The sequence below is a fragment of the Embleya sp. L77 genome, assembly GCF_055557415.1.
In genome coordinates this window covers 2,919,971-2,977,641 of the sequence record NZ_CM145709.1, presented here as the reverse complement: position 1 = coordinate 2,977,641, position 57,671 = coordinate 2,919,971, and the positions used below count along the sequence as shown (strand labels likewise).

The 57,671-nt window shown below is 69.6% G+C and carries 50 protein-coding genes and 1 pseudogene (2 of these 51 running past the window's edge); 32 read left to right on the top strand and 19 right to left on the bottom strand.

Going from position 1 to position 57,671, the window contains the following annotated elements:
• The 6 genes and pseudogenes from galE to rfbA form a co-directional block, all read right to left on the bottom strand.
• Positions 1-146: the 5' end (the start) of a UDP-glucose 4-epimerase GalE gene (galE, locus tag ACZOOI_RS12510; RefSeq protein WP_465280722.1), read on the bottom strand. The gene continues 823 nt to the left of window position 1, outside the view; only the first 146 of its 969 coding nucleotides appear in the window; the start codon lies at positions 144-146; its stop codon lies beyond the left edge, outside the window.
• A 259-nt stretch (positions 147-405) separates the two neighbouring features.
• Positions 406-1,992 (bottom strand): hypothetical protein, encoded by a 1,587-nt coding sequence (locus tag ACZOOI_RS12505; RefSeq protein WP_465281342.1) that lies wholly within the window; start codon positions 1,990-1,992, stop codon positions 406-408.
• Positions 1,993-2,513: 521 nt separating this feature from the next.
• Positions 2,514-3,120, bottom strand: a pseudogene (locus ACZOOI_RS12500) (NAD-dependent epimerase/dehydratase family protein); the annotation flags it as partial.
• A 107-nt stretch (positions 3,121-3,227) separates the two neighbouring features.
• A complete protein-coding gene (locus ACZOOI_RS12495) occupies positions 3,228-4,880 on the bottom strand; it encodes a trypsin-like serine protease (protein ID WP_465280721.1) in 1,653 nt (550 codons plus the stop codon).
• A 304-nt stretch (positions 4,881-5,184) separates the two neighbouring features.
• Entirely contained in the window at positions 5,185-5,784 is a 600-nt protein-coding gene (rfbC, locus tag ACZOOI_RS12490; protein ID WP_465280720.1) for a dTDP-4-dehydrorhamnose 3,5-epimerase, read from the bottom strand.
• Positions 5,785-5,861: 77 nt separating this feature from the next.
• Entirely contained in the window at positions 5,862-6,758 is an 897-nt protein-coding gene (rfbA, locus tag ACZOOI_RS12485; RefSeq protein ID WP_465280719.1) for a glucose-1-phosphate thymidylyltransferase RfbA, read from the bottom strand.
• A gap of 50 nt (positions 6,759-6,808) precedes the next feature.
• Here rfbA and rfbB point away from each other — a divergent pair, with 50 nt between their 5' ends.
• From rfbB to ACZOOI_RS12420, 13 genes are all read left to right on the top strand, one after another.
• Positions 6,809-7,792 (top strand): dTDP-glucose 4,6-dehydratase, encoded by a 984-nt coding sequence (gene rfbB / locus ACZOOI_RS12480; protein WP_465280718.1) that lies wholly within the window; start codon positions 6,809-6,811, stop codon positions 7,790-7,792.
• A 64-nt stretch (positions 7,793-7,856) separates the two neighbouring features.
• Positions 7,857-9,203 (top strand): lipopolysaccharide biosynthesis protein, encoded by a 1,347-nt coding sequence (locus ACZOOI_RS12475; protein ID WP_465280717.1) that lies wholly within the window; start codon positions 7,857-7,859, stop codon positions 9,201-9,203.
• A gap of 63 nt (positions 9,204-9,266) precedes the next feature.
• Positions 9,267-10,169: a glycosyltransferase family 2 protein gene (locus ACZOOI_RS12470; RefSeq protein ID WP_465280716.1), complete on the top strand. Its 903-nt coding sequence runs from the start codon at positions 9,267-9,269 to the stop codon at positions 10,167-10,169.
• An 86-nt stretch (positions 10,170-10,255) separates the two neighbouring features.
• On the top strand, positions 10,256-11,236 hold the full coding sequence (locus tag ACZOOI_RS12465; RefSeq protein WP_465280715.1) for an NAD-dependent epimerase/dehydratase family protein: 981 nt from the start codon (positions 10,256-10,258) through the stop codon (positions 11,234-11,236).
• Positions 11,237-11,473: 237 nt separating this feature from the next.
• Positions 11,474-12,388, top strand: a complete 915-nt coding sequence (rfbD, locus tag ACZOOI_RS12460; RefSeq protein WP_465280714.1) for a dTDP-4-dehydrorhamnose reductase — start codon at positions 11,474-11,476, stop codon at positions 12,386-12,388.
• Between the two features lie 72 nt (positions 12,389-12,460).
• On the top strand, positions 12,461-13,147 hold the full coding sequence (locus tag ACZOOI_RS12455) for a glycosyltransferase family 2 protein (protein ID WP_465280713.1): 687 nt from the start codon (positions 12,461-12,463) through the stop codon (positions 13,145-13,147).
• A 4-nt stretch (positions 13,148-13,151) separates the two neighbouring features.
• Positions 13,152-13,580, top strand: coding sequence for a DUF2304 family protein (locus ACZOOI_RS12450; protein ID WP_465280712.1), 429 nt, complete (start codon positions 13,152-13,154; stop codon positions 13,578-13,580).
• 6 nt (positions 13,581-13,586) lie between these two features.
• Positions 13,587-14,489 (top strand): glycosyltransferase family 2 protein, encoded by a 903-nt coding sequence (locus ACZOOI_RS12445; RefSeq protein ID WP_465280711.1) that lies wholly within the window; start codon positions 13,587-13,589, stop codon positions 14,487-14,489.
• Between the two features lie 341 nt (positions 14,490-14,830).
• Complete coding sequence (locus tag ACZOOI_RS12440) at positions 14,831-16,771, top strand: hypothetical protein (RefSeq protein ID WP_465280710.1); 1,941 nt, start codon at positions 14,831-14,833, stop codon at positions 16,769-16,771.
• A 137-nt stretch (positions 16,772-16,908) separates the two neighbouring features.
• A complete protein-coding gene (locus ACZOOI_RS12435; RefSeq protein ID WP_465280709.1) occupies positions 16,909-18,321 on the top strand; it encodes an RICIN domain-containing protein in 1,413 nt (470 codons plus the stop codon).
• Positions 18,322-18,514: 193 nt separating this feature from the next.
• The gene (locus ACZOOI_RS12430; RefSeq protein ID WP_465280708.1) at positions 18,515-20,185 is read left to right on the top strand and encodes a hypothetical protein; all 1,671 of its coding nucleotides are present in this window, start codon (positions 18,515-18,517) and stop codon (positions 20,183-20,185) included.
• Positions 20,186-20,295: 110 nt separating this feature from the next.
• Positions 20,296-22,290 carry a hypothetical protein gene (locus tag ACZOOI_RS12425; RefSeq protein WP_465280707.1) on the top strand — a complete coding sequence of 665 codons (1,995 nt, stop codon included), beginning with the start codon at positions 20,296-20,298 and terminating at the stop codon, positions 22,288-22,290.
• Complete coding sequence (locus ACZOOI_RS12420) at positions 22,287-23,924, top strand: glycosyltransferase family 2 protein (RefSeq protein ID WP_465280706.1); 1,638 nt, start codon at positions 22,287-22,289, stop codon at positions 23,922-23,924. The genes ACZOOI_RS12425 and ACZOOI_RS12420 overlap by 4 nt, the downstream gene beginning before the upstream one ends.
• Positions 23,925-23,970: 46 nt before the next feature.
• Here the strand turns inward: ACZOOI_RS12420 and ACZOOI_RS12415 are convergent, their stop codons facing one another.
• Positions 23,971-25,122 carry a glycosyltransferase gene (locus tag ACZOOI_RS12415; RefSeq protein ID WP_465280705.1) on the bottom strand — a complete coding sequence of 384 codons (1,152 nt, stop codon included), beginning with the start codon at positions 25,120-25,122 and terminating at the stop codon, positions 23,971-23,973.
• 11 nt (positions 25,123-25,133) lie between these two features.
• A complete protein-coding gene (locus ACZOOI_RS12410; RefSeq protein ID WP_465280704.1) occupies positions 25,134-27,977 on the bottom strand; it encodes a bifunctional glycosyltransferase/CDP-glycerol:glycerophosphate glycerophosphotransferase in 2,844 nt (947 codons plus the stop codon).
• 401 nt (positions 27,978-28,378) lie between these two features.
• Here ACZOOI_RS12410 and ACZOOI_RS12405 point away from each other — a divergent pair, with 401 nt between their 5' ends.
• The 10 genes from ACZOOI_RS12405 to ACZOOI_RS12360 all read left to right on the top strand — a co-directional run bounded on the left by ACZOOI_RS12405 (position 28,379) and on the right by ACZOOI_RS12360 (position 37,962).
• Positions 28,379-30,190, top strand: coding sequence for a DUF5941 domain-containing protein (locus ACZOOI_RS12405; RefSeq protein WP_465280703.1), 1,812 nt, complete (start codon positions 28,379-28,381; stop codon positions 30,188-30,190).
• On the top strand, positions 30,187-30,954 hold the full coding sequence (locus ACZOOI_RS12400; RefSeq protein WP_465280702.1) for a phosphocholine cytidylyltransferase family protein: 768 nt from the start codon (positions 30,187-30,189) through the stop codon (positions 30,952-30,954). The genes ACZOOI_RS12405 and ACZOOI_RS12400 overlap by 4 nt, the downstream gene beginning before the upstream one ends.
• The gene (locus tag ACZOOI_RS12395; RefSeq protein ID WP_465280701.1) at positions 30,942-32,012 is read left to right on the top strand and encodes an iron-containing alcohol dehydrogenase family protein; all 1,071 of its coding nucleotides are present in this window, start codon (positions 30,942-30,944) and stop codon (positions 32,010-32,012) included. The genes ACZOOI_RS12400 and ACZOOI_RS12395 overlap by 13 nt, the downstream gene beginning before the upstream one ends.
• Positions 31,990-32,772, top strand: a complete 783-nt coding sequence (locus tag ACZOOI_RS12390; RefSeq protein WP_391588132.1) for a CDP-alcohol phosphatidyltransferase family protein — start codon at positions 31,990-31,992, stop codon at positions 32,770-32,772. The genes ACZOOI_RS12395 and ACZOOI_RS12390 overlap by 23 nt, the downstream gene beginning before the upstream one ends.
• Positions 32,773-32,852: 80 nt before the next feature.
• Entirely contained in the window at positions 32,853-33,689 is an 837-nt protein-coding gene (locus ACZOOI_RS12385) for a glycosyltransferase family 2 protein (RefSeq protein ID WP_465281173.1), read from the top strand.
• A 57-nt stretch (positions 33,690-33,746) separates the two neighbouring features.
• Positions 33,747-34,667: an ABC transporter permease gene (locus ACZOOI_RS12380; RefSeq protein WP_465280700.1), complete on the top strand. Its 921-nt coding sequence runs from the start codon at positions 33,747-33,749 to the stop codon at positions 34,665-34,667.
• Between the two features lie 13 nt (positions 34,668-34,680).
• Positions 34,681-35,532, top strand: a complete 852-nt coding sequence (locus ACZOOI_RS12375) for an ABC transporter ATP-binding protein (RefSeq protein WP_465281172.1) — start codon at positions 34,681-34,683, stop codon at positions 35,530-35,532.
• Between the two features lie 75 nt (positions 35,533-35,607).
• A complete protein-coding gene (locus ACZOOI_RS12370) occupies positions 35,608-36,243 on the top strand; it encodes a phosphatase PAP2 family protein (protein ID WP_391588134.1) in 636 nt (211 codons plus the stop codon).
• Between the two features lie 28 nt (positions 36,244-36,271).
• Positions 36,272-37,000, top strand: a complete 729-nt coding sequence (locus ACZOOI_RS12365) for a GntR family transcriptional regulator (RefSeq protein WP_465280699.1) — start codon at positions 36,272-36,274, stop codon at positions 36,998-37,000.
• A gap of 89 nt (positions 37,001-37,089) precedes the next feature.
• Complete coding sequence (locus tag ACZOOI_RS12360) at positions 37,090-37,962, top strand: SCO4651 family lipoprotein (protein ID WP_465280698.1); 873 nt, start codon at positions 37,090-37,092, stop codon at positions 37,960-37,962.
• Positions 37,963-38,282: 320 nt separating this feature from the next.
• On the opposite strand, the gene ACZOOI_RS12355 is transcribed toward ACZOOI_RS12360, so the two are convergent.
• Positions 38,283-38,663: a metal-sensitive transcriptional regulator gene (locus ACZOOI_RS12355; protein ID WP_465280697.1), complete on the bottom strand. Its 381-nt coding sequence runs from the start codon at positions 38,661-38,663 to the stop codon at positions 38,283-38,285.
• A gap of 394 nt (positions 38,664-39,057) precedes the next feature.
• Here ACZOOI_RS12355 and ACZOOI_RS12350 point away from each other — a divergent pair, with 394 nt between their 5' ends.
• Both ACZOOI_RS12350 and ACZOOI_RS12345 read left to right on the top strand, forming a co-directional pair.
• A complete protein-coding gene (locus ACZOOI_RS12350) occupies positions 39,058-39,678 on the top strand; it encodes a DUF47 domain-containing protein (RefSeq protein WP_020552276.1) in 621 nt (206 codons plus the stop codon).
• Between the two features lie 4 nt (positions 39,679-39,682).
• On the top strand, positions 39,683-40,678 hold the full coding sequence (locus tag ACZOOI_RS12345) for an inorganic phosphate transporter (RefSeq protein ID WP_465280696.1): 996 nt from the start codon (positions 39,683-39,685) through the stop codon (positions 40,676-40,678).
• Positions 40,679-40,821: 143 nt separating this feature from the next.
• On the opposite strand, the gene pstB is transcribed toward ACZOOI_RS12345, so the two are convergent.
• From pstB to ACZOOI_RS12295, 10 genes are all read right to left on the bottom strand, one after another.
• The gene (gene pstB, locus ACZOOI_RS12340) at positions 40,822-41,598 is read right to left on the bottom strand and encodes a phosphate ABC transporter ATP-binding protein PstB (protein WP_391588139.1); all 777 of its coding nucleotides are present in this window, start codon (positions 41,596-41,598) and stop codon (positions 40,822-40,824) included.
• A 65-nt stretch (positions 41,599-41,663) separates the two neighbouring features.
• Positions 41,664-42,773, bottom strand: a complete 1,110-nt coding sequence (pstA, locus tag ACZOOI_RS12335; RefSeq protein ID WP_391588140.1) for a phosphate ABC transporter permease PstA — start codon at positions 42,771-42,773, stop codon at positions 41,664-41,666.
• Positions 42,770-43,765, bottom strand: coding sequence for a phosphate ABC transporter permease subunit PstC (gene pstC / locus ACZOOI_RS12330; protein WP_391588141.1), 996 nt, complete (start codon positions 43,763-43,765; stop codon positions 42,770-42,772). Before pstC ends, pstA begins: the two co-directional genes overlap by 4 nt.
• Before the next feature lie 37 nt (positions 43,766-43,802).
• The gene (pstS, locus tag ACZOOI_RS12325; protein WP_465280695.1) at positions 43,803-44,948 is read right to left on the bottom strand and encodes a phosphate ABC transporter substrate-binding protein PstS; all 1,146 of its coding nucleotides are present in this window, start codon (positions 44,946-44,948) and stop codon (positions 43,803-43,805) included.
• A gap of 288 nt (positions 44,949-45,236) precedes the next feature.
• Complete coding sequence (locus ACZOOI_RS12320; RefSeq protein ID WP_465280694.1) at positions 45,237-46,043, bottom strand: NUDIX hydrolase; 807 nt, start codon at positions 46,041-46,043, stop codon at positions 45,237-45,239.
• Positions 46,036-47,019: a CHAD domain-containing protein gene (locus ACZOOI_RS12315; RefSeq protein ID WP_465280693.1), complete on the bottom strand. Its 984-nt coding sequence runs from the start codon at positions 47,017-47,019 to the stop codon at positions 46,036-46,038. Before ACZOOI_RS12315 ends, ACZOOI_RS12320 begins: the two co-directional genes overlap by 8 nt.
• Positions 47,006-49,183, bottom strand: coding sequence for an RNA degradosome polyphosphate kinase (locus ACZOOI_RS12310; RefSeq protein ID WP_465280692.1), 2,178 nt, complete (start codon positions 49,181-49,183; stop codon positions 47,006-47,008). Before ACZOOI_RS12310 ends, ACZOOI_RS12315 begins: the two co-directional genes overlap by 14 nt.
• 84 nt (positions 49,184-49,267) lie before the next feature.
• Positions 49,268-50,209 (bottom strand): mycothiol synthase, encoded by a 942-nt coding sequence (gene mshD, locus ACZOOI_RS12305; protein WP_465280691.1) that lies wholly within the window; start codon positions 50,207-50,209, stop codon positions 49,268-49,270.
• Positions 50,210-50,253: 44 nt separating this feature from the next.
• The gene (locus ACZOOI_RS12300) at positions 50,254-51,273 is read right to left on the bottom strand and encodes a LacI family DNA-binding transcriptional regulator (RefSeq protein WP_391588147.1); all 1,020 of its coding nucleotides are present in this window, start codon (positions 51,271-51,273) and stop codon (positions 50,254-50,256) included.
• Between the two features lie 167 nt (positions 51,274-51,440).
• Positions 51,441-52,154, bottom strand: a complete 714-nt coding sequence (locus tag ACZOOI_RS12295) for a winged helix-turn-helix domain-containing protein (RefSeq protein WP_395864396.1) — start codon at positions 52,152-52,154, stop codon at positions 51,441-51,443.
• A 243-nt stretch (positions 52,155-52,397) separates the two neighbouring features.
• Here ACZOOI_RS12295 and ACZOOI_RS12290 point away from each other — a divergent pair, with 243 nt between their 5' ends.
• From ACZOOI_RS12290 to ACZOOI_RS12260, 7 genes are all read left to right on the top strand, one after another.
• Entirely contained in the window at positions 52,398-53,156 is a 759-nt protein-coding gene (locus ACZOOI_RS12290; RefSeq protein WP_465280690.1) for an alpha/beta hydrolase, read from the top strand.
• Between the two features lie 120 nt (positions 53,157-53,276).
• Positions 53,277-53,537, top strand: a complete 261-nt coding sequence (locus ACZOOI_RS12285) for a MoaD/ThiS family protein (RefSeq protein WP_391588149.1) — start codon at positions 53,277-53,279, stop codon at positions 53,535-53,537.
• Positions 53,534-55,099 carry a hypothetical protein gene (locus ACZOOI_RS12280; protein WP_465280689.1) on the top strand — a complete coding sequence of 522 codons (1,566 nt, stop codon included), beginning with the start codon at positions 53,534-53,536 and terminating at the stop codon, positions 55,097-55,099. The genes ACZOOI_RS12285 and ACZOOI_RS12280 overlap by 4 nt, the downstream gene beginning before the upstream one ends.
• A gap of 116 nt (positions 55,100-55,215) precedes the next feature.
• Entirely contained in the window at positions 55,216-55,866 is a 651-nt protein-coding gene (locus ACZOOI_RS12275; protein ID WP_465280688.1) for a sigma-70 family RNA polymerase sigma factor, read from the top strand.
• On the top strand, positions 55,863-56,708 hold the full coding sequence (locus tag ACZOOI_RS12270; protein WP_465280687.1) for an anti-sigma factor family protein: 846 nt from the start codon (positions 55,863-55,865) through the stop codon (positions 56,706-56,708). The genes ACZOOI_RS12275 and ACZOOI_RS12270 overlap by 4 nt, the downstream gene beginning before the upstream one ends.
• Before the next feature lie 104 nt (positions 56,709-56,812).
• Entirely contained in the window at positions 56,813-56,896 is an 84-nt protein-coding gene (locus ACZOOI_RS12265; RefSeq protein ID WP_360319360.1) for a putative leader peptide, read from the top strand.
• 233 nt (positions 56,897-57,129) lie between these two features.
• Positions 57,130-57,671, top strand: partial view of a sulfurtransferase gene (locus ACZOOI_RS12260; protein ID WP_465280686.1) — the 5' portion only. It continues 298 nt past the right edge of the window; the window shows 542 of its 840 coding nt (coding positions 1-542); it begins with the start codon at positions 57,130-57,132; the stop codon falls past the right edge of the window.

Genomic DNA, 57,671 nt, shown 5'->3' with positions numbered 1-57,671 from the left:
ACCACCAGCGGCACCCCCTCGGGAACCCGCTCGCGCGAGCCCGAGGACAGGTCGTCGACCACGACCACGTCCTCACCGGCCGCGAGCAGCGCCCGCACGACATGCGTCCCGATGTACCCGGCACCGCCGGTGACAAGCCACTTCATGGGACGACCCTATCCGCCATCCCGGGCTCGCGGCGCAGGCACGGCGACCGGTCCGACGCACGGCGGGAAGCCCGCCATGCGGTTGAAGGACTGGACCCCGGGCCTGTTCCGCTCCCGGCTGCCGGAGTCCACCCGCCGGGAGACGCCGGCGGCCGGCCCGGACACGACGAAGGCGGCGTCGGATGCTTCGACTTCGACGACGCCGCCCTCGTCCGTCACGGCACTGGACCCCCTGGCCCGTGGGTCCCGCGGTGCCCGCTCAGCCGTTGTTCGCCCCGGGGGGGACGCGGACGGGGAGCTCCCACGGCGGGGTGCCCAGCTGCCGGCACGTGTGCTTGTTCGCGTACCTCGGGCAGGCCCCGCTGGTCTTCTGCAACTGGTGGGAGCGGTAGGTCAGCGAACCGATGCTCGAGTCGTCGACCGGTATGACGTCGTCGGCGACCGAGGAGGCCGCGGTACCGAACAGCAGCACCATCGCGGACAGCGCGCCGATTGTGGTCGCCATGCCGGGGGTGGTGCGCCAGCGCGCGCCGACGTGCTTGGGGTAGGCGTCCGCGACCGGGTCGGCGCGGTGTACGACGTACCGGTTCCACAGCGCGCGCAGCCGTTGCGAGGACAGGTGCCCGGCCACACCGAGCAGGAGCAGCATCACGTACGCGAGTTCGATCGAGGTGCGCGGGTAGAGCTGCACTGCCTGGTCCTGGAACATGTGCGAGGCGAACCAGAACCGCATCAGCCACGAGCTGGCCAGGCACGCCACCAGCGCGAGGACCAGCGAGCGCCGCATGCCGAGTGCGAGCGCGACCGCGAGGCCCACCAGCAGGATCAGCATGAACACGCCGACGCCGCCGAGTTCGCCGGGCGGTGGCCACGTGCCGACCTCGCCGGGCGAGTCACCGCGCCACATCAGGAAGTAGGCGGGGTCGACTGCGGTGTCGAAGTAGAAGTAGTCGTCCTTCTCGCCGCCGCTCTTGAGGAGCAGGTCCTTGAGGTACAGGCCGCTGATGATCAGGAACGGGACGATGGTCGCGATCACGAAGATCATCGCGGCCTTGAAGCCGCGTCGCCAGGGCAACACGAGCAGGCAGGTCACCAGCACGCCGGCGGCCGACCAGAGGAACCAGCCGGAGTAGGCGATCATCATCACGCCCAACATCACGCCGAAGGCCACCCCGGTGGTCACCCGATCGCGCTTCGTCATCCGCGGTGATCTGCGCAGTATCTGGATGAACTTCGCGATCACCGGCACGAATACGACCAAAATGATCGTGGTGTAGGGCTTGACCGGCTCATACAGCGGGATCGAGCTGGTGACGCCGATGGCCAAGGCCCACAGCGGCTGGAACCACAGGCGCCAGGCGAGGTAGGCGGCCGGACCGATCATCGCCATGATCACGATCTGCAGGTCCTGGAGCGAGTACGAGGTGTTGCCGTGCCGGAACACCTTCGCCCACAGCGCCAGCAATTCCGGGAACAGCGGCGGGTACACGCCGGAAATCGACTCGCCCCGGTTGATCGCCCCCGCCCAGTTCGCCAGGGTGCCCACGTCACCGTCGACGCCGTTGATCGGCCACGGCGTGCCGCGCAGGCCGATCGTGGTGCCACCGGCGACGAAGCCGGTGGCGAGTCCCGCCACCACGGCGCACGAGATCCGGGCGAACAACGCCTGCAGGGCCGGGCCGAACCGCCGATAGGCGATCACCAGCGCCGCGATCACCAGCAGGGCGATCAGGGTCATCCGTAACTGCAGCGTGGCCAGGCCGCTGACCTGACCGATCCGGTCGATCGGGTCGACCCGGATGTTGCGAGCCCACACCGCGAACACCAGTGCGGTGAGCACCGCCACAGCGCCTTCCGCACAGACCAACAGCGGGCACCGCCACCAGGGAGCCGGCGACGAAGCCGCCGTCTCCGGCAGGGTTTTCGGCGGTGGTGAGGACGTGGGAAGGTCGGGCGACGGGGCGCGCTCCACCTGGTATCTCCTTTCACATGGGCCGGGCAAGGACCTGCCGGTCGACCTGCGGGCGATCGCACGCGGATGGACCGGCAGGACAGGAACGGAGACGTTGGCAGCCCCGTTGCGGGGTCGCGCGGACGGGACGTCCTGGATGCCGGCGTCAGGCGCCGCAGAAACCGAGCGAGTCGGTGAAGTCCTTGTACATCGCGTACTGCGGGCGCAGGCCCGAGCCGGTCGCCTCGTCGAAGGACGGCGCCTCGGCGTCCCGGGCCGACAGCACGGGTTCGTTCGTTTGCCAGTCGATCGCCGACCGGGGATCGAGGGGATGCGCCGTGTGCTTGCGCTCCGGGGCGTACCCCGTCGATGCTGAGCGGGCGGCTATCCATGCGAACTACGATGGTCCGGGTTGGGGCCAGGCCCTCGCCTCGGCCCGCGTTCAGCACCAGGTGCGCGTCCGGGTCGGCGCCGAGCCGGCGGGTGGCGGCCACGTGCGCCTCGGTCAGGTCCACCACATGGATGAAGTCGCGCACGCACGTGCCGTCCGGCGTGTCGTAGTCGTCCCCGAGGATCACCGGCGCCTGATTGGCCGTCAACTTCTCCGGCACCATCGGCACGAGGTTGAACACGCCCTTGTCCGCGAGCTCGGGCGCGCCCGAGCCCGCGACGTTGAAGTAGCGCAGCGAGGCGTACGAGATCCCGTGTGCGCGCGCCGTGGCCTTGATCATTCACTCGCCGACGAGCTTGCTCTCGCCGTACGGGTTGATCGGCAGGCACGGGGTGTCCTCGGTGACGAGGTCGACGGCGGGCATGCCGTACACGGCGTGCGCCCGGAACGCCTCGTCGAGCAGCGCCGGATCCAGCACGGATCCGACGATCAGCGGCACCGCCCTCCGGGTGCCGCTCCCGGGCGCCCGTGGAGAAGTCGTCGACGACGACCACATCCTCACCGGCCGCGAGCAGCGCCCGCACGACATGCGTCCCGATGTACCCGGCACCGCCGGTGACAAGCCGCATCATGGGACGACCCTATCCAGTCCGGCGCCCGCCCGGGTGGCGTCCCTTCGTCCCGGTCCGGTTCCGGGCGCGCTTCGCCGAACGACGATGCGCCCGGAACCGGAAGCCGACTAGAACAGGTTGTCGAATTCGTTCCAGTTCAGGTTCGGCTGTCCGCTGATGATGCCGTTCTCCACTCGTTCGCCGAAGCTGGGTGCTCCGGTGCCGTAGTAGGTGAACAGTCGGCCGTTCGACGTCTTGCCGACGATGTCCGCGACACCGTCGCGGTTCACGTCGCCCGCGCCGACCAGTTGGCTGAACATGTCCCAACCGGTGCCCATGGTCACGCCGTTGCCGAACGAGGCGCCGCCGAAGCCCTTGTAGAAGCGCAGCAGACCACCCGGGGTGCGGCCGAGGATGTCCACCTTGCCGTCCCGGTCCAGGTCACCGGAGACCACCATCTGGTTGAACATGTTCCAGCCGGTACCGACGAGCTGACGCTCGCCGAACGCGCCGGGGCCGGTGCCCGGGTAGAAGAACAGGTCACCCGAGGGCGTGCGGCCGAGGAGGTCGGGCCGACGGTCGCCGTTGAGATCGCCGGGGGTCAGGATCGTGTCGAACATGTTCCAGCCGTTGCCGACGTTCGACTTCGTACCCAGGTAGCCGTTGCCGACGCCCGCGTAGTAGTAGAGGTCGCCTGCGGCGGTCAGGCCCAGGACGTCGGCCTGGCTGTCTCCGTTGAGGTCACCGGGCTGGTACATCTTGGTGAACATGTTCCAGCCGCTGCCCGCGTTGACGTTCGGGTACAGGCCGTACTTGCCGTAGTTGGTCACGGTCCACAGCTCGCCGTCGGAGGTGCGCCCGTACAGGTCCGGCAGGCCGTCCCCGTCGAGGTCGGGCTTGCCCAGGGGGCGGGTGCCGAGCTGCTGGTTGATCACGTCGGTGAAGTCGCTCACCTTGGTCGAGACACTGTAGGTCCCGGGCGTGACGCAACCCTTGACGCCCCACGACACTATGCCGACCACACGACCTGCGACCACGAGCGGACCACCCGAGTCGCCGTTGCACGGGGTGACGGTGCCGGTGCCGTCACCGGCACAGATCATCCCCGCCGAGGTCTGCTCGCCGGGCAGCGCGGTGCAGCCGTCGGGACCGAGCAGCGGAATGGTCGCCTGGCGCAGCTTGCCGTCCGCGGGCTGGCCGGACTGGCTGCGTCCCCACCCGAAGACCTGCGCCTGGGTGCCGGCCGCGTACAGCGCGGAGTCGGCCGGGCCGGCGATCGGCAACACCGGGTACGGCACGGGCGCCGGCAGGGTCAGCACCGCGACGTCGTTCGCCAGCAGGTTCGGGTCGTAGTTCGGGTGCCGCCACTGCTCGGTGGGGTGGACCACTCGGTCCACCTGCACCTCGAGATCGACGCCACCGAAGACAACCACGCCCTTGTTGACGAAGTCGAAGCCGTCCACGCAGTGGGCCGCGGTCAGCACCTTGGTGGGGGATATGAGCGTGCCCCCACACGAGTACCAGAGGTTGTCGTTCGCCTGGACCTGGAGGAAGGCCATCCACGGGTACGCGGACGGGTTGGTGACCGGGTCGCCACCGATGATCTTCGGGTCGCGCTGGGTGTCCACCGGCGGGGCGGGGGCCCCGGGCGGCGGCTTGGGCGTGTCGTCGGGAGCGGCGACTGCAGAGCCCGTTGACGTGGCCGCGACGACGGCGGTCGTCGCGAGAGCCACGAGTGATGCGTTCATGACATTGCGGAACGCGGTGGCACGAGAAAGCACAGGCAACTCCTGTGTAATGAACTTCTGGAAAACCGGGGTGTGGCTCGCAAAATAGTGAAGAAAGGACATTTTCGTCCCGCTCGTTCTTCTGCGGAGCCGGGTGCAATAAAATCGAAGGATGCCGGCGAAGTCCGACATCCATTCCGGCGAAAGTACCGGGCGAGCAAGATACGGGCCGGCTATTTTCGCGGCGCACTCGGGGTGCCTCCGGCGGGCCTTGCCCGCGACGACGAAGACCGGGACGACGCATTCGTCGTCCCGGTCTTCGTCGGGTCAAGTCGTCGGGCGTCGCCGCCCGAGGCGGTCAACTCTCCCGCAGTGAATTCCGATATGCCACACATGCGGAGTACTGCGGCAGAAGTCCCTCGGTCGACATCTCCTCGAGCGTGGGCGCCGCCGCGTCGCGGTCGGACAGTATCGGCGCGTCGGCGGGCCAGGCGATGCCCAGTTCCTTGTCCAGCGCGTGCACGGCCCGCTCACGTGTGGGGGCGAACGTCTCCGAGCACAGGTAGCTCACGGTCGCACCCTCGGTCAGCGCGCAGAACCCGTGCCCCAAGCCCTCGGAGATGTAGACGGACCGACGCTCGATGTCGTCGAGCCGCACGCCTTCCCACTTGCCGAATGTGGGCGAACCGATCCGCAGGTCGACGATCACGTCCAGCACCGCGCCCTTGGCGCACGAGACGTACTTCGCCTGGCTGGGCGGCACGTCGGCGAAGTGGATCCCGCGGACCACACCCTGCGAGGACACGGACATGTTGCCTTGGGCCAGTCGCATGGGGTGCCCGATCTCCTGGGCCAGGTGATCGAAGCGGTACCACTCGGTGAACATTCCGCGCGGATCGCCGTGCAACTGGGGAGTGATCTCCCAGGCACCCTCGATGGAAAGGGGCCGGATCTTCATGAGTTGGTCCTCGGGTCGGGAGCGGATTCGCCGACAGGCCGTTCGGCCGCAGTCATCGCGTCGTTCATCGTGAGGTCTCAGTACGCGGTTTCGACCGGCGCCAAACCCTCCCCATAGGTCAACAGGTCGAGCAAGTACTGCCCGTAGCCACTCTTGAGCAGCGGTTCGGCCAGTTGCCGCACTCGATCGGCGTCGATGAAGCCACCTCGCCAGGCGGCCTCCTCGATACAGCCGATCTTGAGACCCTGGCGCTCCTCGATGACCCGGACGAATTCGGCGGCGTGTACGAGCGAGGAGAACGTACCCGTGTCCAGCCAAGCCGTGCCGCGGTCCAGAACGCTCACGTGCAATTCGCCGCGTTCGAGATAGGTTGCGTTGATTCCGGTGATCTCAAGTTCGCCGCGCGCGCTCGGCCGCAGGCCCTTCGCGATCTCCACGACGTTGTTGTCGTAGAAGTAGAGACCGGGGACGGCGTACCGCGATTTGGGGCGGGTGGGCTTCTCCTCGATGGAGCGGGCCCGGCCGTCCGGCCCGAACTCGACGACGCCGTAGGCGGTGGGATCCGCGACCGGATAGGCGAACACACGTCCACCGACGGGGTCGCTGTCCTCACGCAACTGTCGACCGAGCCCGATGCCGTGGAAGATGTTGTCGCCCAGGATGAGCGCCACGGCTTCGTTCCCGATGAACTTCTCGCCGATGAGGAAGGCCTGGGCGATGCCGTCCGGACTCTCCTGGGCCGCGTATTCGATCCGCATGCCCAACTGGGAGCCATCGCCGAGGAGACGCTGGAAGTGTGCCTGGTCCTGGGGTGTCGTGATCACGAGCACCTCCCGGACACCTGCCGTGATGAGCGTGGTCAGGGGGTAATAGACCATCGGCTTGTCGAAGACTGGCATGAGCTGCTTGGAGACGGCCTGGGTGATGGGCCACAGGCGGGAACCGGTACCGCCGGCGAGAAGGATGCCACGCATGTCATCACCTTAAGCGCTGCTCCGTCGCACGTGAGTAGACTCTCCTGTCCATGAGGATCCTGATCACCGGCGGGGCCGGATTCATCGGCTCCGAGTTCGTCCGCAATCTGCTCTCCGGTGAGGCGCCCTCGGCTCCCGCTCCACAGGTGACAGTGCTCGACAAGCTGACCTATTCGGGTGTCGAAGCCAACCTTGCGCCGGTCGCGAACCATCCTGACTACACCTTTGTTCGCGGTGACATCTGTGACCCGGCCGTCGTCGACGACGTGGTGCCCGGGCACGACGTGATCGTGCACTTCGCCGCGGAATCGCACGTCGACCGCTCCATCGCCGGAGCCGGCCCGTTCGTGACCACGAACGTCGTGGGCACGCAGGTCCTGCTCGACGCCGCGCGCAAGCACGGTGTCGGACGGTTCGTGCACGTATCCACGGACGAGGTCTACGGCTCGATCGACGAGGGCTCGTGGACCGAGGAGTGGCCGCTCGCCCCGAACTCGCCCTACTCGGCCAGCAAGGCCGCTTCCGACCTGCTCGCCCTGGCCTACCACCGCACGCACGGCATGGACGTGGTGGTCACCCGCTGCTCCAACAACTACGGGCACTACCAGTTCCCGGAGAAGGTCATCCCGCTGTTCGTCACGAATCTGCTGGACGGCCTGCGCGTGCCGCTCTACGGCGACGGCGCCAACATCCGCGACTGGCTGCATGTCTCCGACCACTGCCAGGGCATCGACCTCGTCATGCGCTCGGGCCGGCCGGGAGAGGTCTACAACATCGGCGGCGGCACCGAACTGACCAACAAGGAGCTCACCGGGCTCCTGCTGGACGCGTGCGGGGTCGGCTGGGAGATGGTGGACCATGTCGAGGACCGCAAGGGTCACGATCGTCGCTACTCTCTGAGCATCGCCAAGATTCAGGAAGAATTGGGCTATGCCCCGCGAGTGGGCTTCGTGGACGGTCTGGCCGCGACCGTGTCCTGGTTCCGCGACAACCGCGCGTGGTGGGAGCCGCTGAAGGCGGCGCCCAAGTCCTGATCGGGGGACACACCCGGCGCATCCGGCGCACGCTGCCTACGACAACCCAACCAACGAGTGAGCGATGAGAATACTGACGCGCGCGGTCGGCAGCCTTCCTCCCGGGACCCTGTTGGTGGGGGCGGGTACCGCAGTGGTCGGTGTCGCCTCGTACATCCATCTTGCGGTGGCCGGACACACACTCGACGCCGACGACATGTCCGGGGTGTCGGTGCTGTGGACGATCATCTTCTCGGTCGGTCTGGGGCTGTTCTTTCCGGTCGAGCAGGAAATCGCCCGCATCGTCGCCGCCCGCTCGGTGGAGGGCGAGGGAGCGGGCCCGGTGCTGCGGCGCGGCACCCTCCTGGCGCTCGGGATGCTTGTCGCGGTCGTGGCGGTCATCGTCGCGGCGGCGGGCCCGCTGGCCGACGCCCTGTTCGACGGGGACAAGACGCTGCTGACCGCGCTCGCCGGTGCGCTCGCGGGGCTGGTCGCGGTCTCGGTCACCCGGGGTACCCTGGCCGGCCTCAAGAAGTTCAAGGCCTACGGCGCGAGCCTCGCGCTCGACGGCGGCCTGCGCATCGTTTTCGCCGGCGCCCTGGGCATCGCCGGCGTGCGCTCGCCGCTGATGTTCAGCCTCGTGCTTACAGCGGCGCCGTTGCTCGCCACGGTGATCATCGTGGTTCCTGTGCTGCGGGCCGCGAAGCCGGGCCGCCAGGTGGCGTGGCGCGAGTTGTGCGGCGGGCTCTCGCTGCTGGTGGTGTCCACGCTGTTGGCCCAACTTGTGGTCAACATGGCGGTCATCAACGTCAAACTGCTGGAGCCCGAGGCGACCGCGTTGATCAACGCGTTGTTGTCGGCGCTGATCCTGGCGCGGGTGCCGCTCTTCGTCTTCGGAGCACTGCAGGCCTCGCTGCTGCCCGGCCTGTCTTCGATCTACGCGAGCGGCGACATCGCCGGCTTCAGACACCTGATGAAGCGGGGCGCGATGCTCGTGACGGCGCTCGGCGTCGCGGGCGGACTGGTCGCGACGGCGCTCGGGCCGTGGCTGGTGACGATTCTCTTCGGGGCCCCGAAGAACGTTCTCGACTACGCGGATTTCTTCTGGTTCTCGGCCGGTACGGTCTGCTACATGCTGGCGATGGTCCTGGGACAGGGCCTGATGACCATGGCTCGGCACAGATTCCAATTGGTCGCCTGGATCGTGGGCACCGCAGTCCTGTTCGGCATTACCTTCCTGCCGGGTGACATCAAGCTTCGCGTCGAGATCGCGTACGCGGCCGGCTCGCTGGCGGTGGCCCTGGTGATGGCCTTCGCCCTGCGCGTGCCCACGACCACGCACGGCGACGCCCGGGGCCCCGTGCTCGCGGAGGGCTCGGCCGGCTCGGCGCCGAATTCCGTGCCGGTCTCGTCGACGTGGGAATCCCGATAAAATGTCACACGCGGACCGGTATCGATACTGCCGTTACTTCCTTGGGTGTGGGTGCATCGAACGATGAGTACATTCGACATCATGCTGCCGTATTACGGCGACGTCTCTTTGATGCAGGCGGCCGTGCGCAGCGTTCAGGACCAGACCGATGGGGACTGGCGTCTGACCGTGGTCGACGACGGCCAGGAGCCGGGCGTTCCGGAATGGTTCGCCGAACTCGGTGACGATCGGATTCGCTATATCCGCAACGAGCGCAATCTCGGGGTCACCGACAATTACCGCAAGTGCGTCGGCCTCGTCGAACACGACCATGTCGTGCTGATGGGCACCGACGACATCATGTTGCCGACCTATCTCACGGTCGTGCGCTCCGCACTCCGGCAGTACCCTGACGTCGCCATGGTCCAACCCGGTGTCGAGGTCATCGACAGCAACGGCGAGCGCATCCACACCCTGGTCGACCAGACGAAGCGCCGGCTGTACGCGCCCAAGGTGCGCGGGCGTCGACTCATGGGCGGCGAGGAACTTGCGACGAGCCTGTTGCGCGGGAACTGGCTCTACTTCTCCTCCATCTGCTGGCGCGCCGATGTGCTCCGGTCGATGGCCTTCCGGGACGGCTACGACGTCATCCAGGACCTGGCGCTTGTAATAGATGTGCTACAGAGCGGCGCCTGGATGCTGCTCGACGAAACGGTCTGCTTCCAATACCGTCGTCACCGGGTGAGTCTGTCCTCCGTCCGGGCCTTCAACGGCAGCAGGTTCACCGAGGCCGAGGCCTACTTCCTCGACGTCGCCGCGCGTTTGGACAAACACGGTTGGCCCAAGGCGGCCAAGGCCGCACGACTGCACGTCTCGTCGAGGCTGCATGCGGCGAGCCTGGTGCCGGGTGCCGTCCGCACCAAGCAGACCGATGGTGCTCGTACGCTGGCCCGGCACGCGCTGGGGCCGATCCGTCGGACCCGCTGAAGCCGTACCGTTGTCGACGTCATGGGACGGCAGGGTCGTCCCTGCTTGCCCGGCAGTTCGAATCAGCAGCTCAGGAGATTGATCCAGTGCCCTCCGTTTTGTCGCGCGATCCCGATATTGCGCAGGGGCCCAGGCGGGTCGCCGTTCTGGGCGGCACCGGCCACATCGGCCGGATGCTGTGCACCGCGTTCGCCGAGCAGGGAGACAGCGTGGTCGCCTTCGCTCGCAGTGTCCCCGAGGAGTCGTCGTCCGTTCGATTCTTCGCGCTCGACGTCGTGGACGCCGGTGCGGCGGAACTGGCCAGGGTGTTGACCGAGGAACGCGTGGACGTGGTCGTCAATGCGATCGGTGGCGTCTGGTCGGTGTCCGACGAGGGCATGGTCCGCGCCAACATCACGGTCGTCGAGCGAGTCCTTGAGGCACTCGCGACGATGGAGCGTCGGCCCCGCCTGGTGCACCTCGGGAGCATCCACGAGTACGGGCTGGCGCCCATCGGCACCCCGCTCGACGAGTCGACGCCGCCGGTGCCCTCGATGGCCTACGGCAAGACCAAGCTGCGCGGCACCGAGCTGGTTCTCGCTGCCTGCGAGCGCGGTGACGCGGAGGCGATCGTCCTGCGGATCAGCAATACGGTCGGGCCGGGCCTGCCGGTCACCAGTCTTCTGGGCGCAGTGGCCGCGAAGCTGGGCAAGGCGATGCGCGAGGGCGAGAACGCCACGCTGAAATTCGCCTCGCTGCAGTCGGCGCGGGACTTCGTCGACATGCGCGACGCGGTCAACGCGATCGTCGTCGCCGCGGGCTCGACGGTGTCGGGTCGGGTGGTCAATATCGGTCGTGGCGAGGCGGTCCCCGCACGCGTAGTGGTCGACTTCCTGGTCGCGGCCAGCGGTGTTCCGGCCGAGGTGGTGGAGGGACCGATCACCACCCCGGAGACGTCGTGGCAGCAGATGAACGTGGCCGCCGCTGCTCGGCTGTTGGGGTGGAAACCCGGCTACGAGCTGTCCGACGCGGTCGCCTCCCTATGGGAGGCATACATCACCTCGGAGCGGATCCGGCCCCAGACGTGATCGGTGTGCCACCGGGGACGGCGGCACAGGCAAGTGGGCGACCACGGGTGGACGATGGGGCACATGCCGTTCGGCAGGGTCTGTCGGCAGCCTCGCCCGGGCGCTCTGGGTCCCGATTCCGGTGGGAAGGATTCGCTAGCATCGACGTGTTTGGCGAGAGTAGAGGTGTGAGCCACTCTCGGAGGGGTCCGGTCGAGGCCCGGTGTTGGCGGTGCAAGCGGAAGCGGTCGCAATCTCATGAGCACGTATGGACGCAATCGTGCGGACCGCACGACCCGGTGGCTGGTGACCGGGGGTGGAGGGATGCTCGGTCACGACCTGTCAGACGTTCTGTCCCGAACTCCCGGCGCGGTGGTGACGACGCTGGCGCGAACCGAGCTCGACATCGTCGATGCCGAGGCGGTGGATCAGGCGGTCGCGGGGCACGACGTGGTGGTCAACACGGCGGCGTGGACGAACGTCGACGAGGCCGAGGACCACGAGGCCGAGGCGACGGCGGTCAACGGCGTGGCTACGCGCAACGTCGCCCGCGCGTGTGTCGCGCACGACGTGCGCGTGCTGCACGTCTCGACCGACTATGTCTTCTCCGGCGCCGGCACCTCGCCCTACGACGAAGACGAGCCGACGGATCCGTTGAACGCCTACGGCCGCAGCAAGGCCGCCGGCGAAGCCGCAGTGGCCGAACTGCTCCCCGGGACGGGCTACATCGTCCGCACGGCCTGGTTGTACGGTGCGCATGGTCGCAACTTCGTCACGACCATGCTCGAACTGGCCGCCCGGCAGGAGTTCGTGGACGTGGTCGACGACCAAGTGGGTCAGCCCACGTGGTCGTACGCGCTGGCTGAGCGGTTGGTGGTACTCGGCCGAGCCGCGCTCGACGGAACCGCGCCCGCGGGCCGCTACCATGGCACCGCTTCCGGCGCGGCCACCTGGTACGACCTCGCCCGCGCCGTTTTCGAACTATCGGGTCTGGACCCCGACCGGGTGCGCCCCGTCTCGTCGGCCGCCTTCGCTCGCAGAGCGCAGCGGCCGAAGTACAGCATTCTCGGCCACCGGCGATGGGAAGCAGCCGGCCTGAAACCGCTCGAGGACTGGCGCATGATGTTGGTGGGGGCCTTGCCCGAGATTCAAGCGGCCAGGGACCGGCAATGAGCCCGGAGTCGCCGGACAGGCGACGTTCGCTAGTATTCATCGACCCTTACCTATGTCATCCTGGAGCATTAGGTGCATGACTTCAGCACCGCCTGGATTGTGATTCCGGTCTTCAATGAGGATCAGGTCATTGCTCAGGTTGTCGAGGAAACCGCCGCGGTCTTCCCGAACATCGTCTGTGTGGATGATGGAAGTTCCGACAACACCGAGGAGCGAATTTACGGCTCCAAGGCTCACTTGATCAAGCATCCGATCAACCTGGGACAGGGCGCCTCGCTGCAGACCGGTATCGCTTATGCGTTGGCGCAGCCGGGAATGGAATACGTTATTACTTTCGATGCCGACGGTCAGCATCGTGTCGAAGACGCGATAAAAATGTTGGAGATTGCAGCCGCCGGAAATCTCGACGTCGTCCTCGGTTCCCGATTCCTGAATGCCAACACCGGTATTCCGTGGATCAAGCGGGTCGTCCTGCGGACCGCGGCGGCATTGAGCCCCACCTCTCGCAAACTGAAGTTGACCGACGCCCACAACGGTCTTCGCGTCATGAACCGCAAGGCCGCGTCGATGCTCCAGATCACCATGAACGGCATGGCGCATGCCTCGGAGATCGTTGCCTTCCTTGCGCGCTCGGATCTGCGGATCCAGGAGGCGCCGGTGACCGTGCGGTACACCGACTACTCCAAGGCCAAGGGCCAGTCGCTGATCAACGGCGTAAACATCCTCTTCGATATCTCCATTCGACAGCGGGGTATGTGACCAGATGTTGATCCAGATCATCCTGCTCGCAGGAGCCATAGTCCTACTCGCACTCTTCGTCCGGCAGTGGGATCGTGTGCGCACGCGCGCGTGGAAGCGGCTGGCGTTCCTGGCGTTCGTGACCGCGAACGTGTACGCGATCCTGCGACCCGACGACACCACGTGGGTGGCCAAGCAGATGGGCGTGGGGCGAGGCACCGACCTCATCCTCTACCTGCTGGTCATCGGCGTGGCCTTCATGACGCTGAATACGTATATGAGGTTCAGGTCGCTCGAGAAGAAGATCACGGACCTCGCGCGCACGATTGCGATTCGCGATGCCCAGGTACTCAACCAGGATCGGATAAGTCTGCTGAACGAGAGCCTGCGCAACCAGTCCAACTCCTCCGCGCCGACCCCCGAGGTCGAGCACGCGCACTCACCGGGTTCCTGATAAGCCGTGACCATCGACATCATGCTGCCGTTCTACGGCGACATCTTCCTGATGAAAACGGCCGTCCGCAGCGTCATCGCGCAGTCGGACCCCGACTGGCGGCTCACGGTCGTCGACGACGGCCGAGCCGAGGGCATCGCGGAGTGGTTCGACACTTTGCACGAGCCCCGGATCAGGTACTTTCGCAACCCCGAGAATCTCGGCATCACCCGGAATTTCCAGCGCTGCGTCGACCTTGCCGAGCACGAGCGCGTGGTCATCATGGGCTGCGACGACGTGATGCTGCCGAACTACCTGCACACCGTGCGGGCGGCGCTGCGGACGAACCCGGGCATCGGGATGGTGCAGGCCGGCGTGGAGGTGATCGACAGCGGCGGCAATCCGACTGCCTCGCTGGTCGACGTCACCAAGCGCAGGGTCTACGCGCCCAAGTTCACCGGTCGCAAGGTCATGGGCGGCGAGGACCTCGCGAACAGTGTGCTGCGCGGGAACTGGCTCTACTTTCCATCGATCTGCTGGCGGACGGACGCCATAAAGGTCGCCGGATTCCGACCTGGCCTGGAGATCGTCCTGGACCTGGCCCTGGTGCTCGACCTCCTGGAGGCCGGCGAGGAGATGGTCGTCGACGAGACGGTGTGCTTCCAGTACCGCAGGCACGCGATCAGCGAATCCTCGCTCCAGGCGTTCGACGGTCGGCGGTTCGCCGAGGAGCGCGACTACTTCCTCGACGTCGCGGACCGGATGGATGCCCTGGGGTGGCATCAGGCGGCGAAGACGGCGCGTACGCACATGTCTTCGCGGCTGCATGCGTTGATGATGCTTCCGGGTGTTCTGCGCAAGGGCAACGCCGCAGGCGGACGAGCGCTCACTCGACATGTCTTCGGGCCGGCGAAGCGATCCGAGGACTGACACCGTCGACTCCGTGGTGAACAGCGTGTCGCCGAGCTGATACAGGCAGTTTTTCGTTAAGGAATCGTACATGTTCGGGTCGCCGACGGTTTCGGTGGGCCGGCTTTCCCTGGGATATGCTGCGTGTTTTGGTACGCGTAAAGCACGGTGTGTCTGCACATCGGTTCCGGTGTATCCCGGACAGCGCAGAATGAGGAATCGTGACCGTCTCGGAAGCCGAAGCGACGACCGTCGTGTCTATTGAACCGGCACGTGCTCGGCGACCGTTTCACCCGATTCTGCTTCTGTCGGGGGCAGCGCTGCTCGCGTGGGCGCTTCCCGCCCTCGCGTACCTCGCGGGTGTGGCGGTCGTGCTGCCGTTCGTCTTCCTCGCCCTGGTTGCCTCGCTCGTCCGGTCCGGGCACTCCGTGCTCGATCGACTCGTCATCGCGTTCGCGCTCACCGCGGGCGCCCTGTGCGCCGCCGCCCTGCTGTTCTCGGTGTGGCCGTGGGGGTTGCATCCCGTCCCCGTCGCCGGCGTGGGTTTCACGGTCGTGATCCTGTGTGCCGCCGCGACGGGGCGGCGGCCCGGGATACCCGGGCCCGGCGGGCTGTCCACGCTGTTCACCGTGGGGATCGCCGGGTTCACCTCCGCCCTGGTGCTGTGGCCGCTGCTCGGTCGCGGCTTCACCGGGCGGCTCGCGCACGTGGTCGTGGCGGAGGACCTGGCCCGGCATTTCGCGATCTACGAGGGCATACGCTCCGCGGGCGGCTATAACTTCCTGCACGGCTCCGAAGTGGGCACGATCCTCACGAAGGACCTGTACGCCTATCCGCAGGGCAGTCACTTCGGGCTCGCGCTGTTCGACAACTTCCTGCGGTCCGCGACGAACATGGGTGCGGCGCAGGGTTCTTTGGACCGCTTCGTGTTCTATTACGCGGCGACCTTCATGTTCATGATCGTTGCGATCCTGTGGGCGATCCGTTGGCTCGCGGGCTCCGAGATCGCCCCTTGGCGCTACTTCGCGGTCGCCGGTTCGACGGCCGCCTACCTGTACTTCGGCGACGGCACGTCGATGTTCCTGCACGGCTTCCTGAGCGAGTTCGCGGGCCTGGGGCTGCTGGCGATCATGGTCGCCCTGGTGACTCGTCCGCTGGCTCGACTGCGCGAACAACTGTGCGTGATGGCCGCGTTGATCATCGCGATCGCGTACACGTACTACCTCTTCCTGCCCATCACCGCCATGATGGTTCTGATCTGGGTGTACACCCATCGCACGTCGCTGCGCGCCGTCCTGCCCTGGCTGATCTGGACGGCGGGCGCGACCGCGGTGTTCTCGGCGGTCCTGCCGCTGGCCAACTGGGCCCAGGCGAGCAACGCCGAGGCGATCAACGCGCCGGGCGGCATCAGCCCGGTGAACCGGCACCTGCTGGTCCTGTTGATGTTCCTGCTCGGCCTGAGCCTGTCGAGCCGAGAGGCCTGGCGCAGGCCCGAGCAGCGCGTCGCGGCCCAGTGGGTGCTCGGCGCCGGGGGTGCCACGCTGCTGATGTACCTGTATCAGACGGCGGTCGTGGGCGAGACCTCGTATTACTACGAGAAGCTGCTGCACCAGCTCATCGTGGTGGGGCTGGTCTGCCTCGGGGCGACGGGTCTCGTGCGAGGGGACCGGGTCCCCCACGGGCCGCGGGCCGCCTTCGTCAAGCCGCTTCCCACCATCCTGCTCACCGGATGCCTGGTGATGGCGTTCGTATACAACGCGGGCCCGGACCGGGACGCCGGTCGCAATCCCAGCAGCGGTCGTTCGTGGGGAACCGCGTATTTCATCGGCCAGGCCGACGATCCCGCGTTCGCCCATCTGGTGATGGACGCAGTCCAGGGAGTGGCCAGGACCGGCGACCGGGACGTGGTGAACTTCCTGCAGGTACGCGGTGGCCCGGCAGGGAACTACTACGGGACGCTGTGGCTGGACGTGCTGGAGCGGAACCTGGGAACCGCGTGGCGGGTCAACCCGATCGAGCGGAAGTTGCAGACCTTCGAGAAGTTCAAGCAACGGATCACCAGGGACTTCGCCGACCGACGCATCCGGGTCGTGACCGACGACGTCGACGTCTTCGACTCGGTGCAGCGCCTTCGGGTCGAATATCCGGCCCTCGGCGTGGAACTGCTGTTCAGCAATCCGAGTCGATGCACCTATCGGTTCGAGCCGGTGCCGGCGCCCGCCGGGATCGCGGGGCCGTCGATGCCGCCGATCGTGCCGTTCCCGGAGAACGGGTGCAAGGCCCCCACACCGCCCCGTCCCTGACGCACCGGGCCCGCAGGATCAAGCGACTGGGATCATGCAACCCGGAGCGCGTCGAGGCGCGTCTTCCCATCGGATGCCGGACCCTTGCCGAGACGACCGGCGACAGGCCGGCTCGACGAAGGGGTGTGCTGTACGAAATGGCGTCCGAACCGGAAGCCGGCGCACCGGTCTCCCGCCGCAGGGTGCTGCTCGGTACGGGCGGCCTCCTGACCGTGGTCGGGGTCGCCGCGACCTTGGACTGGGACAACGATTCCGCGCCGGCGTCACGGCCGTTCGAGCGGACCCGACCGGCGCAGGACGGGGTGGCGCCGGCCGACCGCAGGGTACTCAACGTGGTCGCACACCACGATGACGATCTCCTCTTCCTGAGCCCGGACCTGATCTCCGATCTCCGGTCCCAGGCGCATGTACGCACCCTGTACCTGATGGCCTCCGACTACACCGGTTACCCGCGCTACATGAAGGACCGGGAGGCCGGTGTCCGAGCGGCGTACGCGGGCGTTCTCGGGATGAAGGCCTCCGACTGGACCAGCGGGCCGTACCAAGCGGGCGGCGTCGAGGGCACCCTGTGGACCCTGGGCGAACGGGTCTCGGTCGTCGAGATCAGGATTCCGGACGGCCACATGTTGACCGAGCCTGGAGCCAAGCGGATGTGGGCGCTGTACGCCGAGGGCGAGAGCGTCGAGACCCGGCCGGGCGACACCTTCCCGGCGCAGAGCATCGACCGGCAGGGCATGATCGCCTTCCTTCAGGGAATGCGCGAGGAGTTTCGGCCGACCTCGGTCAACACCCTCGATCCGACCGCCGACCTGCACGGGACCCCGATGCCGACGGGGGGCATCCACCAGGACCACATCGCGGTGTCCCGGATGGTCATGTACGTCTTCGAGGGAACCGGCCTGCCGGTGACCTACTACCGCGACTACACGATCACGAGCGAGCCCGACAACCTCTCGCCGGCGGCCACGCGCGAGAAAGCGGCCTGCTTCAAGACGTACACCGCCTTCGACCCCGACGCGCAGCACAGCAAGGTCTATCGGACCTGGTACGCCAAGACCTACGCCGTGGACGACCGCTGGCGCTCGGGCCTGGTGGTCCCGCTGCCACCGCCGCTGCGACCTGGGCCGAACGGGAATCCGGCCGATGCGCCGCTGCTGGGTCGCACCTATCGGCTGGTCAACCCGGCCACCGGGCTCGCGCTCGGCTCGTCGGCGAAATCCGATTCCCTCGCCCTGGCGACGCCCGAACGCCAGGGCACGGGGTTTCGCACCCAAGGCGTGCGCTTCGGTTGGCGGTTGCTCGCCCAGGACGGTTCGGGATGCCTGGGAACTCCGGACGGAAAGCCGGATCAGGGAATTGCGCCACGACTGTCCGCGTGTCGGCAAGAGCCCTCGTACGTCTTTCGGGTCCAGGCGGCCGGAAACAACGGATATGTCATCACCGCCGCCCATTCCGGCTTGGCGCTGACGATGAACGCCCATGGCGGCAATGTGCTTCAACAATCGAATACGGGGGCACCCGAGCAGCATTGGCGATTCGTCCCCATTTGATCGTGCGCGCCGTTCCGCGCGCCCGCGTCGATGAGGGGCGAGCGCGCGGTTCGCTAGGATCGGTCGGCGTCTTGACAGCGGAAGCGACCATGGTCGCCGGGCATGCGAGGCGTGATCAGCGGTGGGACGGCGACCGACGAACGCCCGGGACACCCCACGCCCTCTCGTAGCAGGCCAAGGAGACTCAACCGACGTGGACACCACATTGCGGCCCGCGATGCCGGCGCAGCCCGGTATCACCGACATAGGCCCCGAGGTGGGAATGAACTGGCGACGACGGGTCCTGCTCGCCGGAGCCGAGGCAGGTGTGGCGATCGGCGCGGCCGCGTTGCTCGTCTTCTCCAGCCGGTACATCTATGTGAACCCGTTCAACCGCATCGGCCAGGTGAGCGCGCTCTCGGCGTTGCAGCTGCGATTCTTCGCGTACGGCGTCGTCGCGCTGATCCTGATCATGCTGGCGTACCGATTCTCCTCCAGGCACGTATCCGACATGGTCCTGCGGTTCGCCTGCGCGGGCATGTCGGGGATGGCCACCGCCTTCGTGGCGGGTGGCACGCTCGTGGCGCTGCGTGGTACCCCCTGGCCCCTCAACGGCGTGACCAGTGATGCCGGCACACTGGCCGGCTGGGCCGGCAGCATCGTGCACGGCGGCTCGGGCGGGGACGCGATCTATCCGCCGGCCTTCCTGCACGCCCTGGCCATCTGGGCGGACCTGTTCCACGGCGGGAACACCTCGTACGCGCTCAAGGACATGCAGATCATTACCGTGGGCCTGATGGGCCCGGCGGCGTATCTGGCCTGGCGGCTGCTGCTCAAGCCGATCTGGGCGCTCGCCATCGGCGTGGTCTCGGTGATCCCGCTGCTCGACCCCTACCGTCCGTACCCGCAGATCGTGCTGGCCGCGTTCATCCCGGTGATCGTGAAGTTCGTGCAGTTGATGCGGCGGACCGACCGGATGGGCAAGTGGGAGGCGCCGCTGTACGGCGTGGCCATGGGGTTGGTGCTCGGCGGGCTGTTCATCAGCTACTCGGGGTGGTTCATCTGGTCCGCGGGCGGGGTGTTCCTCGCGCTCCTGCTCTTCCTGCCCTGGCGGACCGGCCGGGTTCGGGCGTTCTCCTATCTGGGCGCCGCAGGGTTGGGCTTCCTGCTCATCGCGGGCTTCTACGTGATAAGGCTGCTCCGCGGTCTGGGCACCGAGGACAACCACTTCAACTTCGACTCGATGACCGACCCGGCCTACTTCGTGATGTGGCGCAGCGAGCCCGAGGGCGACCCGGGTCTGTGGCCGCCGCCGGGTGAGATCGGTGGCGTGGGTCTGTTCACGCTGCTCGTCTTCCTGGGCCTGGGCGTCGCGCTGGCACTGGGACTGCGTCGCTCGCTCGTGGCCACCGTCGCGCTGTGCATGGCCAGCACGTGGGCTCTGCGGCACTGGTTCTCCTCGCAGGCGTACCACACCGGCACCGCCCAACTCTGGCAGCGCACGTCGTACGAATTGATGTACTGCGGCCTGATCATCTTCGGGTTCGCCGGCTATCTGGTGATCCAACGGGTGCGCGAGATCTGGGTCGCCTCCGGGATCCGCGAGCGGCCGGCCGACAAGACGATCATGCCGCAGTGGCGCCGTAGCGGTGCCTCGGCGATCATCGGCGCATTCTGCGCCCTGATGCTGATCTTCGGCTCCGCGGGCTCTTCCATCGCCGACAAGTACATGCCGGCCAAGAAGGATCCGGACACGTTCGGCTACTTCGCCTGGCAGGCGCACACCACTCGCATGATGAACGGCAAGTGCCCCACGTACGCGAAGTACTCGCCGGAGAAGAAGTGCTGGGACAAGCCGCACCCCTGGCTTAACAAGAAGAAGTGAATCGAGGAGCAGTGTCGGTTTCCGCAGAGCGAGAGAAGCCCGCGCCGCCGTCCCCCGCGTCGAACTCGCTCGTGGGTGGGTCCGCGGGGCGTCGTGCGGGGTGGCTCCTGGTGGCCCTCGCCCTGTCCTGGGCGATCCCGTTCGCCGCCTACACCGTGCACGCGGCGGTGATCCTGCCGTTCCTCTTCCTTGCGGGCGTCACCTCACTGCTGCGCTGCGGGACCACCGTGCTCGATCGGCTGGTTCCCGGCCTGGTGATCGTGTTCGGGGCCGTGTGTGTGGGTGGCCTGCTCTTCTCGGCCTGGCCATGGGGCCTGCACCCGGTGCCGGTCGCGGGGGTGGGATTCAGCGTGCTGTGTCTGGCGGCGGCGGTCTCGGGCCGTCGTCCCGAGCGACCGAGCCTGGGGACCAGGGCCGACCTGTTCCTGGCCGGACTCACCGCCGGCATCGCCCTCGCGGTGGTGCAGCCGTTTGTGGGGCGGGACGCCACCGGGCGGCTGTCGCTGCTCGTGATCGCCGAAGACCTGGCTCGGCACTTCGCGCTGTTCGACAGCATCCGCATTGCCGACGGCTACACCTTCATGCACACCTCGGAACTGGACGTGGTGCTGTCGAAGGACCTGAGTGCCTACCCGCAGGGCAGCCATTTCACGATGGCGCTGTTCGACAACTTCCTGCGCTCCTCGGACCGACTCGGCTCGACACAGAGCGAGTTCGACCACTTCGTCGGGTACTACATCGCGACCCTGGTGTTCCTGGTCTTCGCGGTCCTGTGGGCGATCCGTCGCATCGCCGGGCCGCGAATGTCGACCTGGCGGTACCTGGTGGTCGCGTCGTCGGCCGCCGCGTATCTGTACTTCGGCGACGGCGTCTCGATGTTCGTGCGCGGCTTCTCCAGCGAGTTCGTCGGGCTGGGTTTGCTGGCGATCACCGTCGCGGTCGTGGCGCGTCCGTATCCGCGTCTGCGCGAGCAACTGTGCCTGCTGTCCGCGTTGTTGATCTCAATCTCCTTCGTCTACTACCTCTTCCTGCCGCTGGCGGGCCTGATGACGCTCGTGTGGATGGTGCTGGGCCGCAAGGAACTGGCGGCCCATCGGGTCTGGACGGGCGCGGCCGCCGTGTTCACGGCCGGCCTGTCCGCCGTGGTGCCGCTGGTTAACTGGAAGTACGCCAGCAACGCCGAGGCGCTGAACGCGGGCGGTGGCATAAGCCCGGTCAACCGACACCTGCTCGTGCTGATCGTGTTCCTGTTCGCGGTCAACTGCGCGAACCGCAACGCGTGGCGGCACCCGGTCCGGCGGATGGCGATCCTGTGGATGGGCGCCGCCGTTGCCGCCGCGGCGGTGATGTTCGCGTACCAGACGGCCGTCGTCGGAGAGACCTCGTATTACTACGAGAAGCTGCTGCACGAGCTGATCGTGGTCACGCTCGTGTGCCTGGGTGCGACCACGTTCGTGGTGCCCGCCTGGGACGAGCGACCGCAGCTGCGACCCTCGTTCGCGACGCGGCCGGCGTCGGCGATCGTGCTCACCGGCGCGCTGGTCGCCGCCCTGGTGTTCAACGCCAATCCCGACCGCGAGGTCTGGCGCAAGCCGTCCCACGACATGAGTTGGGGTGCCGCGTATTTCTTGCGACATCTGGAGGAACTCAAGCTGGCGAAGGTGGTCACGGCCACGATGGACGCCAAGCCCGAGGACGGCAGGGTCAACTTCCTGCAACTCGAGTCGAACTGGCAGGCCAACTACTTCGGCACCCTGTGGGTCGACGTCTTCTCCCGTAACCTCGGTGCCGCCTGGCCGGTGAAACCGCCGTTCGGCTTGCACAATCAGGAGACCCCGAAGGAACTCACCGCACGGATCCTGCGCCACAAGGACGTGCCGATCCGGGTGATCACCAACGATCCGGAGACTCTGGAGACCGTTCAGCGCCTGCGGACGGAGCGTCCCGACCTGCGGCTGGAAGTGCTGTTCAGCAACCCGAGCCTGTGCGTGTACGACTTCCGTTCGCAGCCGGTGCTGCCGCCGGGCGCCAAGCCCGCGCCGGTGCCCACCGTTCCCTATCCCGAGAACGGCTGTAAGTCGCCCGCCAAGGGAGCGGCCAGGTGAGCCCCGACAGGGCGCCGACCCATGTCGGTGTCGAGCGGCCGGAGCCGGCAGCCGTACCGGTCAGCGTCGTGACGATTGTGTTCGACGACGCGGAGCGGCTGGCCGCGGCCGTGGAATCGGCGCTGGCCCAGGGCCCCCTCGTCGCTGAGGTGGTGATCGTGGACGACGCCTCGACCGACGACACCCCCGGCGTGTGTGCGCGGCTGGCCGCGACGGACCCGCGCGTGCGCGTGGTGCGCCGCGACCACAACAGCGGGGGCTGCGGTACCCCGCGCAACGACGGAGTGCGGGCCGCGCGCGGTGCCCGGATCGTCTTTCTGGACAGTGACGATGTGCTCCCGCCCGGCGCGGTGGCGGCGCTCTCGGCCGCTGCGGACGCGCACGCCGCCGACGTCGTGGCCGGGCTGTGCGTACGACGGGAACTGCCCCAGGTGCGCGATGTGCCCTGGCAGCCACAGCTGTTCACGGCCGAGGCCGTCCACGCCGATCCGGCGCAGCGACCCAGGATCGTTTGGGACACCCTGTCGGTCAACAAGCTCTACGACCGGGCGTTCCTGCTCAAGCACGACATCCGCTTTCCCGACGGCGCCGCGCACTACGAGGACTTCGTGTTCACCGCCCGGGTCTACGCGGCCGGCCCGCGCTTCGCGGTGATCCCCGACCACGTTTACACGTGGCACGTGCGCCGCGAGAGTGGCGACCCCTCGATCTCGCTGCGTCGGGACCGGATCGGCAACTGGCTGGACCGCCTCGACGCGCACCGGCAGGTGCTCGACATATTCGCCTCGGTCGGCCGGGCGACGCTGCGCGCGGCGGCGCAGACCAAGTTCGTCGAGCACGACCTGCGGCTGTACCTGCGCGACCTGCACAAGCGGCCGGCCGAGTACCGTGACCAGTGGTGGGACGCGGCCCGCAGACATCTCGCGTCCCTTGACCCCGAGGCGGTGCGCGCCGCGTTCCCGGCGGCGCGCTGGGCTGCGGCCGTGCTCGCCGCCCGCCCGGAGCCGACCGGCCTCGCGCGGCTGGCCGAACTGGCCGCCGAGCCGCCCCGGTTGACCGGCCCGTACCCGATCCGCGAGGGGAGCGCGGTCTGGGACGACACGGCGCCCGAGGTGGTGCTGACCGGCCTCGCCGACCTCGCGCCGGCCGAACTGCCGCTGGTCGTCGAGGCGGACGTGCTCGGCCCGCGCGGCACCGTCCTGGCGGTCACCGTGCACGACCTGTACGGCCGGCTCGCCGCCGCCGAACCGAGCCGGATCGACGTGGAGCTGCGCGATCGGCACGGCGACGAGGTCAGGGTCCTGGGCGTTCGCGAGGGCCGGTTGCGCGCCGTGCCCGGCGCGGACGCGTGGACGGGCACCGTCACCGTCGAGGCGCTGCAATTGGCCGGCCCCGAACCGCTCGCGGTCTGGGACGTCTGGGTCCGGGTGCACCACGCGGCGGGCGCGCCGATCGTCACCAAGCTGCGCGCGGGCCGGGGTCTGGGCCGGCGACTGCGACCCGATCTGCGTAACGGGCTCGCGTTCGCGCAGTTCTACGCGACCGCGAGCCGCTCGTTGGCGATCCGCTACGCGGGCGGCGGCGTGGGCGTGCGCGAGGTCCTGGGCGCCCGGCTCCGGCGCCGGCGGGGCTGACCCCGCCGGCTCGGCCGACCCGGCGGCGGAGCCCCGCCGGGTCGGCTCACCGGTAGACGTACCCGAAGATCTGCTCCCAGCGGTCCAGGACCGCCTCCGGCGAGAACCGGGTGACGTCCTTGAGCCCCTGCTCGCCGAGCCGATCGCGCAGCTCGCGGTCGCGGATCAGCCGCTCCAGCGCGACGGTGAACTCCTGGGTGTTGCCGCGCGGCACCAGCAGACCGTTCTGTTCGTGCGCGACGATCTCGCGGACGCCCGGCGCGCAGTCGAACGCGACGCTGGGCACGCCCATGGCCATCGCCTCCATCAGCGAGATCGGGAAGCCCTCGGCGCGCGAGGGGGCCGCGAACACCGAGGCGTCGCGCAGCGCGCCCTCGACATCGGCGGTCTGCCCCGCGAACTCGACGCTGCCGGTCAGACCCAGCGCGGCGGCCCGGTCCCGCAACCGCTTGTCCTCGGGGCCCGAGCCGTACAGCCGCAGCCGCCAGTCGGGATTGCGTCGGACCACCTCGACCCACGACTCCAGAAGCAGGTCGTACCCCTTCTCGAAGGAGAGCCGACCCAGGCCCACCACCAGCCGCTCGCTCCGTGTGGAGACCGTTTCGGGCTTGATCGGCAGCGGGTTGGGCAGCACGTCGACGTTGTTGAGCCCGTCCCGGCTCCACGCGTCCGCGTCCTCGACGGTCAGCAGCAGCAGCCGGTCGACGTCGGCGAACCAGCGGCGCACCCGGCGCCCCCGGGAGGAATTCACCGATGCCTCGAACGACTCGTGGCTCATCCCGATCACCCGCAGCCCGGAGGTGTCGGCGAGGGTGACCCACTCCATCGCCCAGACCTGCGGCGCGATCACGATCGCTCCCGGTCGAGCCGCGCGGAACAGCGCGGTCAGCCGGTCGGCCGCCTGCTGCACGGACGCCTTGCGCAGCAGCTCCCGGCGCCGTGCGCCGACGTTCAACCGGTCCCGCACGGTACGCGGACCCCAGGCCGACGGCGGGTGGACGCGATGCAGAACGCTCGTGTGATACGACAGATCGCGGCCGTAGTCGTGGGTGGTCTCCGGGTGCACGACACCGATCAGGTGCACCGAGTGCCCGCTCGCCTGGAGCATCCCCGCGGTGTGGTGGGCCCAGCGCTGGAGTCCGCCGAGTTCCTCGATGTTGTTGCAGACGATGAAGATGTCGCGCGGCGTGCGCGTCATGACGGCCTCGCTCACTGCGCGCCCCCGGTCGGGAAGAAGCGCTCGACGATCTCCTTGGCGGCGGTGCCCCGGTCGTATTCGCCGTAGGACTTCACGAACGCCCGGCGCCGGTCCGCGTAGCGCGCGCGGACGGTGTCCACTTCGCGCAGCGCGGTGAACAGCGCGTCCTGATCCGCGGCCAGCGGTCCGGGAGCCTGCTCGGCGAGCTCGAAGTACGCCCCGCGCGACTGCCGCGTGTAGGCGTCGTAGTCGTACGTGTAGAACACCATCGGCCGATCCAGGAGCGCGTAGTCGAACATCAGCGACGAGTAGTCCGTGATCAGCACGTCGGCCAGCCGCAGCAGCGGCGTGACGTCGTGCGTGGTGGACGCGTCGCGCACGTCCGCCGCCAGTGACGGCGGCAGCTCCACCTTGTCGAGGTAGTGCGTGCGCACGAGCAGGACGAACTCCTCGCCCAACTCCCGGGCCCAGCGTTCGAGATCGAACGGCATCTCGAACTCTTGCCCTTCCGCGCGCGGCCGGAAGGTCGGCGCGTACAGCACGATTCGGCGCGGGTCGCCGACCAGGCCGAGCCGAGTCCGCAGCGCCTCGACGTCGGCGGTCGAGGTGCCCCGGTCGGCCAGCGCGTCGTTGCGCGGGTAGCCGGTGCGCAGCGGTTCGGCCCGCAGCCGGTACGCGGCCATCAACGTGTCGACGTCGTGCTCGGACCGGACCACGAAGTAGTCGAAGCGGTCCACGCTTTTTTGCAGCCGGGCCTGCGCCGCGGCGTCGGACTGCTTGACCGAGGGCATGTCGAAGCCCATCCGCTTCAATGCGGAGCCGTGCCAGGTTTGGATGTAGGTGGTGCCGGGATTCTTCACCGCGTCGCCCAGCACACCCTGGTTGTCGATCCAGAACTCGGCCTGGGCGAGCGCTTTGTAGTGCGCCCACGAGCCGCGCTTGACCAGCGTGGCGTCCTTGGGGAAGCCTGCCCGGCTCCCCGCGTAGACCCACACCGCCTCGAACTTGGCGCCGGAGCGCCGCAGTTCCTCGTGGATGTAGCGCGGGTTGTCGCTGTACTGGAGGCCGAGGTGGCTCTCGAATACGACGAGGCCCTTGCGCACCGGCAGCTTGGCCAGCGCGGTCCGGGCCAGCCGGAACGCCTCCCGCTTGCGCGCCCCGGAGCGGGTGATCTGCTTGCGGGCGGTGGCGACCAGTTTGTGGCCGAACGGGCTGTCGGCGGTGCGCAGTACCCACTCGCGGCCCTTGCGGGCGATCGGGCCCTCGTACGTGATGCTGAAGGACAGGTGGCCCTTGTCCGTGATGAACGGGAGCATGTGGTCGCCGACGGCCTTGCTCAGCCGGGGCCGGATCGGAATCTGTCGCGCGTCCTCGGGCAGCGAGGTGGCGAAGATGCGACTCGTGGTCACCACGCCGTCGACCGTTACGTTCATCCGCAGGTCCCACACCGGATCCAACACCCCGACCGGGTGCAGCGTGCGGGTGAGGTCGATGGTGGCCTCCCAGGCCAGACCCTCGGGTGTGTGCCGGATCGAGTCCACCGGGACGTGCACCGTGGTCATCGCGAGCTTCTTGCGCCGGGAGCGGAACTCCACGGCGGCGGATAGCTTCGCGGTCGGTGCGATCCGGTCCAACGGATTGACGATCAGCCCAGCCAGCCGGATCGAGCCGCCGGAGGAGGAGTAGTGCGTCAGGTTGTTGCCCAGCCAGACCTGGTCCAGCGGCTTGGCCCAGGTCACCAGGTCGGTGACGTCCAGCACCGAGCGCCCGAGCTCGTCGTCCAAGTGCTCCGCGCACCAGTGGATCCGGCCGTCCTGTCGGTGCAGTGGCGCGCACACCTTGGTGCGGTTGAGCACCATGTCGATCGCGGTGAGCAGGTTCGGCCAGTCGTCGTGCAACACCAGATACGCGGCCAGCGCCGGGATCTGCTTGGCCTGGCGGAACGCGCGCGGGTCGAGCGTGCGCAGGTACTCCTGGGCCAATGGGATGAACTCACGACGGAATTCCTCGGGTTGGAACGGCAGACCCCACAGATAGAGCACCAAGTCGTGCTGGAGGAACTTGATGTCCTTCTGCAGCTTCAGCGCCCGCCGTTCCTCGCCGTGCAACTCCTCGTCGATCCGGCGGTGAATGGTCAGCCGGTCGGCGAAATTGCGCAGCTCGTCGCGGCGGTTGGAGATGGAGCGCACCTTCGCGCCCTCGACCACCCGCCAGTGGTAGACGGTGTTGGGGATCAGCGTGATCCGGTTCGCCGCGAGGTAGGCGCGGGCCGAGAACAGCAGGTCCTCGTAGTGCAGTCCCTCGGGAAAGCGCAATGCGTGTTCGTTGAGGAAGACACGTCGATAGCACTTGTTCGTGGACAGCGTGTCGTAGAGCAGTTCGGGGCGCTCGTCGGGCGACTCCAGTACGGCGCGCTCCGAGTACAGCTCCGGGTACCACGGGGTCTGCTTGCCCTTGCGGCTCTCGTGCAGGCGCACGCACAGCCCGGAGATCAGCTCGGACCCGGTCTCCTCGGCGGCCACCAGCATGTTCTTGCACGCGTGCCGGTCCAGGGTGTCGTCGCTGTCCAGGAACATCACGAATGTGCCCCGGGCCTGGTCGATGCCCTCGTTGCGGGGCCGACTGCAGCCGCCGCTGTTGTGCGGCAGTCGAATCGCGCGCACCTTGTCCGGGTGCTCGGCCGCGAAGCGCTCCGCCACCGCGAAACTGTCGTCCGTACTGGCATCGTCGACGATCAGGATTTCGAGATTGTCCAGGGTCTGACGCAGCACCGAGTCCACCGCGCGCGGCAATCGGGCCGCGTCGTTGTAGACGATCACGATCACGCTCACGTCGGGTGCGCGAGACACACTCATGCGGCCACCTCCGCGGGCGGGTTCGGGAACGGGGCTTCGAGCTTAGTCAGGCGGCGGATTGCCGGGCCAATCCCGGTCCCGGGACGGGTTCACGCCGCTCGGCGGTCCATCGGCGGTGCACCAAAGACGCGAAAGCGGGTGCCCGCGGTTCTGGAACACCGGGTGCGCGAGGGCCGGCGGGATCGGTTGTCGCTCTCTGGTGGCGGACACCTGCGGAGGATCGGTTAACCTGTCTCGTTGTTTCGGGGAACTCCCCACACCCTCCGCTTGAATCAGCGTTGCTGCGGCGATTGCTCAAGGAGTGATGGAGCCTGTCCACTGCCCTGGTCGTCACAGAGCCCACCTCCACCGGTTCGACGGCTCGGCTGGATCGGCTGGATCCGGCCCCGCTGCTCGCCGAGTTGTCCGCGGTCGACCGTACCGTCCCCGAGATCGAGGTGGTCGCGGCGGATGCCCTCGCCGGCGCCCTGGCCGGTGGCGACGGCCGGGTGACGCTGATCGACGCGCGCTTCGTCGGTCACCGGCACGCGCTGCGCCTGGTGATCGCCGACACCCGCTTCCCGATCGCACACGTACCCGGTGTACTCGCGCTCGAGGGTGCGGCACGCGCCGAGGCGGCCCGGATCCTGGGCGCGATCGACCGACTGCCGGACGACGTGTGCGTCCCCGATCTGCTGGCCGAACGACTGACCGAGGCCGACATCCCGCCGCGCGAGGTCCCGCTGGGCGACCTGGTCGCCGAGGTGGCGCGGGGCGCGGCTGCGCGCACCCGGGCGCTGGCCGCGGTGGCTGCCGTGGACGACGAGCGGATCCGGCTGAACTCGGCGGTCAAGGCCCGGGACGGTTTCTTCACCACATTTGCGGTGAGCACGTGGTCGCGCTATCTCGCGCGCTGGTGCGCCCGCCGGGGGCTGACCCCCAATCAGGTCACCGTCGCGTCGCTGTTCGTCGCACTTGCGGCGGCGGCGGGCGCCGCGACGGGCACCCGCGCCGGCTACATCGGCGCCGCCCTGGGCCTGTACCTCTCCTTCGTCCTGGACTGCACCGACGGCCAACTCGCCCGCTACGCGGTGAGTTACTCGCGGATCGGCTCGTGGCTGGACGCCACCTTCGACCGGGCCAAGGAGTACGCGGTCTACGCCGGCCTGGCCATGGGTGCGGCCCGGCACGACGACGACGTGTGGACCCTCGCCCTGGTCGCCATGGTCGTGATGACCACCCGACACATCGTCGACTTCGCCTTCAACGAGACCCGCCGCGGCATCGGCGGCGGGGACGACGACAGTGCCGAGGGCGGCGCCGGCGCCAAGCTCTCCGGCAAGCTGAACTCGGTCGGTTGGACCGTGTGGGCACGACGGATGATCATCCTGCCGATCGGCGAGCGCTGGGCACTGATCGCCCTGCTCACCGCGACCACCACGCCGCGGATCACCTTCGTCGTGCTGATCGTCGGCTGCGTGCTGGCCGCCTGCTACACCTCGCTGGGCCGGATCCTGCGCTCGCTGCCGCGGCGCACCGCGTTCGTCGCGCAGGTGGGCGAACACCTCGCCGCGCTCGCCGACAGCGGCCCGCTCGCCGAGGCGGTGGCCCGACTGCGGCTGCGCGTGCCCGCTCCCGCCGCCGCGCTGGTCGGCACCGCCGTCCTGCTCGCCGTGCTGCTCGCGGGCGGCGCGGGCGAGTGGTGGGGCCTGGCCGGCGCCGGTGTGTACGCGCTGTGCGCCGGCGTGGCGATCGGCCGGCCGCTGGTGCGTCGGCTCGACTGGGTGGTGCCGCCGGTGTTCCGGGCCGCGGAGTACGCCGCGATCACCATTCTCGCCGCGAAGGTGGCGCCCACCGCGGTGGCCGCGGCGTTCGGCTTGGTCGCGGCCACGGCCTACCATCACTACGACACGGTGTACCGCCTGCGTGGCGGCTACGGGGCACCGCCCCGCGCACTGGTGTGGCTGGTCCTGGGTCACGAGGGGCGTGTGCTCCTGGTGACCGTGCTGGCCGCACTGGGATCGGGGACCCTGCGCACCGGCCTGATCGTGACGGCCGTCGTGCTCGCGGCGATCGTGCTCACCGAGAGTGTCACGTTCTGGGTGCGCGGTGCGCGCCCGGACATCGAGGACGCGACTCCGGTGGGACCGGCCCCCACGGCCTCGACGCCGTCGTACCGCCCCCTGGAGGCCGCCGCCGCGGCGGCCTCCGATCGAACTGGAGACCTCTCATGATCGGCCTCGTTCTCGCCGCCGGCGCCGGCCGCCGGCTGCGCCCGCATACCGACACGCTGCCCAAGGCCCTGGTGCCGGTGGGCGCGCCCGGTGCGCCGGACAGCGAACGGTCGATCCTGGAGGTCACGCTGTCGCACTACGCCGCGGTCGGGCTGACCGAGGCCGCGATCGTGGTCGGCTACTGCGGTGACGCGATCCGCGAGCGGCAGAGCGTGCTGGAGCGCCGGTACGGCCTGAAGCTGCACATGGTCGACAACGACAAGGCCGAGGAGTGGAACAACGCCTACTCCCTGTGGTGCGCGCGCGACTTCCTCGCGGACGGTGTGCTGCTGGCCAACGGCGACACGCTGCACCCGGTCTCGGTCCAGGAGACCATGCTGGCCGCTCGGGACGGCGCCAAGGGCATCATCCTGGCCCTGGACACCGCCAAGCCGCTCGCCGACGAGGAAATGAAGGTCACCCTCGGCGAGGACGGCCGGATGCGCCGGATCACCAAGCTGATGGACCCCACCGAGGCGGCCGGCGAGTACATCGGCGTCACGCTGATCGAGGGCCACGCGGCGCCCGCGCTGATCGAGTCGCTCCAGGCGACCTTCGAGCGCGACCCGCAGCTGTACTACGAGGACGGCTACCAGGAACTGGTCGACCGGGGCGGCCGGGTCGACGTGCAGCCGATCAGCGCGCCGGACACCCGGGTGCCGTGGACCGAGATCGACACCACCGAGGACCTCACGGTCGCGCGGGAGATCGCGTGCCGGTACTGACCCGACTGGTCCCCACACCGCTCACCGTCGACATCCGCGCGGGCGCGGTCGACGACCTCGCGGCCATCCTGGCCGACCGCCGGGTCTCCACCTCGGGCCGGATCGCGGTCGTGGTCAGCGAGGGCTCCGGCGCGCGACTGCGCGACCGGTTCGCACCGCAACTGCCGGGCGCCGAGTGGTACAGCGTCGCCGGCGGCACGCTGACCGCCGCCGTCGACCTGGCCGACCGGATGCGCGGCGGGGCCTACGACGCGGTGGTCGGCCTCGGCGGCGGCCGGGTCCTGGACGCGACCAAATACGCCGCCGCGCGCGTGGGCCTGCCCATGGTCGCGGTCGCCACCAACCTCGCCCACGACGGCATCGCGTCGCCGGTGAGCATCCTCGACAACGACGCAGGCCGCGGCTCCTACGGCGTGCCCACGCCGATCGCGCTGGTGGTGGACCTGGACCTGGTCCGCGCCGCACCGCAGCGCTTCGTGCGCTCCGGCATCGGCGAGTCGTTGTCCAACCTGTGCGCGGTCGCCGACTGGGAGTTCTCCCAACGGGAGACCGGCGAGCCGGTGGACGGTCTGGCGGTCGCGCTGGCCCGCACCTCCGGCGACTCGATCCTGCACCGGCCCGGTGGCATCGAGGACGACGACTTCCTCGTCGCCCTGGCCGAGGGCCTCGTACTCTCCGGCATCGCGATGTCCGTGGCCGGCACCACCCGCCCCTGCAGCGGGGCCTGCCACGAGATCTCGCACGCGATCGACCTGCTCTACGGCGAGCGCGACGGACACGACGGGCTGCACGGCGAACAGGTCGGCCTGGGCGCCGCGTTCGCCACGCACCTGCGCGGCGACGTCGAGCTGACGAGGCTCTTGACGAGCACTCTCGATCGGCACAAGCTGCCGTTCGTGCCGGAGCATCTCGGCTTGACCATCGACGAATTCGTGGCGGCGGTGAGTCACGCGCCCCAGACCCGTCCGGGCCGCTTCACCATCCTCGAACATCTCGACCTCGACAATGACGCCATCCGGGATTCGGTGACCGAATATGTCCACACCTACGGCGGCTGAGCTTCGCTCGGTCGTACACCCCGAGGGCCTGCTCGACCGGCGCAGTGGTGAACACTGGGCCGGGCGCATCTACATGCGGCAGATCTCCCTCCAGGTCACCCGACGCATCGTCGGGACCCGGGTGACGCCCAACGGGCTCACCTACATGATGATCCTCGCGGGCATCGCCGCGGGCGCCGCGCTGATCCTGCCCGGGATCGCCGGACCGCTCGCGGCGCTGATCCTGGTGCAGCTCTACCTGTTGCTCGACTGCGTCGACGGCGAGGTGGCCCGCTGGCGCCGGCAGACCTCGGTCACCGGTGTCTACCTCGACCGGGTCGGCCACTACCTCTCCGAGGCGGCGCTGCTCTCCGGCGCCGGCCTGCACGCCGCGGGCGTCCTGGACGGCGGCGGCTTCAACGGCTACGCGACGCTGGGTGTGGTGGCCGCGCTGGGCGCGATCCTGATCAAGTCGGAGACCGACCTGGTCGACGGCGCCCGGGCCAAGAGCGGACTGCCGCCCGTGCAGGACGCCGCCGCCGTGCCGCGCTCCTCGGGTGCGGCCTCGGCCCGCAAGCTGGTCGCCTCGCTCAAGTTCCACCGCCTGGTCGGCGCCGTCGAGGCGTCGATCTTCCTGCTTCTGGCGGGCGTGCTCGACCTGGTGGCCGACGACGGCGGCCTGCTGTACAGCAGGATCGCGGTCGGCGCGCTCGCCGCCATCGCGCTCCTGCAGACCGTGCTGCACCTGATCAGCGTGCTCATGTCGAGCAGGCTCCGGTGACCGCCGAGGCTGCCCCGGGGCAGCGCACCGGCGACCTCGCCGCGGCGGATCGCATCACGCTCGGCGCGGTCGTGCTGACCATGGGCGACCGCCCGGTCGAGTTGGACCGGCTGCTGCGTTCGGTCGCCGCTCAGGTCGGCGACCCGATGGCGGTGGTCGTGGTGGCCAACGGCGGCCCGCTGCCGGAATTGCCCGAGGGCGCGGTGGGCATCCCCCTGCCGAAGAACGTGGGCATCCCCGCCGGCCGCAACGTGGGCACCGCGGGCCTGCCCGCGGGCACCGACGTGGTGCTCTTCCTCGACGACGACGGCCGCCTCGGCGGCACCGACGCCGGTCGGTTGTTGCGCGAGGCGTTCGCGGCGAACCCGCGCCTGGGCATCGTCAGCTTCCGGATCGTGGACCCGGAGAGCGGCGAGACCCAGCGCCGACACGTGCCCAGGATCCGGGTCGGCGACCCGCTGCGCTCGGGCCCGGTGACCACCTTCCTCGGCGGCGCGAGCGCGGTCCGTGCGGCCGTGCTGGCGGAGGTCGGCGGGCTGCCCGACGACTTCTTCTACGCGCACGAGGAGACCGACCTCGCGTGGCGCGCGCTCGACGCGGGCTGGGAGATCGAGTACCGCGCGGACATCGTGCTGGAACACCCCAAGACCAGCCCGGCGCGGCACGCGGCATTCTTTCGGATGAACGCGCGCAACCGCGTCTACCTGGCCCGGCGCAACCTGCCGTGGCCGATCGTGCCCGCCTACCTGGGCACCTGGGTCGTCCTCACCGCCGCCCGCAGGCCGTCCAGGGAGAACGCCCAGGCCTGGTTGGCAGGCTTCCGCGAGGGGTGGAAGACCCCGAGCGGCCCGCGCAAGCCGATGTCCTGGCGGACCGTCTGGCGGATGACCAGGCTCGGCCGCCCGCCCGTCATCTGACAGGCTGGAATTCTCGTACCGTTTCGATTTCGATCCGACGCAGACGAAAGTGTCAACGTGGCCAACAGCGCGCAGGCCGACACCCTGAGCCCACAGGGGACGTCGGCGCCCCCCGGTTCGTCCGAACCCCTGGCGGATCTCGCCGCCCGCTACAAGCTGACGGTCAGCGGCGCCCGACCGGGGTTGTTCTCGTACACGAAGCAGCTCTGGGCCCGGCGCCACTTCGTGGTCGCCTTCGCCAACGCCAAGACCCGGGCGACCTACAGCACCGCCAAGCTCGGCCAGGTATGGCAGGTGCTCACCCCGCTGCTGAACGCGGCCGTGTACTACCTGATCTTCGGCTACCTGGTGAAGACCAAGGGCGGCATCGACAACTACGTCGCCTTCCTGGTCACGGGCGTCTTCGTGTTCACGTTCACCCAGAGCGCGGTCCTCGCGGGCAGCCGGGCGATCAGCGACCAGCTCAACCTGATCCGCGCGCTGCACTTCCCGCGCGCGTGCCTGCCGATCTCGTTCACCATCGTGCAGCTCCAGCAGCTGCTGTTCTCCATGGTCGTGCTCTGCGCGATCGTGCTGGGCACCGGTGAGCCGCTCAGCCTGAAGTGGCTGCTCATCCTGCCCGCGCTGATGCTGCAGTTCGTCTTCAACGTCGGCCTGAGCCTGGTGCTGGCCCGCATCGGCGCCGTGATGGTGGACATCAAGCAGCTGCTGCCGTTCATCCTGCGCACCTGGCTGTACGTCAGCGGCGTGTTCTACAGCCTGGACAACTACACCAAGTCGACGCCGTCCTGGGTCTCCCGCGTGCTGGAGGCGAACCCGGGCGCGGTGTACATCGAGCTGGTGCGCGACGCGCTGATCGAAAGCCACCCCACGTTGCCCGCGCACACGTGGGCCTACGCCGTCGGCTGGGCGATCGTGATGGGCTTCGGCGGCTACGTGTACTTCTGGAAGGCGGAAGAGAGGTACGGCCGTGGCTGAGCAGCCGGCAATCATGAGTTGGAGCGAGGTCACCGAGAAGCCCGAGGCCGAGGTGCCCGAACAGAGCCAACCGCACGAACCCGAGCAGGCCCCGAAGCAGCAGCAGGAGGAGGTCCCGCCGACGGTCGTGGTCGACGACGTGCACCTGATCTACCGGGTGCACGGTGCCTCCTCGGGCAAGGGCAGCGCGACCTCCGCGCTGTCCCGGCTGGCGTTGCGCAAGAAGGCCACCGGCGTCACCGAGGTGCACGCGGTGCGCGGCGTCAGCTTCGTCGCGTACAAGGGCCAGGCGATCGGCCTGATCGGGCGCAACGGCTCCGGCAAGAGCACGCTGCTCAAGTGCATCGCCGGCCTGCTGCCGCCCACCAAGGGCAAGATCTACAGCGACGGCCAGCCGTCGCTGCTGGGCGTCAACGCCGCGATGATGAACGACCTCACCGGTGAACGGAACATCATCCTGGGTTGCCTGGCGATGGGCATGACGCAGCGCGAGGCCGAGGACCACTACGACGAGATCGCCACGTTCTCCGGGCTGAACAACTACAACGGCAAGGACTTCACCAAGCTGCCGATGCGCACGTACTCGTCCGGCATGGCGGCCCGCCTGCGGTTCTCCATCGCCGCCGCGCGGACGCACGACGTGCTGATGATCGACGAGGCACTGGCCACCGGCGACCGCGAGTTCCAGCTCAAGAGCGAGGCCCGGATCCGCGAGTTGCGCAAGGAGGCCGGCACGGTCTTCCTGGTCAGCCACAGCATGAAGTCGATCCGGGACACCTGCGACCGGGTGATCTGGCTCGATCAGGGCGTGATCAAGATGGACGGGCCGATGGCGGAGGTCGTCAACGCCTACGAGGGCAAGTAGCGGCACCGCACCTCCGGCATCACCGCACCACCCGCACCACCCGCACCACAATGCACCACGCGAAGGGGTTCACCGGTGTCCTTGCAGGTCCTGGCGGAGAGTACCGACGACAACCTCGACATCGAGGTCCTGCGTGACGTCAACGGGCTCACCGAACACACCTCATGGGCACACGGGGGCATGGAGTTCATGGGCGAGTACGGCATGTTCGCCGTACTCGCCGTACTCGCCCTGCTCGCGTGGTGGCGGGCCCGGAGTCGAGCCGACCACACCGCGGCCATGGCCGGCCTCGTGTGGGCCCCGCTCGCGGCCCTGGTCGCGGAGTTGGCGAACGCGCCACTGCGCGACTTCGTGGACCGCCCGCGTCCGTTCCTGAGCCACGACGGGCTGCACGTGCTCGTCGAGGGCAAGACCGATCCGTCCTTCGCCTCCGACCACGCGCTGACCACGATGGCGCTGGCGGTGGGGATTTTGCTGGTGGACCGTCGGATCGGGATCCTGGCGGTGCTCGCGTCGGTGTTCACCGGATTCGCCCGGTTGTACGTGGGCGTGCACTACCCGACCGACGTGCTCGCCGGATTCGCGCTCGGCGCGCTGGTGGCGCTGGTCGGGTCGATGTTCATGGGTCGCGTCCTGGAACCGGTGGTGCGGCTGGTCGAACGCGGGCCGCTGCGTCCGCTGGTGACGGCCGAGCCGCGCCCGGCCGGATGACGGCGGCGCGGCCGAGGGGGCGGACACGATGGGGACGGACACCGAGGGCGGCCGGGACGCGGCCCGCCTGGGCGAACGGCTGAGCCTGCGCGAACAGGTCGCGCGCGCGGTCCGGGCCGCCCTGGTGGCGGGCCGGATGCAGCCCGGGGTGGTCTACTCGGCGCCCGCCCTGGCCACCCGATTCGGGGTGTCCGCGACGCCGGTGCGCGAGGCACTGCTCGATCTGGCCAAGGACGGTCTGGTCGAGCCGGTCCGCAACAAGGGCTTTCGGGTCCGCAGCATGTCCGCCGCCGATCTGGACGACATCCACGATCTGCGCGAACTCCTGGAGATACCGATCGTCGGGCGGCTCGCCGAGGACGGCTGCGCGCCCGCGCTGCCCGCCCTGCGGGCGCTGGTCGACGAACTCGCCGACGCGGTCGAGCGGGTGGACGCGCCGGCCTACGTGGACGCCGACGATCGTTTTCACGCCCACCTGCTCGGTCTGGCGGGCAATGCGCGGCTGGTCAGGATGGTCGCCGAACTGCGGGCCCAGGCCCGGTTGTACGGTCCGCGTCCGCTGGCCGATCCGGCCGACCGGAGTCGGATCGCCGCCGAGCACCACCGGTTGCTCGACCTGATCGAGGCCGGTGATCGGGCCGGTGCCGAGGAGTTGACCCGGCGGCACCTGGCCTGGTCGCGCCGCCCGGTCCCGGACGCGCCGCCCGCGCCCGCCGACCCGCCGTTCCCCGATGCGTCGTCCCTCGAACGGCCGTAACCCGGCGTCGCCTCGCTCGTTGTCCCGTCGAGCCGCCGCCGCGTGGCCGGCCGTCACGCGAGGATTCCGAGCATCCGGGAGAACCCCACATGTTGGTCCGCACCGCGCTCACGGGTGTCTGCTGCGCCCTCCTCCTGGCCGGGGCCACCGGCTGTCAGGGTGACGACGTGCAACCTCAGGGAGCGCAGGCCAAGGGCAGTAGCGGGGCCGCGAACGGTCCGTCCGAGGCGGTCCTGGCGGTCCGCAAGGCGGCCGATGTCACCACCGGCGCGAAGAGTTCGCGCACCCGCACCACGATGACCATGCAAAACGCCGACCGGGTGGTCAAGCTCACCGGGCAGGGCATGTTCGACTACGTCCGGCACATCGGCTCGCTCACCGTGGACGCGCCCAAGGAGTCGGGCATCGCCGGCCCGCTCCAGGAGATCCTCACCCCCGACGCGCTCTACATGAAGAACGGGTCGCCGGGCGTGCCCAAGGACAAGTGGGTGCGGCTGGCGATCGACGGGCTGGCCGACGGCAATCTGGTCAGCGGCGGTGCCACCGACCCCGGGACGTCCTTCGAGATACTGCGCGGGGTCAACGACGACGTGGTGCTCGTGGGCACCGAGAAGCTCGGCCCGGACACCGTGCGGCACTACCGGGGCACCCTGGACATCCGCAAGGCGCACGATCTGACCGCGCCGGAGGTGCGCGGCCCGCTGGCCGCCGCGCTCAAGACCTTCGACGGCGCGCCGATCCCGTTCGACGCCTACCTCGACGACGCCGGTCGGCTGCGCAAGGTCGAGGAGTCGTTCGCGTTCGTGATGGGCCCGGACCAGGGCAAGACGCCGCCGTCCGCGAAGGTGCTCTCCGCGGCGGAGTTGTACGACTTCGGCGTGGTGGTCGACGTCAAGCCGCCCGAGGCCAAGGATCTGTACGTCGCGCCGACCCCGTCCCGCACACCGGCGGGACGCGGCTGAGCCACTCGCGCGGAGTCGTTCCGGGCGGTCCCCATATGACCCAGGCGTGCCATGTCGGCACCGCGGAGCCGCCCGTACGCTGGATGGGCCGAGGCCCGTCCGGGGTGCGCACGAGGAGGTGATGTGGGTGTCACGGTTCTCCGATCGCGGTGTACACGACCATGTCGTCCTCGACGAGATCGAGCTCTACGGCGACCTGATGATCGCGGCGTCGGCGAGCGAGGGTCCGCTCACCCAGGCCCAGATCGACGCGGTGCTCGGACTCGCCGGCGGCTGGGGGACGGCGACCCACACCCGGGCCGGCCCCCGTCGCCGCGGCCTCAGGAGCGCACCAGGCGTGCGATCGCCTGGGACGCCTCCTTGACCTTTTCATCCGCTTCCGGGCCGCCCTTTTCCACCGCGTTCGCGACGCAGTGCGCCAGATGTTCCTCCAGCAGGCTGAGCGCGAACGATTGCAGTGCCTTGGTCGCCGCGGAGACCTGCGTCAGGATGTCGATGCAGTATTCGTCCTCGGAGACCATCCGCTGCAACCCGCGGATCTGCCCCTCGGCCCGGCGCAGCCGCTTGAGGTGCTCGTCCTTGCGCCCGCTGTAGCCGTGCCCGTGCCCCGATGTGCCGGGCGTCGCCGTCGTGTCCGGCGTCTGCGGATCCTGTTCCACCGTCGTCTCCCGTGTCTCTGCGGCCGTTCCCCACGTGTCCATGGCCCGATCGGGTGACCGTCCATGACCCGAATTTACCCCCGGGGGGTATATCCGGCAAGCATTCCGATCACGCGCCGGCGGTATCGGGCGCACGCGCCCGCCGCGGTCGCGGACATCGCGACCGGTTCCCGGATCTCGTCGTGTGATGTGGGCGACATGGATCGAGCGTAGGCCGCACTGTCACTCGAATGCCGCCCTGGCCCATACTCTGGCCGTGTGACGGGCGTCCTAGGCGGCGGAACGGGTGCTTCCGCATGCCCGTTCGTCGCTGTGAGCGCGCGTCTCGTTACCGCCGGGTACGGTCGCGGTTCGCGTCGACTCCCCGGTTTGCGTGCAGGACCGCCGGAGCGCCTAGCATCGACGCCGACCACTTTCATTATCCCGGAGACCTCCAGTGCGATTGCGTCTGACCCCCAGGGAGACGAGCTTCTACGACATGTTCGCCGCAGCGGCGAGCAACCTGGTCACCGCATCCAAGCTCCTGACGGAGTTGCTCGGCGCAGAGGTCTCCGCTCGTCCGGAGATCGCCGAACGGATGCGCGCGGCCGAGCATGCCGGTGACGACACCACGCATGCGATCATGCGCCAGCTCAACGCCTCCTTCATCACCCCGTTCGACCGCGAGGACATCTACGCCCTCGCCTCGCAACTGGACGATGTCATGGACTACATGGAAGAGGCCGTCGACCTGGTCGTGCTGTATCAGCTCGACGAACTCCCGCCGCAGGTCGCGGATCAGATCGAGGTGCTGGTCCGGGCCTCGGAACTGACCGCCGAGGCGATGCCCCGGCTGCGCACGATGAAGGACCTGACCGAGTACTGGATCGAGATCAACCGACTCGAGAACCAGGCCGACCAGATCCACCGCAAGCTTTTGGCCCATCTGTTCAGTGGTGCCTACGACGCGTTGACCGTGCTCAAGCTCAAGGGCATCGTCGACGTGCTCGAAGAGGCCGCCGACGGGTTCGAGCACGTGGCGAACACGGTCGAGACGATCGCCGTCAAGGAGTCCTGACCCAGTGGAACTCACTGGTCTGATCATCGTCATCGGCGTCGCGCTCTTCTTCACCTACACCAACGGCTTCCACGACTCGGCCAACGCCATCGCGACCTCGGTGTCCACCCGGGCACTGACCCCGCGAGCGGCGCTGGCCATGGCCGCGGTGATGAACCTCGCGGGCGCCTTCCTCGGCGAAGGCGTCGCCAAGACCGTCAGCGAAGGGCTGATCGCCACCCCCGAAGGCCATCAAGGTCTGGTCATCCTGTTCGCGGCGCTGGTCGGCGCGATCTTCTGGAACCTGCTGACCTGGTACTTCGGCCTGCCCTCGTCCTCGTCGCACGCGCTGTTCGGTGGCCTGGTCGGCGCCGCGCTCGCGGGCTCCAGCACCGTCTACTGGAGCGGTGTCGTCGACAAAGTCGTCATCCCGATGTTCGTGTCGCCGGTGGTCGGCCTGGTCGCCGGCTACCTGGTGATGGTCGGGATCATCTGGTTGTTCCGTAAGTCCAACCCGCACAAGGCCAAGCGCGGTTTCCGGCTGGCGCAGACCGTCTCCGCGGCCGGCATGGCGCTCGGGCACGGTATCCAGGACGCCCAGAAGACGATGGGCATCGTGGTGATGGCGCTGGTGATCAGCGGTCATCAGCAGGGCGACAGCATTCCGGTGTGGGTCAAGCTCGCGTGCGCCGTCACGCTCTCGCTGGGCACCTACGCGGGCGGGTGGCGGATCATGCGCACGCTCGGCCGCAAGATCATCGAGCTGGACCCGCCGCAGGGCTTCGCGGCCGAGACCACGGCCGCCTCGATCCTGTACACCACGGCCTACGTCTTCAAGGCGCCGATCTCCACCACGCACATCATCACCTCGGCGATCATGGGCGTGGGCGCGACCAAGCGGGTCAAGGCGGTGCGCTGGGGCGTCGCCAAGAACATCCTGATCGGCTGGTTCACCACGATGCCGGCCGCCGGCCTGGTCGCGGCCTGCGTGTACTGGATCACCCACCTGATCGTGGGCTGACCCGCCGGTCGCGCGCCGCGTACGTAATGCAGGACGTACGGGGCACTCGGCCCACCCGCGACATATCGATCGAGAGGGCCCACACCCGTCCCGGTGTGGGCCCTCTCGCATGTCCATCCGACGGTCCGTCGAAGCCTCGACCGTCAGCCGAACCGGCCGGCGATGTAGTCCGCCGTCGATTCCTCGGTGGGCGCCGAGAAGATCGTCTCGGTGTCGCCGATCTCCACCAGCCGACCGGGCTGACCCGGGCCGGCGAGGTTGAAGAACGCGGTCTTGTCCGAGACGCGCGCGGCCTGCTGCATGTTGTGGGTCACGATGACGATCGTGTACCGCTCCTTGAGCAGCGCGATCAGGTCCTCGATCGCGAGCGTGGAGATCGGGTCGAGCGCCGAGCACGGCTCGTCCATCAGCAGCACCTGCGGCTCGACGGCGATCGCCCGCGCGATGCACAGTCGCTGCTGCTGGCCGCCGGACAGGCCCGCGCCGGGCTTGTTCAGCCGGTCCTTGACCTCGGTCCACAGGTTCGCGCCGCGCAGCGAACGCTCGACGATCGCGTCCAGGTCGCCCTTGCGCTTGATCCCCGCGAGCTTGAGGCCGGCCGCGACGTTGTCGTAGATCGACATGGTCGGGAACGGGTTGGGCCGCTGGAAGACCATGCCGACCGTGCGGCGGACCGCGACCGGGTCGATGTCGCTGCCGTACAGGTCCTGCCCGTCCAGCGCGACCGATCCGTCCACCGAGGCACCCGGGATCAGCTCGTGCATACGGTTCAGGGTGCGGATGAAGGTGGACTTGCCACAGCCGGAGGGACCGATGAAGGCCGTGACCGAACGCGGCTCCATGGTCATCGAGATGTCCTCGACGGCCTTGTGCGAGCCGTAGTAGGCGTTGAGTCCGGAAACTTCGATGCGCTTGGTCATTCCTGCCTCTGGATCGGTGCGGGTGTCGGTTCCGCGGTCGGCCGACCGGGTTGTCGTGGTGGCCGTCATCGGCCCGCCTTCGGTGCCTTCCAGCGGGCGATCAGCCGCGCCGCCAGGTTCAGGATCATCACGATGACGATCAGCGTGAGCGCCGCGGCCCAGGCCCGCTCCTCGGCGAATTGGTTCCCGGCGTGGTTCTGGTCGAACACGTACAGCGGCAGCGCCGATTGCCAGCCCGAGAAGGGGTCGGTGTTGATCGACTGGGTGAGCCCGACCAGCAGCAGCAGCGGAGCGGTCTCGCCGATCACGCGGGCGATGGAGAGCATCACCCCGGTGACGATGCCGCCGAACGCGGTGGGCAGCACCACCTTGAGCACGGTGCGCCACTTGGGGATGCCCAGCGCCAGGCTGGCCTCGCGCAGCTCGTTCGGGACCAGCTTGAGCATCTCCTCGGCGGAGCGCACCACCGTCGGCAACATCAGGATCATCAGCGCGAGCGAACCGGCGAAGCCGGACGCCTCGAAGCCCAGCATCATGATCCAGAAGGCGTAGATGAACAGACCCGCGACTATCGACGGCAGACCGGTCATCACGTCCACGAAGAACGTCACCGTCTTGGCGAGCCGACCCCGCCCGTACTCGACCAGGTAGATCGCGGTGAGCAGACCGATCGGGACCGCGATCAGGGCGGCCAGGCCGACCTGCTCCAGGGTGCCGATGATCGCGTGGTAGACGCCGCCGGTGTCGTCCCGGGCGCCCACGCCGCGCATCGAGTGGGACAGGAAGTACGGCGTGAGCTTGTCCACGCCGCGCTGGATGGTGTAGCCCAGCAGCGAGATCAGCGGCAGCACGGCCAGCACGAACGTGGTGGAGATCAGGCTGGTGGCGAACCGGTCCCGGGCCCGCCGGCTGTCCTCGAAGCGCCACGAGACGGCGGAGAGGGCGACGATGAAGGCCACCCCGGCGAGGAAGACCGCAAGCGCCCAGTTGTCCAGGGTCAGTTCGAACACGATCGTCAGCAGCACGCCGCCGCCGGCGATCGCCCACGGCACCTGACGCGGCAGGGTCCGACGGGTCAGCGACGCCGCACGCGGATCCGGCAGACCCGCGCGACCGGCCTCGACCGCGTCCGTACCGATGCCCGGGCGCTTGTCGCCCGTGTCCAGGACGGTCATGAGTTCGCTCCAGAGAACGCCTTGCGCCGGTTGATGACGATTCGCGCGGCACCGTTGACGAGCAGCGTCATGATGAACAGGACCAGGCCGGAGGCGATCAACGCGCCGCGGCCGATCTCGTTGGACTCGCCGAACTGGTTCGCGATGTTGGCCGCGATCGTGTTGTTGCCCGGGTCCAGGATGTGGATCGAGACGGTGAAGCTGGGGGAGAGCACCATCGCGACCGCGATGGTCTCGCCGACCGCGCGGCCGAGGCCGAGCATCGACGCGCTGATCATGCCGGGCTTGCCGTAGGGCAGCACCGCGATCCGGATCATCTCCCAGCGGGTCGCGCCGAGCGCGAGCGCGGCCTCCTCGTGGGCGCGGGGCACCTGGAGGAAGACCTCACGGGTGACCGCCGCGATGATCGGCAGGATCATGATGGCCAGCACGATGCCGACGGTGAACAGCGTGCGTGCGGTGACGCCCGCCTGCTCCTTGTCGAACAGCGGGATCCAGCCGAGGTAGTCGGACAACCACGCGTGCAGGCCGAGCAGTTTGGGGGCCAGGAAGATGTAGCCCCACAGGCCGTAGACCACGCTGGGTACCGCGGCCAGCAGGTCGACGATGTAGCCGAGCGTCTGGGCGATCCGCCGGGGAGCGTAGTGCGTGATGAACAGCGCCACCCCCACCGCGACCGGCACCGCGATGAGCATCGCGATGGTGGCGCTGACAACCGTGCCGAACACGAGCGTGACGACACCGAACGCGGGCTTCGCCGTGTTCGGGTCCCAGCCCTGGTCGGTCAGGAAGCTGCCCTGGTTCTTCGACAGTGCGTCCGTCGCCTTGACCACGAGGAAGATCGCGATCGCGGCCATGATGGCGAGCAGGCTGATGCCGGCGCCGCGGGCGGCACCGGAGAAGATCCGGTCGCCTGGCCGAACCTTGGTGCGCTTGGCCGCGGGGGCCTTGCGCTCGGGTTCCGCCGGTGCGGTGGGAGTGGTGGTGGACATCTCTCTCCGTACGAGTCGGTCGCTCAGCGGGCTCGGACTAGGACAGACCGGCCACGGCGGCGCGGACCTTGTCCGCGACGGTCGTCGGGAGCGGCGCGTAGCCGATGCCCGCGAGGACCTTCTGGCCTTCGGCGCTGGAGGTGTAGCTGAGGAAGGACTTCAGCAGCGGGAGCTTGTCCGCGGCGGTGCCCTTCTCGCAGACGATCTCGTAGGTGACCAGGATGATCGGGTAGGCGCCCTCGGCCTTGGTCGCGTAGTCGACCGACAGCTTCAGGTCGTTGCCCTCGCCCACGACCTTGGCGGCCTCGACGGCCTTGCCCGCGGCCTCGGGGGTCAGCTTGACCGGGGCCGACGCGCCGGTGTTGATCTGCGCGATGCCCAGGCCGGAGTTCTCCGCGTAGGACTGCTCCATGTAGCTGATGCCGCCCTGCGTGGACTTCACGATCGACGCGACACCCTCGCTGCCCTTGGCACCCTGACCGCCCGGGGCCTTCCAGTCCTGGGCCGCGTCGAAGGTCCAGTCGGCGCCGGCCGCGGCCTTGAGGTACTTGGTGAAGTTCTCGGTGGTGCCCGAGGCCTCGGAGCGGTGCACGGTCTGGATCGCGGTGCCGGGCAGCTGCGCGTTCGGGTTCAGCGCCTTGATCTCGGCGGCGTCCCACTTGGTGATCTTGCCGGAGAAGATGCCGGCGATCGTCTTCGCGTCCAGGACCAGGTCCTTGACGCCGGAGACGTTGTACGCGATGGCGATCGGGCCGGTCACCATCGGCAGGTTGATCGCCTGGCCGGGGGCGCACGCCGCGCCCGCCTTGGCGACCTCTTCCGGCTTGAGCGCCGAGTCGGAGCCGGCGAAGGTGACCTGCTTGTCGAAGAACGACTGACGGCCGGTGCCCGAACCCGAGGACGCGTAGTCGATCGAGGCACCCGAGCACTTGGCCTGGTACGCCTTGATCCACTCGTCCATCGCGTTCTTCTGGGCGCTGGAGCCGGCAGCCGCGAGCTTGCCCGTCCCGCAGTCACCCTTGGGGGCCTCGGCGCCGGGGGCTGCCGCGGCCTTCGTCGACGACTTCTTGTCGTCACCCGAGCTGTTGTCGTCGGAGCCACACGCGGCCAGCGTGAGCGCGCCGGCGAGTGCCAGGCCGGTGAAGCCGATACCGCGACGGACACTGCGGGGCCGAATGGTCACGGCGCTCCCTTTCGATCGAACTCAACTCGTGGTGCGGCGTCCCGAACGGGCGCCGTCATCCATGAAGTTAGGCCGTGAGAATGAAGCCATCCGCCGCGCAAAGTGAACCGAGGGTGAACTCGAACGGTCGAGTCAGATAAGCCGACCGCTGGATGAATTGTCCGCTCATGTGCTCATTTACCACCCGTGAACTGGGGCTTTGTCGCGCCGGCCGGATCGTGTTCATCGGGTGTTCAGATGCGCGCAGTGTGACGTTCGGTAAACCGTGACAACGGCTTGACCAAGTGCTCAGCTTCCCGTCGGGTAGGGAGCGTAACGGCCCATGGCCACGACTCGACCCGCCCACGCGTGCAGGACGGCGAACTCCCCGGGCAGCAACGGCTCGGCGGCCAGCCGGGTGGCGGTCGCCCCGGGGGCGGCGCCGGGCAGGTCCGGAACGGGTGCGCACAGCAGCGTCGGCCGGCCGCCGCGCAGCGCGTCGGCCACCGAGCACGAGGTCGCCCGGACCCGCGCCCCCACGGCCTCGACATAGGGCGCCACCGTCGCGGCCGCGGCCGGCTCCGCGCAGCCGTACACCTCCACCGGTCCGAACGCGGCCAGCATCGGCACCAGCCGTCGGGCGAACGCCGGGCCCGCCCGCAGCACCAGGACCGGCACCGTCGCGGGCGGCGGCCCGGTGCGAAACGCCTCGGTCAGCGACGCGGTGTAGTCCGGCGTCCCGGGCAGCGTCGCGGCCTCCTCCGGCGGACCCCACCACATCCGGTCCACCTCGTGATTGGCGACGAACTCGCCGGCGACCGCCTCGGCGACCCAGTAGCGGTTGATCTTGAGCCGATCGCGCGAGTGCATCGGATAACTGCGCACCCCCAGCTCGCGGCCCAGGATGGCCCGATAGCCGGTCTCCTCGGCGATCTCGCGGACCGCGGCCACCACCGCGGGCTCGCCCGGCTCCAGCTTGCCCTTGGGAAAGGACCAGTCGTCGTAGCGCGGCCGATGCACCAACCCGACCTGCACCGTGTCCCCGGCCCGACGCCACAGCACCCCGCCCGCGGCGAGTACCGGGTCGGTGGGCGCGGACGCGGGCGGATCATCCATCGAGCCACGCCCGCGCCTGCACGGTGCCCGCCTTGGGCCACACCCGGGTGAACGCGTACCGCTGAGCCGTGGCGACGTGCCGCTCGTGCGCGTACAACTCGCCCAGTACGAAGGCGGTGGGCCCGCCGACCCGAGGGCCGGCCGCGAGTTCGGCGACCGCCTCGGCGGCGATGGTCGCGTCCTGGTGCACGCCGAGCACCTCGGTCACCGCCTTGAGCCGCCGGGCCAGCCGAGCGGCGGGCGGCCCGAACACGGGCACGCACATGTCGGCCGCGTAGCGGGCCCGCTTGGCCAGGATCCGCACCCGGTGCCAGGCCTCGTCGTCGGTGCCCGCGTACGGGGTGAACCCGGCGTGGTCGGCCGGATAGGGCACGCCCGCCGCCGCCAGCGGCAGCGCCTCGGCCGCGCGGTCCAGCCGGCGCAGCGTCCGGGCGACCAGAGCGGGCACGACTTCGGCGCCCGGTGCCGCGGCCCGCTCGGTGAAGGTCAGGCCCAGGGCCGGCTCCACCAGGTCCGCGGACAGCGCGGTGAACACCCCCGTGCCCAGCGCGGCCAGTGCCCGGGACCGGCCGGCGTCCAGATCGCCGCGCAGTCGGCGGGTGACCATCGCCCGGGCCCGGGCCGAGCCGGGGCGCTCCGGCAGCGCGTCCAGGTCGGCCAGCAGGCGCTCCAGCAGCACCTCGGCGTCCCGCTCGCCCGCGAGCGCGTCCGCCGCGTCGCGCAACCGGGTGCGCAGGCGTGCGGCGGGCTCCGGCTCCAGCAGCGGCGCGCACGTGGCCAGCGCGCTGCGGATCCGCCGGGCGGCCACGCGCGCGTTGTGCGCGGCCTCCTCCTCGCCCGCGCTCAGTCGGGGCAGTTCGTCGATGAACGCGCCGGCCTCCCCGACCAGATGGGCGACCAGGATGGCGCGGGCCGAGGTGTCCTCGGCCGCCGCGCGCTGCCGAGGAATGGCGGTCGCCTGCTTAGTCCGGCCCACGTCTGCGCCTCCGGGTCTCGATGAGGTGCTCCTGCACGTCACGCAGCCGGCTGCCGTCGGCAGCGGTCGCGTGCCTGGTCCAGGTGCCGTCCCGGTCCAGATGCCAGGACGCGGTCTCCGCGCTCATCCCCAGGTCCATGAAGGACGTCATCTCGTCGCGGTGTCGATCGCCGCGCAGCCGCACCGCCGCCTCGACCCTGCGGTCCAGGTTGCGGTGCATCAGGTCGGCGCTGCCGATCCACACCTCGGGTTCGCCGCCGCCGGCGAACACCCACACCCTCGAGTGTTCCAAGAATCGCCCGAGAATACTGCGCACTCGGATGGTCTCGGACAGACCGGGAACGCCCGGGCGCAGCGCGCAGATGCCCCGGATCCACAGATCGATCGGGACGCCGGCCTGCGAGGCACGGTAGAGCGCGTCGATCACCAGTTCGTCGACCAGCGAGTTCGACTTGAGCCGGACGTACGCCGGCAGTCCCTGCTCGTGGTTGGCCACCTCGCGCTCGATCCGCTCGACCAGCCCGTTGCGCAACGAGTGCGGGGCCACCAGCAACCGCCGAAACGATTGCGCGCGCGAGTAGCCGGAGAGCCGGTTGAACAGGTTCGACATGTCCTCGCCGACCTGCGGGTCGGCGGTCAGCAGGCCCAGGTCCTCGTACAGCCGGGCCGTCTTCGGGTTGTAGTTACCGGTCCCGATGTGGCAGTAGCGGCGCAGCGTGTCGCCCTCCTGGCGGACCACCAGGCACAGCTTGGAGTGCGTCTTGAGCCCCACCACGCCGTGCACGACATGGCAGCCGGCCTGCTCCAGCTTGCGCGCCCAGGTGATGTTGGCGTGCTCGTCGAAGCGGGCCTTGAGCTCGACCAGGACCAGTACCTGCTTGCCGGACTCGGCCGCGTCCACCAGCGCGTCCACGATCGGCGAGTCGCCCGAGGTGCGGTACAGGGTCTGCTTGATCGCGAGCACGTCCGGGTCGGCCGCGGCCTGCTCCAGGAAGGCCTGGACCGACGTGGCGAACGAGTCGTAGGGGTGGTGCACCAGGATGTCGCGCTTGCGCATCGCGGCGAACACGTCGGCGGCCTGCGCGGTCTCCACCTCGGCCAGGTCGCGATGGGTGCCGGCGACGAAGCGGCTGAACTTCAGCTCGGGCTTGTCCAGGTCGGCGATCGCATGCAGACCGGTCAGATCCAGCGGACCGGGCAGCGGGTAGACCTCCTTCTCGCCCACGCCCAACTCGCGCACCAACAGGTCGAGCACGTGCGGGTCGATGGTCTCCTCGACCTCCAGCCGGACCGGCGGGCCGAACCGGCGGCGCATCAGCTCCCGCTCCAGTGCCTGGAGCAGGTTCTCCGCGTCGTCCTCCTCGACCTCCAGGTCCTCGTTGCGGGTGACCCGGAAGGCGTGGTGGCCCAGCACGTCCATGCCCGGGAACAGATCGCCGAGGAATTCGGCGATCACCTCCTCCAGCGGCACGAAGCGGGCCGGCGAGGTCTCCACGAAGCGCGGCAGCAGCGGCGGCACCTTGACCCGGGCGAAGTGCTCGTTGCCCGAGCGAGGGTTGCGCACGATCACGGCCAGGTTCAGCGACAGGCCGGAGATGTAGGGGAAAGGGTGTGCCGGGTCCACCGCGAGGGGGGTGAGCACCGGGAAGACCCGCTCGCGAAAGAGCGCGTACAAAGACTGCCGCTCGCCGTCGGTGAGGTCGTCGAAGCGCAGCAGCTGGATGTCGGACTCGCCGAGCGCGGGCAGCACGTCGTGGTGGAAGCACGTGGAGTGCCGGGCCATCAGGGCCCGGCTGCGCGACCAGATGTTCTCCAGCACCTCGCGCGGCTGCAGGCCGCTGGCCGCGCGCACCGCGAGACCGGTGGCGATCCGGCGCTTGAGACCGGCCACCCGGACCATGAAGAACTCGTCCAGGTTGGACGCGAAAATGGCCAGATACCGGGCCCGCTCCAGCAGCGGTGTGCTCGGGTCCTCGGCGAGTTCGAGCACCCGCTCGTTGAACGCCAGCCAGCTGCCCTCCCGGTCCAGGAACCGGTCCAGGGGCAGCTCGCTCTCCGGCAGCGGCGGGGCCGCGGCGACCGTGTTCGTGCCGCCCGCCTTCGCCGGCGGCACGGCCACGGTCAGGTGTCGGGAGGATCGAGCGGCAGGAGTCTCGGCGTTCATCAGACCATTGTCTTTTCGCGACGGTCTATGTGCACCTGTGCGACCCCGACCCGAAACAGATGTTCGCCAGGTTTCACACCGTGTTCAGCGTCGGTACATCACATCGACGGTGTGTACGCGAAAGCCCAATCGGGTGTACACCTTGACGGCCGCCTCGTTGTCCGCATCCACATAGAGCAGTGTTTCGGCGAGCGGGCGGCCCTCGACGGTGCGCTGGGCCAGGTGTCGCAGACCCACCGAGGTCAGCAGCGCGCCGAGCCCGCGGCCCTGCGCCGCCGGGTCGACGCCGACCACGTACACCTCGCCCAGCGGGCCCGAGTCCGCGGTCGCGGGGTGGGTCTTGGTCCAGTGGAAGCCGAGCAGCTCGCCGGTGTCGGTGTCCTCGGCGAGGAAGAACCCGGCCGGGTCGAACCACGGCTCGGCGAACCGGCGGCCCAGGTCGTCCGCCGTCCACGCGCCCTGCTCGGGGTGGTGCGCGAAGGCCTTGGCGTTGAGCGCCAGCCAGGCCTTGTCGTCCGTGCCGGGACGGAAGGTGCGCAGCCGCACGTCGGCGGGCATGTCCAGGTCGGGCACCGGGGTGCCGGCCGTGCGGCGCATCTGCCACAACTCGCGGAACGCGGTGAAGCCCAGCGCCGCGGCCAGCCGCTCGGCCGCGGGCAGCTTGCCGTGCGCCCACACCCGCAACCGGCCGGCCTCGTCGATCCGGGCCGCCTCGGCCGCCAGCGACTCCAGCAGTGCCCGGCCCAGGCCCGCGCCGCGCGCGGCCGGTGCGACGAACAGTTCGGCGGACGGGCCGTCCACGAGGTCCGAGCCGTCCAGGTGGGCGAAGCCGACGATCGCGGCGCCGTCCCGGGCGAGCAGCTCGCGCGCCGAGGGGGCGCCGTGCCGCAGCTCCAGACGGGACTGCTCGGACAGCGGCGAGGCGCCGTCGAGGCCGGCCGCCGCCTCCGCGAGGGCCAGCACGGCCGAGGCGTCTTCCACCGAGGCCCGATTCACCGTCTCGATCGACACATCCGCGAGGTCCATGGCCTCCACGGTACTGAGCGGTGTCGCGGGTCGTCGCGCGGCCGTCAGCCGCAACCGCAGCTGCGGCGGACCACCAGCGTGGAGGGGAAGGTGCGCACCCGGGGGTCGCCGGCCGCGGCCGGTTCGCGCTCCAGCGCCAGTTCCACCGCGGCGCGGGCCATGCCCGGTCGGTCGGAGGTCACCGTGGTCAGCGGCGGATCGGCGATGGCCGCCTCGGCGATGTCGTCGAAGCCCACCACGGCGAGGTCGTCCGGGACCCGCACACCCGCCTCGCGGGCCGCGTGCAGGACACCCATCGCCTGGTCGTCGGTCGAGCAGAACAGCGCCCGGGGCCGATCCGGGCCGGTCAGCAGCGACAAGGCGACCTGGTAGGCGCCGAACCGACCGAAGGGCGCCTCGTGCAGCAGCCCCTCGGTGGACAGCCCGCGCTCGGTCATCGCCCGCCGCCAGCCGGTGACGTGGTCGGTGACCGGGTCGCCCGAGTCCGGTGTGCTGGGCGGGCCGCCCAGGCAGTCCACCCGGGTGAAGCCGTGCGTGTCGATCAGGTGGCGGACGGCGGTGTAGGCGCCCTCGACGTCGTCCAGGATGACCGCGTCACCGCCGAGCGCGTCGGGCTGACGGTGCATCAGCACCACCCGCACGTCCCGGGTGGCGATCTCGCGCGCGGCGCGCTCCGAGGGGCCCTGGCTGACCAGCACGAGCCCGGACACCTGCATGCCGAGGAACGCGCGCACGTAGTGCAGTTCGCGGTCGTCCTCGTAGTCGGAATTGCCGATCAGCACCAGTCGGCCCTGCTCGAAGGCGGCCTGCTCGACGGTGTGCGCGAGTTCGGCGAAGAACGCCTGACGGGCGTCGGGCAGCACCAGACCGATCAGGTTGGTCCGGCGGCTGGCCATCGCCTGGGCGACGCTGTCGGGCCGGTAACCCAGCTTGTCTATCGCGGCGAGGACACGCTCGCGCGTGGCCGGCGCGACCGGGCGCGGGCCATTGTTGACGACGTAGGAGACCACCGCGGTGGAGGTCCCCGCGAGGCGGGCGACGTCGTCGCGGGTCACTTTGGGCACGCGGTCATTGTAGGGACGGGGACCGGCGCGACTCACGGGAGTTCACAACCTGGACGCGGGGCGGGATGCTTCTCCGCGTTCTTCCGGATAAGTCTGCTTTGTGCTGTGGCGCACGGAATTCGACGCTCCGTCGGTTCCACCGGACGGGCCCGGCACCGAGCGACGGGTCACGTACGATCGGCGAGCGCGGGCTCGCCGACGCCCCGATCGGGCACCACGAACCGGTAGCCGACGTTGCGCACCGTACCGATCAACGACTCGTGCTCGGGCCCGAGTTTGGCTCGCAGCCGGCGAACGTGCACATCGACCGTGCGGGTGCCGCCGAAGTAGTCGTAACCCCACACCTCCTGCAACAACTGGGCCCGGGTGAACACCCGGCCCGGGTGCTGCGCGAGGTACTTGATCAGTTCGAACTCCTTGAACGTCAGATCCAGCACCCGACCGCGCAGCTTCGCGCTGTAGGTGGCCTCGTCGATGCTCAGGTCGCCGTTGCGGATCTCGGTGGGCTCGTCCTCGGCCCCCTGCGCCGCCTGGAGCCGGCCGATCGCCAGCCGCAGGCGGGCCTCGACCTCGGCGGGCCCGGCGGTGTCCAGCAGGACGTCGTCGACGCCCCAGTCCGCGGTCAGCGCGGCCAGCCCGCCCTCGGTGGCCACCAGCACCAGCGGGGCGCCGACCCCGGTGGTCCGCAACACCCGACACAGACTGCGCACCTGCGGGAGGTCGCGCCGACCGTCGACCAGGATGACGTCCGCGGCCGGCGCGTCGACCAACGCGGACGCCTCCGCAGGCGCCACGCGTACCTGGTGCAGCAGCAGACCGAGTGCGGGCAGCACCTCGGCCGACGGCTGGAGCGCGTTCGTGAGCAGCAGCAGTGCACTCAACGGGACACCTCCCAAAACAGGCACAAAACACGAAAGGACCCGGGGCATCGTCGCCCGGATCCTTCATCGGTCGCCGACTCGTCCGATTCCGTAACCCTTCGGGAACCACTTCTGGGGTCCGTGGGGTGTGCCCGTCGTCGGAGGTGAGCCTGCGGGGTCAGGATAGCGAACATGTCTCGAGGAACCGACCTACCCGGGGATCTTCCCGCACTGCGGACACCTTCGGGTCCCCCGTTCACCGGAATGCCTGCACCCGAGCAGGCCGTCCTGATCACCGACGACGACGTGCGGATCAGCGCCGTACACCGGCCCGCGGCCGGTTTCGGGCCGCGCGATCGGGTCTTCGTGGTCGCCCACGGGTTCACCGGTTCGTGGCGCCGGCCCGCCGTCGGCGCGGTGCTCGAAGGGCTGCGCGCGCACGGCGGGGCGATCGGCTTCGATTTTCGTGGCCACGGCGCGTCCACCGGCCTGAGCACGGTGGGCGACCGCGAGGTACGCGACCTGGAGGCGGCCGTCGGGTGGGCTCGCAGGCTCGGCTACCCGCGGGTGGTCACGGTCGGCTTCTCGATGGGCGGCAGTGTTGTGCTGCGGCACGCCGCGCTGCACGGCGGGGTCGCGGCGGTGGTCGCGGTGAGCGCGCCGGCTCGCTGGTACTACCGGGGCACCCAGCCGATGCGCCGAGTGCACTTCGCGATCGAACGCCGGACCGGGCGCGCGGTGGCCCGCTTCGTGCTGCGCACCCGGATCTCCGCCCGGGAGTGGGATCCGGTGCCGCTCGCCCCGTTCGAGGCCGCCGCGGCGATCGCGCCCACGCCGCTGCTCGTGGTGCACGGCGACCGCGACCCGTACTTCCCGTTGGACCACCCCCGGCAGATCCACGATGCGGCCGGCACCCCGAAGGACCTGTGGATCGAGCCCGGCCTCGGGCACGCCGAGAACGCGGTCGGCGCCGACCTGGTGGATCGGATCGCCCGCTGGGCCCGGGCGCACACCGAGACGTGATCCGGACGCCGGGCGGCCGAACGTCCCGTCGGGAGGCGTCATCATGGATGCTGCACACTTCGGCGCCGTCGGGGCGCCGAAGCCCCGGACGCAGACACGGAACACACGGGAGGGCGCGCGATGGCGGTCGGCACCATGCGGTACTGGGCCGCGGCGAAGGAAGCCGCGGGCACGGCCGAGGAGCCGTACGACGCGGCCACCCTCGCCGAGGCGCTGCGGCGCGCCCGTGAACGGCACGACGACTCGACCCGCTTCGGCGCGGTCGTCGCGAACTGCTCGTTCGTCGTAGACGGCGACCCCGTCGGGCGGCGCGACCACACGGCGATCACCCTGACCGAGGGCGGCACCGTCGAGGTCCTGCCTCCCTTCGCCGGCGGATGAGCGGCCGACGCGGGCGCCCGGCGGGCGACCGATACGAGGAACCGGCCGGTTACCACCCCGCCGCGATCCCCGGCGATCCCCCGTTCGACCCGGGCCCGACCGAACCGGGTTACGGCGAGCAGGCGTTCGCGGCATCCGGCGAGTACTACGGCGAGCCGTACGACACACCCGCCGCCGACGCGTACGGCGGCCAACTCGGCGGCCATGCCGAATCCGGGCAGTACGTGCAGCCTGCCGACCACGGCTCGTACGGCTACCCGGCGGCGCCGTACCCGGTGGAGACCCGGCCGCAGGAGCCCTACTCTCGGGACGACGACCGCGGCCGGGAGTCCTATCCGCACGAGTCCTACCCGCAGGACTCCTATCCGCAGATCTCGCAGGCCCCGCAGGCATACGCCGAACCGCTGCCGAATGCGCCCGCCGGGGGATACGGCTACCCGGACGCCACCGAGATGTCGCCCGCGCTCGCCGAACCCGGGTGGGACGGTTACGGCTCGGGCCACGCGGACCGGGACGGTGCGACGAGCGTGCTGCCGGCGATCGTCGAGCCGATCCCCGACGCCGGGCCGGACTCGTATGGCGAGTATCGACCCCACGACGACCACCTGCGGAACGAGTCGGCGAAGTACACCGCGTTCGACCACGAGCAGGACCACGCCGACGTCGATCACGACTTCGGCTACGACCGCGACCACCCGAACGACGCGCCCGCCGAGTACGACGCCCACGACGCCCCGGCCGGCTCCGGGCGCAGGCTCGCCCGGGTGCCCGCCCAGCGCACCGGCGAGGCGCCCGCACGTACGCCCCGGACGCCGATCTGGGATCCGCCGGGCATGTTGCCGGCGCTGTGCACGGTCGGCCTGGCCGCCGTCCTGGCGGTGACCGCGATCGCCGGGAAGCCGGCCCTGCTGCTGGGCGTCGCGTTCCTCCAGGTGCTCACCGCCGCCGGATGGTTCCGGCTCAACGGCATGTGGCCGGCGCGCCAGGGCATCGCGCTGGTCGTGGTGGCCGCGTTCGGCACGGATGTCGCGGTCTACGCCAAGGGTGAGCAGGGTCTGGCGAGCGTGCCCGCCGTGCTCGCCGGCACGTTGTTGGTGATGCTCGCCCTCCAGGCCCGGAGCGGCGCCCGGCCGGGCGAGTTGTTGCCCGCGCTCACGGTGACCACGTCGGCCGCGCTGATCACCGCGTTCGACGTCGCCTACCTGGTCGCGGGCGAACTCCACGGCGGCCCGATCGACGCGGGCGCGGCCGTGGTGTGCGCGGTGCTCGCGGCCGGGGTCGCCACGCTGGTGCGGGCGGTGCCGCTGCCGCCTGCCGTTGCGCCGATTCCGTCCTGGCTGCTCGGCACCGCGGCGGGCGCCGCCGCGGGCATCGCGCTGGGCGGCGAAGCGCCGTACGCCGCGCTGCTCGGCGCCGCCGCCTCGGCGCTCGGGCTGCTCGGCCGGCGGGTCGCCGGCTACGACCATCCGTCCAGGTTCGTTCACTTCACCGCCGGTGTGTCCCTGCCGCTCGCACTCGCCGCTCCGGCCGCGTATCTGCTGGGCAGGGTCATGATCGGCTGATTATCCGTACGGCGGCGGCCCCGCCACGGGAGGATGCGGCCATGCCGTGGATACACCGCCGGCCCCGTCCCGGGAGCCGGGATGAACCGCCGGACCCGCCCACCCGTGCAGCGGGTGTGGCACAACGTTCGGAACTGCTCGGCGCCGAGGCCCAGGCGGATCCGGCGGCGGCCCGGGCCTTCCTGGCCCGACCCCCTGCCGGGGACGAGCGGCCCGCCGCCGACCCGCTGCACTCCGCCTCGCGAATATCCACCGCCGACGAAGCGGTCATCCGCACGCTCTACCTCGAACACGGCGGCCCGCTGCTCGGTTTCGCATTGCGCCTGACCGGCGGCGACCGGGCCTGGGCCGAGGACGTGGTCCAGGAGACGCTGCTGCGTGCGTGGCGTCATCCCGAGGCGCTGGACCCCGCCCGGGGTTCGGTGCGGGGCTGGTTGTGCACGGTGGCCCGCAACGTGGTGATCGACGTCGGCCGGGCCCGTCGGGCCCGCCCGCCCGAGACCGGCGACGCGGTGCTGGCGACGGTGGCGGACGAAGGCGCCGAGGCCGAGTTCGACCGGGCCGTGCTCGCCTGGGACGTCGCCGATGCGATGGCCGCGCTGAGCCCCGAACACCGCGCCGTGCTGCTGGAGACCTACTACCGGGGCAGTTCGGTGGCCGACGCGGCCAAGGCGCTGGGCGTGCCCGAGGGCACGGTCAAATCACGGACGTACTACGCGCTGCGAGCGCTGCGCGTGGCCTTGGAGGAAAGGGGGTTGGTCCCGTGACGGACACCGGGGACGAGAACGCGACGGCGAACGGCGCCGCTCCCGACGCGCATCCGCCGAAGCCGGCGGGCCCACCCGCACGGCTGGGCTGCGCGGTGGCCCGCCTGGATCTCGGCGCGTTCGTGGTCGGCGCCCTCGACGAGGACGAGGCCGTCCGCGTCCGGCAACACGTGGCCACGTGCCCGCGCTGCCGGGCCGAATACGAGGAACTCGCGGGCCTGCCCGCCCTGCTCGCCCGGCTGACCGAGGCGGAGGCACAGGCCAGCGGTGTGGCGGCGAACGGCGCCGCGCCCGCACGCGTGTTGTCCGCCGCGGCCCGGCAGGCGGATCGGAGCCGCCGGTTGCGCCATGCGGTGGCCGCCGCGGCGGCCGTGCTGATGGTCCTCGCGGGCCTCACCGGTTGGGCCCTCGGCGACTCCTCGGACACCGGCGACTCGGCCGCCGCGCCGCCGACGACCGCGGCACCGGGGCGCCCGTCCGGGACGGCCGGCCCGGCCGGCACCGCGACGCCGCCCGGGCAGCCGGGCGGTCGGATCGCCCGCGGCGGCGACCCGCGCTCCGGCATGGGTGCCGAATTGCGCTACGCCGCCACCGCGTGGGGCAGCAGCCTGGATCTGTCGCTGTCCGGCATCCGGCCGGGCACCCGCTGCCAGTTGGACGTCTACGGCACCCGGGGCCGGGTGGAGACGGCGTCCTCGTGGGTGGTCCCGAACGGCGGGTACGGATCCGGCGATCCGATTCGGGGCGCGACCAGCATCCCGGTCGGCGAGATCACCCGGTTCGCCGTCAAAACCGTCGGCGACGGTGAGCAATTGCTGGAGATCCCGCCCGCGCAACCATGACAAATCGCCAGTAATTGTCCGCCCATCTCAATGGGCGGACAATTTTGTCTCACATCCTGGGCCATGCATGACACGGACGGCCTACCCTCCCTACGATCGATGGTGTGAAGCGACAGGCGGATGACCTCACCAAGCGGCGCGCAGTGGACCTGTGCCGCACGCAGACCTGCCTGTGTTGCGCTGACTGACTTGCCGACAGTCGTCGATCGGCGATGCGCCCGAGGCGAATCGCGACCGGCCGTCGGACCCGGGACCCGAACCGTGTGACGACGCGGTGGAACGGGCGCCCGGCCCCGCGTAGCAACCACGGACACACCCACACCCCGCCTGCCGCGGCGCCGCGGCCTGCCCGGGTGTACCCCGAGACCGCGTACCGCCACATCGCGGCAATCCCGCGCACTTCTGCACCGGAGGTATCCCCATGAGCCGCTCCGACGTTCTGGTAGACGCCGACTGGGTCCAGGCCCACCTGGACGACCCGAAGGTCGTGCTCGTCGAGGTCGACGAGGACACCAGCGCCTACGTCAAGAACCACATCCGCGGTGCGGTCCGCATCGACTGGCGCGACGACCTGCAGGACCCGGTCAAGCGCGACTTCGTCGACGAGGCCGGCTTCTCCGCGCTGCTGTCGGCCAAGGGCATCTCCAACGACGACACCGTCGTGCTCTACGGCGGCAACAACAACTGGTTCGCGTCCTACGCCTACTGGTACTTCAAGCTCTACGGCCACGGCGACGTCAAGCTGCTCGACGGCGGTCGCAAGAAGTGGGAGCTCGACTCGCGCGAGCTGGTCGTCGAGGTGCCCGAGCGCGCCGCGACGAACTACGTGGCCAAGGAGCAGGACAAGTCGATCCGCGCCTGGCGCGACGACGTGCTCGCCGCGATCGGCACGCTGAACCTGGTCGACGTGCGTTCGCCCGACGAGTTCTCCGGCAAGCTGCTCGCCCCGGCGCACCTGCCGCA

Bases quoted from the DNA above. Each gene is read 5' to 3' on its own strand.
- ACZOOI_RS12475 (WP_465280717.1), top strand. From the start codon at position 7,857: ATGAGAATACTGACGCGCGCGGTCGGCAGCCTTCCTCCCGGGACCCTG.
- ACZOOI_RS12385 (WP_465281173.1), top strand. From the start codon at position 32,853: ATGGGCGACCGCCCGGTCGAGTTGGACCGGCTGCTGCGTTCGGTCGCC.
- rfbC (WP_465280720.1), bottom strand. From the start codon at position 5,784: ATGAAGATCCGGCCCCTTTCCATCGAGGGTGCCTGGGAGATCACTCCC.
- ACZOOI_RS12400 (WP_465280702.1), top strand. From the start codon at position 30,187: ATGATCGGCCTCGTTCTCGCCGCCGGCGCCGGCCGCCGGCTGCGCCCG.
- ACZOOI_RS12415 (WP_465280705.1), bottom strand. From the start codon at position 25,122: ATGACGCGCACGCCGCGCGACATCTTCATCGTCTGCAACAACATCGAG.
- rfbD (WP_465280714.1), top strand. From the start codon at position 11,474: ATGAGCACGTATGGACGCAATCGTGCGGACCGCACGACCCGGTGGCTG.
- ACZOOI_RS12285 (WP_391588149.1), top strand. From the start codon at position 53,277: ATGGCGGTCGGCACCATGCGGTACTGGGCCGCGGCGAAGGAAGCCGCG.
- ACZOOI_RS12280 (WP_465280689.1), top strand. From the start codon at position 53,534: ATGAGCGGCCGACGCGGGCGCCCGGCGGGCGACCGATACGAGGAACCG.
- ACZOOI_RS12320 (WP_465280694.1), bottom strand. From the start codon at position 46,043: ATGGATGATCCGCCCGCGTCCGCGCCCACCGACCCGGTACTCGCCGCG.
- ACZOOI_RS12360 (WP_465280698.1), top strand. From the start codon at position 37,090: ATGTTGGTCCGCACCGCGCTCACGGGTGTCTGCTGCGCCCTCCTCCTG.
- mshD (WP_465280691.1), bottom strand. From the start codon at position 50,209: ATGGACCTCGCGGATGTGTCGATCGAGACGGTGAATCGGGCCTCGGTG.
- ACZOOI_RS12310 (WP_465280692.1), bottom strand. From the start codon at position 49,183: ATGAACGCCGAGACTCCTGCCGCTCGATCCTCCCGACACCTGACCGTG.
- ACZOOI_RS12410 (WP_465280704.1), bottom strand. From the start codon at position 27,977: ATGAGTGTGTCTCGCGCACCCGACGTGAGCGTGATCGTGATCGTCTAC.
- ACZOOI_RS12390 (WP_391588132.1), top strand. From the start codon at position 31,990: ATGTCCACACCTACGGCGGCTGAGCTTCGCTCGGTCGTACACCCCGAG.
- ACZOOI_RS12435 (WP_465280709.1), top strand. From the start codon at position 16,909: ATGGCGTCCGAACCGGAAGCCGGCGCACCGGTCTCCCGCCGCAGGGTG.
- rfbB (WP_465280718.1), top strand. From the start codon at position 6,809: ATGAGGATCCTGATCACCGGCGGGGCCGGATTCATCGGCTCCGAGTTC.
- ACZOOI_RS12450 (WP_465280712.1), top strand. From the start codon at position 13,152: ATGTTGATCCAGATCATCCTGCTCGCAGGAGCCATAGTCCTACTCGCA.
- ACZOOI_RS12375 (WP_465281172.1), top strand. From the start codon at position 34,681: ATGAGTTGGAGCGAGGTCACCGAGAAGCCCGAGGCCGAGGTGCCCGAA.
- pstB (WP_391588139.1), bottom strand. From the start codon at position 41,598: ATGACCAAGCGCATCGAAGTTTCCGGACTCAACGCCTACTACGGCTCG.
- ACZOOI_RS12365 (WP_465280699.1), top strand. From the start codon at position 36,272: ATGGGGACGGACACCGAGGGCGGCCGGGACGCGGCCCGCCTGGGCGAA.
- pstC (WP_391588141.1), bottom strand. From the start codon at position 43,765: ATGTCCACCACCACTCCCACCGCACCGGCGGAACCCGAGCGCAAGGCC.
- ACZOOI_RS12355 (WP_465280697.1), bottom strand. From the start codon at position 38,663: ATGGACACGTGGGGAACGGCCGCAGAGACACGGGAGACGACGGTGGAA.
- rfbA (WP_465280719.1), bottom strand. From the start codon at position 6,758: ATGCGTGGCATCCTTCTCGCCGGCGGTACCGGTTCCCGCCTGTGGCCC.
- ACZOOI_RS12290 (WP_465280690.1), top strand. From the start codon at position 52,398: ATGCCTGCACCCGAGCAGGCCGTCCTGATCACCGACGACGACGTGCGG.
- ACZOOI_RS12470 (WP_465280716.1), top strand. From the start codon at position 9,267: ATGAGTACATTCGACATCATGCTGCCGTATTACGGCGACGTCTCTTTG.
- pstA (WP_391588140.1), bottom strand. From the start codon at position 42,773: ATGACCGTCCTGGACACGGGCGACAAGCGCCCGGGCATCGGTACGGAC.